This window comes from Aeromonas dhakensis (assembly GCF_000820305.1).
Classification (GTDB): Bacteria; Pseudomonadota; Gammaproteobacteria; order Enterobacterales; family Aeromonadaceae; genus Aeromonas; species Aeromonas dhakensis.
On the sequence record NZ_CDBH01000064.1, the window covers coordinates 57672 to 113170 of the forward strand.

The window sequence follows — 55499 nt, forward strand, 5'->3', positions numbered from 1 at the left end:
GGAGGTGAACTTCAGCGCCGTGCGCATTCCCGCCCGTTACCGGCTGGGGCAGGAGGGCGAGGGGTTCAAGTTCGCCATGCAGGCGCTCGATGGCGGGCGCATCAACATCGCCACCTGTTCGGTCGGTACCGCCCAGCAGGCCCTCGACGATGCCCTGGCCCATGTGCAGCAGCGCCAGCAATTTGGCCACCCGATCAGCGAATTCCAGAGCGTGCAGTTTCGCCTGGCCGACATGGCCACCGAACTGGCGGCCGCCCGGCTGCTGGTGCGTCAGGCGGCCGCGAGACTCGATGCCGGGGCGCCGGACAAGAGCGCCTGGTGCGCCATGGCCAAGCGCTTTGCCACCGATGTGGGCCACCGCATCTGCGACGACGCCCTGCAACTCTTTGGCGGCTATGGTTATATCCGCGAGTACCCGCTCGAGCGCTACCTGCGCGATACCCGGGTCCACCGCATTCTGGAAGGGACGAATGAAGTGATGCGGCTCATCATCGCCCGCCGTCTGCTGGCCGAGCCCGGTCTGGTGCTGGAGTAGCGAGGTGGGGCCGTCGTGCTCGGAGCCCGCCCTGACGACGCGGTTGGCGTGACTCGTCGTCAGGCTTTGTGAGCCAGCCGCAGGTCGGCTCCATTCAACCCTGTCATCATGAGGCAGGTTTTTTGACAAGGACAACGCAATGACAAGGATCAGGCTCGAATATCACGGTCACGTGGCTTATATCACCCTCGACCATCCTCCCGCCAACACCTGGACGCTCGCCAGCCTGCAGGCCTTCTTGCAGATGATGGTGGAGCTCGACGGCCGCCCCGACGTGGTGGCGCTGGTGATCCGCGGGGCCGGGGACAAGTTCTTCTGTGCCGGCGCCGATCTCAACATGTTTGCCGACGGCAACCTGGAACACGCCCGCGAAGTGGCCGAGGCCTTTGGCCGCGCCTTCGAGGCGCTGGCGCGCTTTCACGGGGTCAGCATCGCCGCCATCAACGGCTACGCCATGGGGGGGGGCCTCGAGGTAGCGCTGGCCTGCGACATCCGCATCGCCGAGCAGCAGGCCAAGCTGGGCCTGCCGGAGGCCTCGGTGGGCTTGCTGCCCTGCGCCGGCGGCACCCAGCGCCTCACCGAACTGGTGGGGCCGGGCTGGGCCAAGCGGATGATCCTCTGCGGCGAGAAGGTGAGCGCCACCCTGGCCTACGAGATGGGGCTGGTGGAGGAGGTGGTGAAGGAGGGCCACGCCTGGGAGGCGGCGCATCAGATGGCCCAGCTGGTGGAGCGCCAGAGCCCGAGCGCCCTGCGCGCCTGCAAGACCCTCATCAATCAGGGGCGCAGCGGCCATCGGGACGCGGCGCTGCCGCTCGAGCGCAGCCTGTTTCTCACCCTGTTCGACGATGCCAACCAGCGCGAAGGGGTGGCCGCCTTCCTCGAGAAGCGGGCCCCGAGCTGGCACTATGACCAATCCACGCCGTTGAAAAGGGAGTGAAGGATGAACGAGGTAATGATGGCGGTCCGCCGTGTCGCGGGGGCTGATACCCGGTTTGCGGAGGCCAGCCATGAGTGAGCCTGTGCGCATCGAGACCCACCCCACCGCGGATGGTCGCCACATCGGCGTGCTGACCCTGGACAGCCCCGCCTCCCTCAATGCCCTGAGCCTTGAGATGATCCGGTTGTTGCAGGGGGCGCTGACCCGCTGGGAGCAGGATCCGGCCATCGTCTGCGTGCTGCTGCAGGGGGCCGGTGAGAAGGCGTTTTGCGCCGGCGGCGACATCCGCTCTTTTTATTACCGCAAGCAGGAGGCGAGCGAGTCGGCACTGTTTGGCTATGCTCGCGACTTCTTTGAGCAGGAGTACCGGCTCGATCACCACATCCACTGCTACAGCAAGCCTCTCATCTGCGTGGCGGACGGCATCTGCATGGGGGGCGGCATCGGCCTCTTTGCCGGGGCCGGTTTTCGGGTGGTGACCGAGAAGAGCCTGTTTGCCATGCCGGAGGTGACCATAGGCCTCTATCCGGATGTGGGGGCCAGCTGGTTTTTGAGCCGCATGCCGGGCCGGCTCGGGCTCTGGCTCGGTCTCACCGGGGCCCGCTTCAACGGGGCGGATGCCATTGGCCTGGGTCTGGCGGATCACGCCATGGCGAGCCACGAGCGGATGGAGCTGCCGGCGCGCCTCGCGGCCCTCGACTGGTCTGACTCTGCCGATACTGGCGAGCAGATCGAGGGGGTGCTGGCCGGTTTGCAGCAATCTCTTGGCCAGACGCTGCCGGCCCCCGTGCTCTTGCCCCACCAGGCTCGCATCGATGCGCTGCTGGCCGGCCGCTCCCTGCAAGGGGTGTTGGCACGCCTCGAGGGGGCCGAGCTGGACGAATCGGCGCTGGCCCAGGCGCGGGCGACCTGCCAGAGCGGCAGCCCCATCAGCCGCGCTATTCTCTGGCGCCAGTTCTGGCAGGCACGGCGCCAGTCGCTGGCCGAGGTGTTTGCCGACGAGCTGACCCTCTCGGTCAACTGCGTGCTCAGAGGGGACTTCGTGGAAGGGGTGCGGGCCCTGCTCATCGACAAGGACAAATCCCCCCGCTGGCAGGCCCCGCAGACGGGCGAGGCCTGGCTGGATGCCTTCTATCGCTGGCCCGAGGGGGACAACCCCTTGCGCCCCCGCTGACGCGGGATCACACACAAGGAACAGACCATGACAAGGATTGGATTTATCGGGCTTGGCAACATGGGGGGCCCCATGGCCGCCAACCTGGCCAGGGCGGGGCACACAGTGCAGGTGTTTGATCTGGTGGCCGAGAGTCTGACCCGCGCCATCGAGGCTGGCTGCATCGCCGCCGGCGATGCCCGCGAGGCGGTGAGCGGCTGCGAGCTGGTGATCAGCATGCTGCCGGCGGGGGAGCATGTGCGCAGCCTCTGGCTTGGCGAGAGCGCCGGTGAGCGGGGCGGGCAGGATCTGCTGGCGGCCCTGCCGCACGGCGCCCTGGTCATCGACTGCTCCACCATAGACGTGGCCTCGGCCCGCCAGGTGGGGGCGGCGGCGCAGGCGCGCGGCATCCGTTTTCTCGATGCTCCGGTGTCGGGAGGGGTGGCCGGTGCGGCGGCGGGGACGCTGACCTTCATCGTCGGCGGCGAACAGGCGGATTTTGAGGCGGCCAAACCCGTGCTCGCCTGCATGGGGCAGAACCTGTTTCACGCCGGGGCGCTCGGCGCCGGCCAGATCGCCAAGATGTGCAACAACATGCTGCTTGCCATCCACATGGCGGGCACCGCCGAGGCGCTGGCGCTCGGGGTCAAGGAGGGGCTGGATCCGGGCGTGCTCTCCACCATCATGGGCAAGAGCTCGGGCAACAACTGGAGCCTGGAGCGCTACAACCCCTGGCCCGGGGTGATGGAGAACGTGCCGGCGTCGCGCAACTATCAGGGGGGCTTCATGACCCGGCTGATGGTCAAAGACCTGGGGCTCGCCATGGCCCTGGCCGAGCATGCCCACAGCGCCGTGCCCATGGGGGCGCTGGCGCGCAACCTGTTCAACCTGCACGCCACCAAGGGACAGGGGGCCCGGGATTTTTCCAGCATCGTCGAACTCTATCTGGACAAGACAGAGCCGGGTTAAGGGCCGCTATCTACCTTTTTACCCGATAGTCTTTGACTCGATAGTCACCGGCCATCTCACCAGGAGCATTTATGGATATCAAACAAAAAGTCATCGCCATCACGGGGGCGGGCAGGGGACTGGGCCGCGCCATCGCCCTGAGTCTGGCGGAGCAGGGCGCGCAGCTTGCGCTCATCGACGTCAACCGCACCGATCTGGAGGTGACCGAGGCGGAGGTGCGCAGCCGTGACGGCCGCTGCGCCCTGTTCGTCTGCAACGTGGCGAGCGAGCCGGAGGTCGAGGCGACCTTCGCCGCCATCAAGGAGCAGTTCGGTGTCCTGCACGGCCTCGTCAACTGCGCCGGCATTCTGCGCGACGGCATGCTGATCAAGGTGAAGGAGGGGTTGCTTGCGGAGAAGATGAGCCTGGCCCAGTGGCAGAGCGTCATCGACGTCAACCTCACCGGCACCTTCCTGTGCGGGCGTGAGGGGGCGGCGCTGATGGCCACCGGCGGGGAGGGGGGCGTCATCATCAACATCTCCTCCATCGCCCGTGCCGGCAACATGGGTCAGAGCAACTATGCCGCCAGCAAGGCGGGGGTGGCCTCGCTGGTGGTCACCTGGGGGAAGGAGCTGGCCCGCCACGGCATCCGGGTGATGGGCATCGCCCCCGGGGTGTTTGCCACCGACATGACGGCGGCGATGAAGCCCGAAGCCATGGCCCGCATGCAGCAGGCCATCCCGGTGGGTACCCTCGGGCAGGCGGCGCAGCTGGCTCAGACGGTGCATTTTATTCTCGCCAATGACTATCTGTCGGGGCGGATGATCGAGCTCGACGGCGGCTTGCGCCTCTAAATTCCAGCTCTCTTTTGCAGATGCCCCTGGCCCTCGGCGCAGGGGCATTTTTATTGAAACGTTTGTCAGCAGTCAGGTTTGCCGAGCTCGGCTGCAAGCTGCATTCTCATGCAGGTCTTATCCGCAAAAAGGGGGCTCAGGTCATGGAAAAATGTGAAATATCAACGTGTCTTTCTTAATTTGAACCAGCTCACAGGCCCCCGGGGTCAGTGCTGTAAAATTGCGCGCGGTCAAGGCGGTGCATGATTGACGGTACGAGGGATTGCGGTCGGAATAGTCATGCAATATAGTTGCCGCCTTTTTCACGGGGTACGGATTTCTAGCCCCTCCCATATTGCGCGCAGTATGAATACGGACGCTCTGCCGCCGCCTAATTAAACAGGATTGAGATGGACAAGAAACTGGGGCTTGGCGCCCTCATCTCGCTGGTGATCGGCTCCATGGTCGGTGCCGGGGTCTTCAGTCTGCCGCAAAACATCGCCGCTCATGCCAGTGCCGGGGCCGTCGCTTTGGGATGGGCCATCACAGGTATCGGCATGATCTGCCTCGCGCTGGTGTATCAGAATCTCTCCATGCGTCGCCCGGATCTTGATGGCGGCATCTTCAGCTATGCCAAGGCCGGTTTCGGCGATTTCATCGGCTTCAACGCCGCCTGGGGCTACTGGCTCTGCCAGCTGCTGGCCAACGTCTCCTACGCCATCGTGGTGTTCAGCGCACTGAGCTACTTCTTCGACACGCCGGACAACGTCATCTTCGGTGACGGCAACACCCCGGTGGCCATCACGCTCGCCTCCATCCTCATCTGGTCGGTACACGCTCTGGTGCTGCGCGGCATCCAGGTGGCGGCGCTGGTGAACATAGTCACCACCATCGCCAAGATGGTGCCACTCATCGTCTTCTGCGTGGCCATCCTGCTCGCTTTCAACATGGATACCTTCACCCTGGACATCTGGGGTCAGGGTACCCCTGAGCTGGGCTCGGTGATGGATCAGGTCAAGTCCACCATGAAGGTGACGCTCTGGGTCTTCATCGGCATCGAGGGGGCCGTGGTGGTCTCCGCCCGTGCCCGCCATCGCAAGGACGTAGGCCGTGCCACCGTGCTGGCACTGCTGGGGGCCCTGACGCTCTACGTCATGGTGACCCTGTTCTCGCTGGGGGTCATGAACCAGCCGCAACTGGCGGCCCTCAAGAACCCCTCCACCGCCATGATCCTGGAAGCCGTGGTCGGCCCCTGGGGCGCCTGGCTCATCAACATCGGCCTGGTCATCTCTGTGATGGGAGCCCTGCTGAGCTGGACCGTGCTGGCGGCGGAAGTACCCTACATCGCGGGCAAGACCGGCGTCTTCCCCGGCTGGTTCGCCAAGGAGAACAAGAACGGCTCGCCGCAGGTGTCGCTCTGGTGCTCCACCTGCCTGGTACAGACCTTCCTCATCATCATCTATTTCCAGAGCAGCACCTATCTGGCGCTGGTCAACATCGCCACCTCGGCAGCGCTGGTACCCTACGTCTTCTCCGGCGCCTACGGGCTGAAGCTGGCGCTGAAAGGGGAGACCTACGCAGGCCAGCCTCATCAGCGCAAGCGTGACCTCTTCCTGGCGCTGGTGGCGACCGTCTATGGCTGCTGGCTGGTCTATGCCGCCGGGGTCGAGTACCTGCTGCTGGTGGCGCTGCTCTACAGCCCCGGCATCTTCATCTACTGGAAGGCGCGCCAGCACCATGGGCTGCGCGGCCTCAACCGGCTGGAGCAGGGGATGACGGCGGCCCTGCTCGGTTGCGCCGTGCTGGCCTTCTACAAGGTGATGGACGGTACCATTCCCTTGAGTTAACCGGCACAATAAAGAGATGGCCCAAGGGCCATCTCTTTTTTTATGTGCTGCACACGACTCGGTGCGCGGCAGAGCCTCGGAAGGAATTTTTATGCTGTTTATGGGTTATCTGCTGCTGGGGGCATTCGCCGGCATGCTGGCGGGATTGTTCGGCATCGGCGGCGGTCTCATCATAGTGCCCGTGCTGGTACTGAGCTTTCACGCCCAGGGCGTCGCCCCCGACATCATTACCCATCTGGCACTCGGCACCTCGCTGCCCACCATGATCTTCACCGGCTTCAGCTCCCTGCGCGCCCACCAGGAGGCCGGGGCGGTGGACTGGGTAATGATCCGCCGGCTTGGCGCCGGCATGCTGGTCGGGGCCTGGCTCGGCGGCATGACCGCCAATCTGCTCAGCGCCAGTACCCTCAACATCATCATCGGCTGCTTCGCCTGGACCATGGCACTGCAGATGGGGCTCAACCTCAAGCCCAAGGCGGAGCGTCATCTGCCGGGGGCGCTCGGCACCGGCATCGCCGGCACCCTCATCGGCTGGATGTCGGCCTTGTTCGGCATCGGTGGTGGCTCGCTGACCGTGCCTTATCTGAGCTGGAACAGCGTGCCGATGCGCAACGCCGTGGCGGCCTCCGCCGCCTGCAGCATGCCCATCGCCCTGGCCGGCAGCCTCAGCTACCTCTACGCCGGCTGGGGCAACCCGGATCTGCCAGAGTGGAGCCTGGGGTTCATCTATCTGCCGGCGCTGCTCGGCATAGTGCTCACCAGTACCCAGTTTGCCCGGGTGGGGGCCAGGCTGGCGCACCGGCTCTCGCCCCAGCGGCTCAAGCAGGCGTTCGCCCTGCTGATGCTGCTGGTGGGGGCCAAATTCATGCTGTTTAGCTGAACCCTTGGCCAGATTGTTGAAAAATAAGGCGAACGGCACGGACGAGGGCAGAAAGCCGTTGCATTGAGGGGCCAGTTTGCCTATTCTCCTCGCCGGTGGTCCTATTGGTCCTCTCGCATTGATAACCCGTCGACCTGGTCAGGACCGGAAGGTAGCAGCCAAGGCGGGGGACTCGAGTGCCGGGATGTGGCTGGTAGGGCCACCACTTGTTTCTGCCATTCAATAAGTTACAGCTAATACCCCTCTGCAGAGCTCTTGGTCATCCACTTGATGTGGATGAGTCTGGCGTCTTCATCCCATATTTCCGGCTCTCTGCCGCAAGCTCTCAGGTGCGACCGCAAGGTGATCCTGGAACCCAACGCGAACGTCCCCCCCTTGATCTTCCACGCAGTTCCCTTGGGATCATGTTTCCCTCAGTCGCTTTCCGTGGCCTCTATTGCCTTTGCATTCTCTTTGTTCTCACCACGCTACAACCCCTTTTTGAAAGAGAAGGGCTTGCCGTACGCCTACGGCCAGGCGCTGGAGGCGCCAGACCGTCGGCAATCCCATGCACTTGCTGGCCTGACGGGCAACGGCCGGCGCAGTGACATCAGGCCAGCTGCGCTCGCTTCTCGATCAGGAAATCCATCAGCGCCCGGATCTTGGCCGGCATCTGGGCCCGCGACGGCACATAGAGATAAAACCCCGGGAAGGGGGGGCACCAGGGGGAGAGCACCCGCACCAGTGATCCGTCACTCAGGTGCTGGCGCACCCGCAGATCCAGGTGTTTGACCAGCCCCACCCCCTGCAGGGCCGCCTGCAGCATGCTGTCGTCGTCGTTGAACACGGCGTTGCCCTTGGGATCGACGATCTGGGTGTGCTGCTCCTCATCGGGGGAGGTGAACGACCAGCGGTCGATGGTGTTGCTGGAGGTGAAGCGGTAGGCCAGGCAGTTGTGCCGGGTGAGGTCGCCCGGGGTCTGCGGCGTGCCATGCTGCCTGAAATAGTCGGGTGAGCCGACAATGGCCATGGTCAAAGGCGGGGTGATGGGCACCGCCACCACGTGTTCATCCAGGCTCTCTCCCAGGCGAATACCGGCATCCATCCCGTCGGCGATGATGTTGGAAAACCCGTCCGCCATCACCAGCTCCAGCCGCAGCTTGGGATGGCGCGCCAGAAACTCCCCCATGTGCGGCTCGAGCAGCAGCCTGGCGGCGATGCGCGAACTGTTGATGCGAATAAGGCCCGAGGGCTCAAGGTGGGAGTCATTGAGCTCGCTCACCACCCGCTCGATGGCCGTGAGGGAGGGTTGCAGCACATCCAGCAGGCGTTGCCCCTCCTCGGTCAGCGACATGTCGCGGGTAGTGCGGTTGAGCAGCCGCACCTGCAGCTGCTGCTCCAGCCCCTTGAGGTGCTGGGAGAGGGCGGCGCGGGTCACCCCCATCTCGGTGGCGGCCTTGGTGAAGCTGCGATGACGGGCGATGTGGGCAAACCACGTCAGTGACGCGACGAGTGAAGGTTCTATGGGCATTTGTTTAGTCTGGCTAATCAGTCATGTCTTGATAGGTGCGTATATCTAGCTCAATAGACTTACTACTATTAGCTCGAACTCGCGTCAAGCATGACGACCCTGAACCTAACGGAGAGCCCGACCATGTTCCATGTCACCTTCCCCAATCGCAACGGCCAAGGCATCACCATGGCTGCCATCGTTCACTTCCCGCCGCACTTCGATGAGCGCAAGCAGTACCCGGCGGTCGTGGTCTCCCACCCCGGCGGCGGCGTGAAGGAGCAGACCGCGGGCCTGTACGCCAGCAAGCTGGCCGAGCAGGGCCTCATCGCCATCGCCTTTGACCGCTCCTATCAGGGCGAGAGCTCGGGCGAGCCGCGTCAGCTGGAGAACCCCCACGTCAGCACCGAGGATGTCAGCGCCGTGGTGGACTACCTGACCACGCTGCCCTATGTCGACGAGAACCGGATCGGGGCCATGGGTATCTGCGCCGGCGCCGGCTACAGCGCCAATGCCGCCATCCAGGATCGCCGCATCAAGGCGCTCGGCATGGTCAGCGCGGTCAACATCGGCCAGATGTTCCGCAATGGCTGGGACAACAGCGTCAAGGATGCCGATGCCACAGGCTATCTGGCGTTCGGCTCCCAGGCGCGCACCACGGATGCGACCGGCACCGCCTACGCCACCATCCCCTTGGCGCCCCTGCGTGAAGAGGATGCCCCCAACGAGGAGCTGCGCGAAGCCTGGGAGTACTACCACACCCCGCGCTGCGAGCACCCCAACGCGCCGGGCTTTGCCCTGACCCGCAACCTGAACCAGATCATCACCTACGACGCCTATCACAAGGCCGAGGCCTTCCTGACCCAGCCGATCCTGGCGGTGGCTGGCAGTGTGGCCGGCAGCAAGTGGATGAGCGATGACCTGTTGGCGCGCGCCGCGAGCACTGACAAGACCCTGCATGTGGTGGAGGGGGCCAACCACATGTCCCTCTACGACGTGCCCCGCCATGTCGACGAGGCCGTCGCCAAGCTGGCCCCCTTCTTCCTGCGGACCCTGAACTAATCGGCCCGCGAGAGGGGGAAGCCCCTCTCGCTTATCGAGGAGCATCATCATGAGCAATGTATTGAACCTGACCTATCAGAACCTGGGCTGGCAGACGGCGGCCGACCTCTACCTGCCGCCCGATTTCGACGAGCAAAAGCGCTACCCGGCCATCGTCAGCACCCACCCCATCGGCAGCTGCAAGGAGCAGACCGCCGGCAATGTCTACGCCAAGGGGCTGGCTGCGGCGGGGTTCGTGGTGCTGGTCCACGATGCCAGCTTCCAGGGCGCCAGCGGCGGTGAGCCGCGCTTTATCGAGGATCCGGCCATTCGGGTCTCCGACATCCGCTTCGCGGTGGACTACCTGCAATCTCTCTCTTACGTGGACAGCGATCGCATCGGTGCCATCGGCGTGTGCGGCGGCGGCGCCTACACCATCCATGCGGGCATCACGGATCACCGCCTCAAGGCGCTGGTCTCCATCACAGGGGTCAACTATGGCCGCCTGATCCGCGAAGGCTTCGCCCAGTTCAAGCCTCTTGAGCTGGCCCAGAGCATAGCTCGGATGCGCACGGCGCAGGCGCAAGGGAGCGCCACTGAACCCGCCGATCTGCTGCCGGCGTCAGTGGCGGCGGCCACCGCGGCAGGCATCACCGACATCGACGTGCTGGAGGCCACCGAGTACTACAAGACGGCGCGCGGCCAGCAGTCTCACGGTGCGACCCGCCAGCTGATGTCCTTCACCGGCGCCGCCATGGGGTGGGATGCCTTCCTCCATGCCGAGGTGCTGCTGACCCAGCCGCTGATGGTGGTCATCGGCGACAAGGCGGGGGGCTTTGGCGCCTATCGGGATGGCTGGGAGATCTACGGCCGCGCCGCCTCCACCGACAAGCACATCGTCGTGGCCGAAGGCTGGTCCCATTACGACCTCTACGACAAAGCCGAGCCGGTGGCCATCGCCATGGCAAGCGTGGTGCCCTTCTTCCAGCGCACCCTGTGATCCCGCGGTGGGGGCATCCCCACCCATTCAAGCGACAAACGAAAGGTCAACCGATATGCGAAACGTACTGATCCTCGGCGCCAGCGGCCAGATAGCCCGGTGGGTGGTCAAGGGGCTCGCCGGGCAGGGCGACATCCGCCAGACCCTGCTGCTGCGCGACCCCAAAAAGTTGAGCGGCCGTGAGCCGGCCAACGCCAGGGTGGTGATCGGCAGCGTGCTGGACAAGCCGCTGCTCAAGGAGGCGATGGCAGGACAAGAGATCGTCTACGCCAACCTCAGTGGCGACAACCTAGACAAACAGGCCCAGGCGGTCATCACCGCCATGCAGGCCGCTGGGGTGAAGCGCCTGGTCTTCGTGCTTTCCCTCGGGATCTACGACGAGGTGCCCGGCAAGTTCGGCGAGTGGAATCGCGGGATCATCGGCGAGGAGCTTAAACCCTACCGGCGCACGGCAGACGTCATCGAGGCATCGGGTCTGGACTACACCATCTTGCGCCCGGCCTGGCTGACCGATGAGGATGAAGTGGATTACGAGCTGACCGCCAAGGGCCAGCCCTTCCAGGGCACTGTGGTGTCGCGCAGGAGCGTGGGGGATCTCATCACCCGGATCCTGGTCTCGCCCAAGCTGCATCTGGGGGAGAACCTTGGCATCCACCAACCGGGCAGCGATGGCGACAAGCCGTACTTTATGTAAGGGGAGGCCAGGGCACTGGTCTGCGGCACCGGGACGGGGGCGCGGGCGTCATGTCGCTTGCAGCGACGCCATGCCGGCCCGATGGGCCTGCTCCAGCTCATCGAGGTCGAGCATATAGGCGCGGTTGTCCGCGAGGCTGGCTATCGCCAGATCGATGAAGTGGCGTACCCGGGCGGGCTGGGCGGCGCGACTGCCGTAGTAGAGAAACAGGCTGAGCCTCTGGGTCATGTGCTCGAGCAGCAAGGGCACCAGGCGGCCGGCGCGAATATGCGCCGCCGCCGTCGGCCCGGCCAGCTGGCCGATGACATCGCCAGCCAGCACGGCCCCCAGCTCCACCATCTCGTCGTTGGTGGAGAGTGCCGGGCGCACCGGATGCTCCTGCAGTTCGTCCCCTATCTTGACGTACCAGGGGATCAGGCGTCCGTTGCCGGCGTGGCGAAAGGCACTGCAGCGATGCAGGGCAAGATCGTGCAGGGTGAGGGGTACGCCATATTTGCGCAGATACGCGGGGGCGGCGCAGATGATGAGCTGCATGGGGAACAGGCGGCGCGCGATCAGCCCCTCCTGGGGCGAGATGCCGATGCGCAGCCCCACATCGACCCGCTCCTCCACCCAGTTGCCGACCCTGTCATCGAGCCGGATATCCGGCTGCACATCGGGATAGCGGCGGCAGTACTCCTCCAGCAGCGGCCCTATGACTGTCTGCACCACGGAGCGCGGGCCCACTATTCGCAGCGGGCCGGCGAACTCCTCACGGGTCTGGCGCGCCGCCGTCAGGGCCTGTTGCAGGCCGAGCAGGGCAGGCTGCGCCGCCTCCAGAAATCGTTGCCCCTCTTCGGTCAGCGACATGCTGCGGGTGGTGCGATGAAACAGGCGTACCCCCAGATAGCTTTCCAGCTGCCCGAGCGCCTTGCTGGCGGCCTGGGGAGAGATCTGCTGGGCCTCGGCCGCCTTGCTGAGGCTGCCCAGCTCGGCCGTGTGTACGAAGGTGGTGATGGAGCGCAATTCGTTGATCATGGTCTGGCTCATGGATTTACATCATTTGGTTGTAACTGATTCCGCCATTTACCGTCTAGTTCGATGTTTATCCCATCTCTATAGTGCGTCCATCGACCGCGCCAGCCTTAAGCGCTTGACTCCCCTTCGGGTTGGTTGAGACAAGGGGCTGTGCATCCATGGTTACCAGGGCAGTTCCGGCTGCATTGTGAGAAAAGGAGCAAGCATGCAAACACGTCAATTGGGTCACAGCGGGCTGACGGTATCCGCCATCGGTCTGGGCTGCATGGGCTTGAGCTTTGGCTATGGCCCCGCCACCGACAAGGCGGAGGCGATCGCCCTGATCCGGCGCGCCCATGAGCTCGGGGTCACCTTCTTCGATACCGCCGAAGCCTATGGCCCTGGCGACAACGAGTTGCTGCTGGGGGAGGCGCTGGCCCCGTTTCGCGACAAGGTGGTGATCGCCACCAAGTTCGGCTTCAAGCACGGCAAGGTACCCGATGGGCTGGACAGCCGGCCGGAGAATATCCGCGCCGTGGCCGAGGCCTCCCTGCGCCGGCTCAACACCGATGTCATCGATCTCTTCTATCAGCACCGCGTCGATCCCGAGGTGCCGATGGAAGAGGTGGCCGGCACCGTACAGGACCTGATCCGCGAGGGAAAAGTGCGCCACTTCGGTCTGTCCGAGGCCGGCGTCGATTCCATCCGCCGTGCCCACCAGGTGCAGCCGGTGGCGGCGCTGCAGAGCGAATATTCCCTCTGGTGGCGTGAGCCCGAGCAGACGATCCTGCCGCTGCTCGACGAGCTGGGGATAGGTTTCGTGCCGTTCAGCCCGCTCGGCAAGGGCTTTCTGACCGGGGCTATCAAGGCCGATACCCGCTTCGAGGCGAACGATTTTCGCAGCATAGTGCCGCGCTTTGCCGAGGAGGCCCGCGCCGCCAACCTGCGCCTGGTGGAGGTGCTGGGGGATCTGGCCGCCAGCAAGGGGGTGACGCCGGCCCAGATTGCGCTTGCCTGGCTGCTGGCCCAGCGGCCCTCGATCGTGCCCATTCCGGGCACCACCAAGCTGCACCGGCTGGAAGAGAACCTGGGGGCCGCCGCCATCAGGCTCGGCAGCCGCGAGCTGGCCGACATTGACGCCGCCGTGGCAGGCATCGAGCTGGAAGGGGGGCGCTACCCGGCGCACCTGGGAAAACTGGTGGGGCGCTGAGGCGCCCTGTTTGAAAGCGAGCCGTGCAAGGCACCCGGCCACTGCCGCGTGTCTTGGCAACGCTCGTGTCGCCCCGGTTCGCCGGGGCCCTTATGTTGTTATGACTCACAGGAGCCGCGATGGCCGGTATTATCTCGTCTGTATTGCAATCGGGTCTGCCCGAACACCAGGACTCAACCCAGTATCGGGCGGGCCGGTTTCACAATCTGGTGGCGCCTCCCGCGCGCAGTGTCTGGAAAGAGGTCGGGATCTGGCGTGACTTCCTGTTTGGCAAGCCCGCCGGCACCCTGCCGGATCGCGCCATCCCGGTGCAGGCCATGACCCTTGCGGATGTCATGGCGGCTCCGGATTTCAGCGTCTGGCGGCTGGGTCACTCCAGCCTGCTGCTCAAATTGCGCGGCCAGTTCTGGTTGACCGATCCCGTCTTCAGCGAGCGCGCCTCACCGCTCTCATGGCTCGGTCCCAAACGCTGGCACACCCCGCCCATGGCTCTTGAGGATCTGCCGCCCCTGGCCGGGGTGATCCTCTCCCACGATCACTATGACCACCTGGATCACGCCACCATAGTGGCGCTGCAGGGGCGGGTGGCGCACTTCATCACCCCGCTCGGGGTCGGGGCCAGGCTCCGCGCCTGGGGCGTGCCGGCGCACAAGATCAGGGAGCTGGACTGGTGGCAGCAGACCCGGGTCGATGGCATTGAGCTCATCGCCACGCCGGCCCAGCACTTCTCCGGCCGCGGCCTGAGCGATGGCAACCTGACTCTGTGGGCCTCCTGGGTCATCCGCAGCGATGATTTCAACCTGTTCTTCAGCGGCGACAGCGGCTATTTCGCCGGCTTCAAGGAGATAGGGGAGCTCCATGGCCCGTTTGACATGGCCTTTCTCGAGACGGGGGCCTACAACGAGCGCTGGGCCCATGTGCACATGTTTCCGGCCCAGACCGCGCAGGCGTTTCACGATCTGCGCGCAGCCTGGCTCTATCCCATCCACAACGGCACCTTCGATCTTGCCATGCACCCATGGGATGAGCCGCTGGAGCAGATCACCCGGCTGGCGGCCGAGCAGCAGATCCCGCTGACCACCCCCATGATGGGGGAACCGCTGACCTTGCAGGCCCCCCATGGTGGCAGCCCCTGGTGGCGGGAGTGAACCTGGGTCTGGCTCAAGCGTGAAAACGGGCGCCCATGGCGGGCGCCCGCATCGTCGAGCCAGCGCCTGCTACCTTCACGCCGCTGCGATCGGGCGCAGCGGCGCCGCTTCAAACCTGATTGCCCAGGGTCATGGTGCGCTTGCGCTGCTCGCGCACCAGGTGACGGTTGATCTCCCCCAGCAGCGTCTCCTTGCTGATGGGCTTGGTGATGTAGCCGTTCATGCCGTGGGACAGGTAGTACTGTTTCGATTCGGGCATGGCATCCGCGGTCAGGGCGATGATGGGAATGTCGGCCCAGCTCTGGCGCGAGGCGCGAATATGGGTGGTGGCCGCCAGCCCGTCCATCACCGGCATCTGCACATCCATCAGCACGATGTCGAAGGTCTCTTGCGCCAGTCTGGCCAGCGCCTCTTCCCCCTGCAGAGCCAGCGTCACCCGATGGCCGGCAGACGCGAGCATGGCACCGATGACCTTGCGATTGGTGGCGTTGTCGTCCACCAGCAAGATGCGATAGCTCTCCTGACTGATCGGCTTGCTGGGCAGGCTGGTCATCGACGGGGTGGTCGCCTGGGCAGGCCAGAGATAGGTAAAGGTGCTGCCGAACCCCTCGTGGCTCTCGACCGAGATGTCGCCCCCCATCAGGCGGGCGAGGTTGCGGGAGATCTCGAGGCCCAGCCCCGAGCCACCATATTGGCGGGTGATGGAGATGTCGGCCTGGGAGAAGCGCTGGAACAGGTTGCCCATCTGGTACTTGCTCATGCCGATGCCGGTGTCCTGAATCGCGATCCGAATCGAATGACGCTCCTTGTCCAGCGGCTGGCTGTCCACCCTGATGTTCACCTCGCCCTGATGGGTGAACTTGATGGCGTTGCTCAGCAGGTTGAACAGGATCTGGCGCACCCGCAGGGGGTCCATCATCAACCATTCCGGCGTGTTGGGGGCCAGGGTCAGGCTGAGCTTGATCCCCTTCGCATCGCAATTGCTCTGCATCAGGGCCCGGATGTCCTCCAGCAGCTTGGGCAGATGGTGGGGCACGAGCTGCAGCTCGATGCGCCCCTCTTCCAGTTTCGAGATATCCAGAATGTCGTTGAGCAGCCCCAGCAGGTGGTTGGCTGACTCCCGGGCCGTCTCCAGGTACTCCCGCTCTCTGGGGGCCATGGTACGATCCGCCAGCAGCGACAACATGCCGAGTATGCCGTTCATGGGGGTGCGGATCTCGTGGCTCATGTTGGCCAGAAAGCTGCTTTTCGCCCGCTGACCCGCTTCGGCCTCGCGGTTGGCCCGCACCAGCTTCTCGTTGAGCTGCTGCATCAGCTTGTGCTGCAGGAACGAGATATTCATCTGCCGCCAGATGAGCAGGGCCAGCACGAACAGCAGGGCAAACTGCAGGGCCGCGATCAGGCTGGTGGTGATGATCTGCTGGCGGACCCCCTCGCGGCGGGCGACGTCGAGCAGGGTCGCCTGCTCGTTGACCTCCAGGGTCAGCTGGTGGAGCTGGGGGAGCAGGGCGGCCAGTTGCTGATCAAGCTGCTGATGGGCCGCCTGATCCAGCGGCTTGTGCTGGACCGGCCCGAGCCAGAGATCGGCCAGGGCGATGAAGCGGCGCATCTCCTTGCTGGCCTGCTGATAAATCTGGGTATGTTGCAGCAGGTTGCGATCCTTGCTCTCCAACACCAGCTCAATCCGGCTGACCAGAATGTCGTATCTGAGCTGGAACTTGACCCGCGGCTCATTTTTCAGGGCATTTTGAAAGCGCAGCGCCTCGTTGTAGAGCTGGAAATAGTTCCACATGACGTTGTCTTCACCCTGACTGGTGCTGTGCTGCAGCTCCTCGAACTGCCGGTACTGGACGGTACCGATACCGGCAAACGCCAGCAACAGCACGCAGAGCACGACGAACAGGGAGCGCTGACTGGCTGCCATGGATTGCATGATGTGGTTCACTCCACCTTGATCTTGTTGATCTGCCAGATGGCACGGCCGTAATAGAGCTTGTTGCGAAGCTCGGGGTATTGATCAAACGGGTAGATCAGGAACAGGGGCCCCTTGTCGCGCACCGACAGCGGCTTGCCATCGATGCTGCGGGCCAGGATCACCTGATACTGGGCGGCATCGCTGGTGGGCACCTGGATCGAGTAGTCGTTGAGCGCCGTGATGGTCAGCTGCTTGCCGCTGGCGCCCACCTTGGCTAGCAGATCGCTCAGACGGGGGCCGCGAAAGGTCTTCTCTTCGTCATACCAGGGGGTGTGAGTCTTGATCTCGTACTCGGGCAGTTGATCCAGCATGGCGGTGTCCCACAGGGCGTCCTGCTGGTAATTGGGCTGGGTAATGGCGCCTTCCACCCTGAGCTGGGCGCTGTCGGGATCGGGAGTCGCCTGGGCGGTAGCGCAAAGAATGGCCAGCAGGGGAGCCATATAAAAATTGAGTCTCATAACCTTCCTCCATGGAACCGTGAGAAGCAGATGCCAGGGCAACGGCGGGCCTGGCATGAGAGGCAAGGCAATAAGCGTGCCTGATAGTGGAAAGTGGCAACGGGCGTGGCTTAGACGGGGGTGAAGAGGGGGTGAGAGTGCCTTTTCATCGCATTTTGCAATGAGAAGGATGAGCCATGTTGCAAATTGGCAAGGAATTCTCCCCTTGCCGTGGCCGATGTGCTTCTCTAGTTAAGGTGAAAAATAGGGTTTCTTTGGGTCTTTTTCTTGCCAGGCACGGCTCTTGCTTTACTGGGTATGGCATGGAACGAAACCGTCCTGGCATAGACAAGGAGCTTCAACATGGAAAGCATGACCTACACCCTTAACGACACTCAGGTTGTGGCATTGGAAAGCGAGTTTGATGCGATGGCCGTCAGTGAATTGCGCCCCTTATTTGAAAAGCTGTCGGAGTACACAGGTGATGTGCTGGCGGATCTGCGAGACGTGCACTTCATCGACTCCTCCGGGATCGGTGCCCTGGTGTTTCTCCACAAGCGGCTGGTGATGAACGGGCATCATCTGGAGATCATCTGTGGTCCGGGGCAACCCCGCGATCTGCTGGACATGCTGCACATCAACCGGGTTATTCCCTGTCATGAGAACGTGAAAGCCTACATGCAGTCATCCGGCATGGTGGTGGCATCATGAAGCACTGGCTTGTGCTCGGGATCTCGCTGCTGATGGCGGGTTGCGCGCAATGGCCATCCGAGGGCAAGGGGGGAATGGCAGAGCTGAGACCCACCTGGTTACCGTTAAATGAGGATGAACAACGCCTGCTGTCAGGTTATGATGAGCGTCAACAGAAGCTCGATCAGCAACTGGTCAGCCTGCAGCAGGCGGGTCTGCGTGACTGCATGCCGGCTGGACTAAAACAGCTACAATCTCAACGAGTTGATATAGTACGGGATGTACATGGCCGACTCTGGGCCGACGTATCCTGGCGTCAGGCCATGCTGGCCGAGTCGTTGAAGCAGGTGCGTTTGCAGCTGGAAAAGACCACCAGTGGGGGTTGTAGCCGGAGCTGGTCTGGACTTCCGTTGCGTCAGTGGAGGCAAACGTAACAATAAAAAGGATGTCTATGGATCGGGGCGCTATCAAGGGATTTATCGCGGTTGTTCTGTGGTTGTTTACCTGTCCGCTGCTGGCAAGCACCCTGCTGGCGCCGGGTGATCGGCTCTCAATCGTGCAGCCGGGGGAGGCCGCCTTCGACAAGCCCTTCCAGATCGACAAGCAGGGTGAAATCAAACTGCCCGAGGTGGGTACCGTGGTGGTGGGCGGCAAGACGCTCCCAGAGGCGGACGCCATCATTCGCACCGCCCTCAAGCCTGTCTACAACAACCTCTCCCAGCTGACCATCACCCTGTTGGAAAAGCGGCTGCTCATCAGCGTCATGGGCTATGTCAAAAAGCCCGGCAGCTATGATCTGGCCCCCGATGGCAACGTGCAGATGGCGCTGGATGCGGCCGGCGGCCTGGTACCTGGGGCCCAGCTCAACAACATGCAGGTGCGCCGCGGCGACACCGTCTCCAGTTTTGACTACAAGCGCTATCTCGATACCGGCGATGCCGGCCTCTTGCCCCCGCTGCAATCCCTCGACGTGGTCTTCGTGCCCGCATCCCCTCTCATCGGCAACGTCCAGATCGATTTTGATGCCGCCACCCTGGCCGCCGGCGGGGATGGCGACACCGGCAAGGCGATCAAGGTGTTTGGCGAGGTGAACAGCCCGGGCGCCTTCAGCTTCAAGAGTGGCAACTCCATCGTCGATCTGCTGATGCGGGCCGGCGGGGTGACCCGCTTTGCCGGGGTGGAGCGGATCCGGGTGATCAACGGGGATGCTCCCGAACTGTTCGATCTCAAGGCCTACCTCGATTCGGGCAACAACAAGCTGCTGCCGGCGCTGGCCCCCGGCGCCACCATCTTCGTGCCCAAGGACGAGGAGCAGATCAAGCGCGGGGCGCGCACCATCTACATCATGGGGGAGGTGTTCAAGCCTGGCGCCTACGAGGGGCGGGAGGGGGATACCTTCCTCGACATCCTGGCCAACGCCGGCGGGCCGACCCGCTATGCCGAGAGCCGCCAGATCCGCTTGCTGCGCACCAACGGCGCGGTCGAACCCATCGATCTGCAGGCCTATACCGAGGGCATGCAGAAAAACCTGCCGCAGATAAGGCCGGGCGACGCCATCTTCGTGCCGGAGAAGACCGACATCAACGAAAAATCCTGGCTCAAGGTGGCGCCGGGGCGGGCGGTGATGGTGATGGGGGCGGTGCGCATTCCCGGCCGCTATGAATGGTCTGACGAGATGTCGCTGCTCGATCTCATCGCTCATGCCGGTGGTCCCAACGAGCGGGCCGACATCGCCAAGGTGCAGATCCTGACCTCGGAGGGGGGCATGGCGACCCCGACCATCTTCGATCTCGACAAGTTTCTCCATCAGGGGGGGGCCCTTGGCAGCCTGCCCAGGATCCACGCCGGCTTCACCATCATGATCCCCGAGCTGCCCACCGATCCCAGCGACAACAAATCCCAGTGGGTGCGTCAGTCGCCGGACAGCTCCATCTACATCTTCGGTCAGGTCGGCGCCCCCGGTCGCTACGCCTTCAACGAGGAGATGGGCTTTATCGACATCCTCTCGGCGGCAGACGGCCCGACCCAGGCGGCGGACCTGCGCAATGTGCGCATCGCCCATCGCAACGGCAGCACGGCGCGGGTGAGCAAGCTGGATCTCTCCCTCTACTTCGAGACCGGCGACGAAACACTGTTGCCCAAGGTGCTGCCGGGGGACTCCATTTACCTGCCGGAGAAGAACCGCCCCTGGCTCGACGAGCCCAAGGAGAACACCATACGGGTGCTGGGGGCCATCGCCCGGCCGGGCCGCTATCGCTTCAACTCCTCCATGACGTTGCTGGATCTGCTGGCGGAAGCCGGCGGGCCCACCAGCTCGGCCTACATCAAGAAGATCGTGGTGATCAACATGGCCGTCAGCGGCCAGGGGGATCAGGCCCGTACCTTCGATCTGGACGGCTTTGCCAAGGAGCCCGATTTCAGCCAGCTGCCGGTGCTCAGGGCAGGGGACACCGTCTTCATCCCCGACAGCAAGAGCAGCAACTGGGCCATCTTCATGGACGGGATGCGTGACATTCTTACCACCATCTCGGTGGTCGCTCTGGTGGGAACCCTGTAACGTGAGCATCCCGATCCAGTACCTGGAACTGGAGTCGCTCTACGCCTCGACCCTGGCGCGGGGGATCCGCTCCCTGGCGGTCACCTCGGCCGAGGGGGGCGAGGGGGTCAGCACCATCTGCGAGGCGCTGGCCCGGCGCGCCGAGGCGGACGGCCTCAAGACCCTGCTGGTGGATCTCAACCTCTATCACCCAGGCCGGCCCGCCGGCCAGGCCTGGGGGCCCAACGACGTGCCCGAGCCCCAGCACCAGGGCCACGCCCTGGCGGTGCTGCCGGCGCCGGGCAAGGATCTGATGGCCTTTCGCAACAAGGAGACCCTGCGCGCCCTGCTGGTGCGCTGGCTCGAGCACTATGATGTTGTGCTGTTCGATACCTCCCCCCTCAATGCCCTCAACCGGGGCAATATCCCGGCGGATCAGGTGTGCGCCGCCTGTGAGGGGGCCCTGCTGGTGGTGCTGGCCGGCGTGACGCCGACCACCATGGTGCAGAGCGCCGTGGAGAAGCTGATCCGGGCCGAGGCCAATCTGCTGGGGGCCGTGTTCAACGACAGGGTCAATCCGGGGCTGGCCAGCGAGATCCTGCGCGAACTCAACCGGCTGCCGAGCAACCGGCTGACCGAGTGGCTCAAACGCTGGTGCCGACGCAGCATGCTGCTCAACTTCCGGATCTGAGGGAGACGATATGAAAGAGTGGTTGCGATCCGCCCCCGCCACCCTGCAGTCGGTACGCGAGCTGCGCGGCCGTCTGGCGCAAGGGTTGGCACTGTTTCAGGTTGCCCCCGAGGAGCAGGCCAACTGGCTGCTCTGTTTCAGCGAGCTCGCCACCAATATCGTGCGTCATGGCGAGCCGCCGGCGAGCCAGCTCTGGCTCAGCCTGCAGCAGGATGAGTCGGGCCTGAGTCTGCAACTGGATGACGACGGCGGGCCCCAGCCCGCGCTGGCGGCCAACCCCCTGCCGGCAGAGCCGCAGGAGGGGGGCTATGGTCTGGCGCTGGTGCACAGCCTGTTTGAGGAAGTGAGCTTCAGCCATCAGCAGGGGCGCAACCGGGTGACCCTGCGGGCCCGGCACGCTCCCCGGCGGATGCCCATGGTGGCGGTGATCGACGATGACAAGGTGATGCGCACCCTGCTCACCGGCTATCTGCACGACCACTATCAGGTCGACAGCTTTGCCGATCCCCTGGCGGCCCTGCAGGCGCTGGGACGCCAGCCGCCGGATCTGGTGCTCTCCGACATCGAGATGGAGGGGATCGACGGCTTCGCCCTGCGCCAGCAGCTGATGAAGGATCCCAAGATGCGCGGGGTCCCCTTCATCTTTCTGACCGGCCACCATGATCAATGGACCCAGAGCCGGGCTGGCGCCCTTGGCATCGATGATTTCCTGATCAAGCCCATCACCAAGCAGGCGCTGCAGCTGGCGGTCGCCCGGGTGCTCAAGCGGTCGGCCCAGCTCAAGGCCCAGTGGGGGGATCAGCTGGATCAGCGGATGACCTCGGCCCTGCGCCCCCTGCTGCCGGCCAATCAGCTGCACGGCTATCAGCTGGCGTTGCAAACCCGCGCCGCCGCCGTGGGGGGCGGGGATTTCCTGCTGGTGAAGGAGCGGGTGCTGTGGCTCGGGGACGTGATGGGGCACGATGCCGAGGCCAAGTTCTTCGCCCACGCCTACGCGGGCTATCTGCGCGGTCTGCTGACCGCCCAGAGCGAGCAGCGATCTCCTGCCAGCCTGCTGACTACCCTCTCCACCGCCGTGCACAGCGATCCCCTGCTGGGGGCGACCCTGCTCACCACCCTCTGCATCGAGCTGGGGGAGGCGGGCCGCGTTCGCTGGGCCAGCGCCGGGCACCCGGCCCCCTGGCTCATCGGGGCGGACGGAATGCACCCGCTCGGCGTCACCGGCCCCTTGCCTGGTCTGCGACCGGATCCCCACTTCAAGACCTGCGAGCATCAGTTGCAGCCGGGCGAGCGCCTGCTGTTCTGGACCGATGGCCTGCTGGAGAGCCGGGACCCCGCCGAGCGCCAGTTGTGGGAGGCGCAGCTGCAGCAGATCTGTCTCACCCCCGCACCCGGCCTGGAGCAGCTGGCCCTGGCCATCGCCACCTGGTTTGACGAGCGGGCCGACAAGGCCCCGGATGACATGACCCTGCTGCTGGTGGCATTTCCTGCCGACTGAGGCCCCCAAACTGCTGGCACACTCTATGCAAAACCCCCGCTGCAGGTGGCCCGACGCCACCAGAGGAGGTTGCCCATGTTGCCAACACATCAGGTCTGGCTCGCCATCGATGCCCGCCAGGTCGGCGGGATAGAGATCCACATCACCCACCTTGCCCGCGATCTGCTGGCGCGGGGTCTGAACACCACCATAGTGCTGGTGGCGGATCACGGTATGACCCCCTTTGTCACTCTGCTGAGGCAACAGGGGCTGCCATACCGGGTCTGTCGCAACAGCCGTGACTTCGTGCGGGTGCTGGCTGGCCAGCCCGGCTTCGTGCTGCTGCACACCCACGGCTACAAGGCCGGGATCCTGGGGCGCCTCACCGCCTGGTGCAGCGGCAAGCCTGTGGTCTCCACCTTTCACAGCGGGGATGACGGGGAGGGTTGGCTGAAACTCTACAGCTGGCTCGACCGGTTCACGGCCCGCTTTGCGAAGTGCATCGCAGTGAGCGATCCCATCGCCCGCAGATTGCCTGTGCCGAGCACCGTCATCAGCAATTTTGTCCCCATGCCTGCCGCCCCGGTGGCGGTGGCGGGCAATCGCATCGCCTTCGTCGGTCGCCTATCCGCCGAGAAGGGGCCCCAGGCGTTCTGCCAGCTGGCCGCCTTCTGCCCGGAGGGGAGTTTTCACCTCTACGGTGAGGGGCCGCTGATGGGGGATCTCAGCATGCAGTATGGAGATCGCGTCGAGTTTCACGGTTTTCGCCGGATGGCTGACGAGTGGCAGCATATCGATCTGCTCTGCATCACCTCCCGCTTCGAGGGGCTGCCGCTGGTGGCGCTGGAGGCCATGGCCCACGGCATCCCGGTCTGCGCCTTTGCGGTGGGGGGGCTGGTGTCGCTGATTGACCACAAGTCCAACGGCTGGCTGGTGGAGCCGGGCCAGGTGCAGGACATGGCGGCCATCGTCAACTACTGGCTGAGTCGCGACGAGCAGGCGCGGGGCGCCATGAGCCGGGCCGCCCGCCAGACCATCGCCCGGGGTTACAGCGTCAACCACAGGGTGAGCGATATCCTGGCGGTCTATGGCGGCTGATCCCGGGCCGCCGGCACACAGCCAGCAAGCGCAGCGAGTGGCCAGGCCACTCGCTTTTTTTATGGCTGTGCTCCACGCCTTCGGTTAACCCCCTCTCCCTGTCAGCCTCGTGCTGCTGCTCTGCCTATCGGGCGCAGGAGATGGTGCGGCTGGATGCCTCAGTCCGCGAGGCTCCTGACGAGGTGACACAGCACAGGCGGTGCCAAGCCGCTTGCCCACGAACACCTCGTAAAGAAGCAGGCCGCGACCTCTGGCTCCCCCTGGCAGGGAGCCACAGCAGGCGACGGGGAAAGGGGGCGGCGCCAACCGCCCCAGGGTGGGCATGGCTGTCGCTCTAGTGAGGGGATGTGAGTGAGGCAAGCCACGGGCTCGGCTCGCTGTCAGCAATGAGATGAAAAGGGGCTGCAGGCCCGACAGGCTGGCGTGGTTGAAGGTGAAAAGCATCGGGCCACTGCCAAGGCAGTGGCCCGAGAACCGGCAGCGGGGGAGGCTCAGCGCCCCTTCTTGCCCACCATGATGGCGACCGTCTTGCCGATGATCTGCATGTCCTGCAGCAGCCAGCGCCAGGGGTGGAGCAGGGTCACCGAGTAGGCGAGATCGAAGGCGAGCTTGCTGCGCACATCGTCAAGCGACTCGTCATAGCCCTGATTGACCTGGGCCAGCCCTGTGATGCCGGGGGCGATCTCATAGGTGCGCTCGATAAAGAAGGGCACCGCATCCTCCAGCCGGTTGGCGATGCCGGGGCGCTCCGGCCGCGGCCCGATGAGCGACATCTCCCCCTTGAGCACGTTGAGGAACTGGGGCAGCTCGTCGAGCCGGGTCTTGCGCAGGAAGTTGCCGCTGCGGGTGATCCGGCTGTCGGCCTTGCCGCACCAGACAGGCCCGGTGCCCGCCTCGGCATCGGCGCGCATGGTGCGAAACTTGATCATGAAGAAGAGCTCGGTGTGGCTGGCGTGGCTGCGGCCAATGCGCAGCTGGCGAAAGAACACCGGGCCCGGGCTGTCGAGCCGTATGGCCAGCATGATGAGTGGCCACAGGGGCAGGGTCAGCAGCAGGCCGAGGCTGGCACCGGCCAGATCCATGATGCGCTTGAGCACCTGGGTCGCTTTGGGGATGGGGTGTTTCATGCTGCTCTCTCCTGTGTGGTGGGGCGGGTCAGCATCCGCAGGCCGTAGCGCAGGGAGCCGATGCCGTTGTACCAGTGTCCGAGTACCAGATAGTGGATCTTGCGAAACAGACCGGGCCAGTTGTGCAGCGGGGTGAGCTGGATCAGCAGCACTAGGGCGTAGCCCAGCAGCTGGGCGGCCAGCAGCGCCGCGAACAAGGGCGAGTGGATGGCCAGCGGAATGGCGCAGAGCCACAGCAGGGTCAGGCAGAGGGGCATGAGCACCCGCAAGCCCTTGCCACTGGCGAAGTTGAACGCCACCCAGCCGAATCTGGGGTGCAGCAGCGGCAGCAGACGCAGCAACTGCTGGGTGTTGCCGGCACCGATGCGCTTGCGGCGCTTGGACTCCAGCTGGGCATCGGAGACCTCCAGCTCAAGGGCTGCGCAGCGATTGTCATAGACCGCCTTGTAGCCTCTGGCGATGGCCTGCATCGGCAGGATGAAGTCGTCGTTGATGGTATCGGGCGCCAGCGGCGCCAGGCAGTCACTGCGCATCACGTAGAAGGCGCCGTGGGCCCCCAGCATGCTGCCAAGGGCGGATTCGCACAGCTTGATCTGGCTCTGGTAGCGCCAGTAGCTGGCCTCACCCTGGGAGCCCGGCTGCCAGAAGCGATAGGCTTCGCCCACCACGCCGACGGCAGGATCCTGAAAGTGGGCGGCGGCCAGCAGCAGGCTGTCGATGGGCAGCAGGGCCGACACATCGCTGAAGGCGACCAGGGGGGTGTCAATCTGGGTCATCGCCTCGTTGAGCACGGCCACCTTGCCGCGATTGCGCGGGTGCTCGAACAGCCGGATCTGCAGCTGCAGCAGGGCGGGATCGCCGAGCTGGCAGAGGGCAATGGCATAGCTGTCGTCGGTGCAGCCATCAAAATGCAGGTGCACCGCCAGCTTGTCGGCCGGGTAGTCGAGGCTGGCCAGATTCTGCAGCTTGGCCGCCAGGGTGGTCGCCTCGTTGTAGATGGGCATCACCAGGGTGATGGCGGGGAGCTGCTCATCGCCGACCTCGGTCCGAAAACCCCGTTGGTGCGGGGTCGGTTGGTGCTGGCGCGAGCAGGCCCGTTTGCCAACCCATTTGAGCAGCAGTGGGTAACCCACATGGTGGTACACCACCAAGGCTGCACACAGCCAGAACACGATCATGATCCATTCCATGGGAGGCTCCTTTTGCTGTCTCTTCGCGTGTCGGTGGCATCGCCTCAGCGGGCGTACAGCGCCTGATAGGCTTGAGCCATCCGGCTCAGGCTGCCCTGTTCACAGACAAATTCACGGGTGACGGTGCGCAGGCCACGAGAGTTGAGCAACCCCTGTGCCAGAAGTTGCGCCAGCAGAGCCGGATCTCGCGTCTCCAGCAGCTGACCGCTGGCCGGGCAGACGATATCGGCGGCGGCCCCCACCGCGCTCATCACCACCGGCACGCCGCAGGCCTGGGCCTCCAGCACGCACAGGGGCATCCCCTCCGCTAGCGACGGCAGGCAGAAGAGATCCAGTCCCTGATAGAAGCGGGGCATCTGCTCCACCAGGCCGAGAAAGTGCACCCGATGGGCAATCCCCAGCAGTCGGCACTGCTGCTGCAACGCATTTTGCAAACTGCCCACCCCGGCCAGTGCAAGATGCACCTCGGGGGAGAGCCGCGCCACGGCCTCCAGCAGCAGGTGGTGACCCTTGACCGTCTCAAGGCGAGCGGCGCAGCCGATGAGCCTGACCCCGAGGGGCAAGCCCAGCGCCTGGCGCGCCAGCTCGACGGGGCCCGGGACGAAGCGCCCCTCGTCGATGCCGTTGGGGATCACCTGGGCCTGGATGGCGCCGAGCCTCGCCTGCAGCTGGTGCGCCACCGGGGTGGCGTCTGCCACCAGGGTGGGCCGCAAGGTGCGCAGCCCCAGCCCGGCCAGCTGGCGCTGGCGGGGATCGTCGAGATACCAGGCGTCATGCTCGGTGTGGATAAGACTCGCCACCCGGGCCAGCCTGGCGGCCAGCCCGCCATAGAGCAGCGGGCCCAGATGGTGGGTGTGCACCGCTGCCGGCCGCAGCTGGCGCAGCAGGCGGATGAGGCGATAGAGGGTGGCCAGCGACCAGCCGGCGGGCTTGTCAAGACAGTGGATCCGCGAGGCAAATGGCCCCAGGGCGGGCCAGGCGGCGAGCAGCGCCTCCTTGCTCCCCTCCAGCGAGACGATGTGCATGGGCTGGTGGCACTCGTTGGCCTGGCTGAGGTTGAGCACCATGGTCTCCAGCCCCCCTGGCTGCAGGTGCTGGACGATTTGCACGATGGCGGTGCTGGCTGACCGGGCGGTGATGGGCATGGCGCTCTCCTCACAGTTGTCGGCCCTTCCCGGGCCCCTTGGCGGGACTATGCGAATCCTGTACCACAACGTCTGCCATGTTGGCCCGCTTGCTGGCATTACCCTTGCATTTCCTCCTCCATTCGTGGAATGCCATACCTGCCTTGAGGGGAGTGACGCCATGCCGGTCCAGTTCTACTACAACCTCTACATCATCCTCTTCGCCGCCTGGCGGCGCCGTTATCTCATCCTGATGCCGGCCCTGGTCATGCCGCTGGTGGGGGTGGGGATTGGCTTGCTCAGCCCCAAGGTGTACGAGAGCCGCACCACCTTCATGGTGCCGCAGGATTCCAACCAGACGCCGACCCTCAAGGATCTGATCACCCAGGAGAGCCTCAAGGATCGTTTCGCGGTGCTGGAGGCCATGCTGCGCAGCCGCTACGTGATGGACGGGGTGGCGCGGGACCGCAAGCTGGTGGATGACAACACCCCGCCGGCCAAGCGCGACGCCATCATGGACTGGCTCTCGGCGTCCGTTTCCATCCGGCTCATCGGGGACGAGGTGATCGAGCTGAAGGTGAAAGCCGACTCGGCAGAGAGCAGCGCCGGCCTGCTGGAGGCCGTCTCGCGCCGCTTCTTCTTCAACCTCCTGAACAAGGGGCGCCAGTCGGCCGAGTCCTCCGAGCGCTTCCTGCAAAGCCAGCTCGACAGCCGGCGCAGCGAGCTGCAGGGGGCCGAACAGCTGCTGGCAGATTTCAAACGTGAACATGCCAGCGCCCTGCCGGATCAGCAAAATGCCAACGCCGCCCGGCTCTACGGCCTGAAAGATCGCCACGCCGAGAGCCTGCTTCAGTTGCAGCAGGCCAAGACCCGGGTCGAGCAGCTCTCCCACGGCCAGGAGGGGGCGATGGCCCGCAGCCTGGAGGAGAAGCTGCAGCAGATGCAAACCGAGCTGGCCCTGCTGCGGGTGCGTTACAGCGATCAGCACAGCGAGGTGCAGAGCCTGCGCTACCAGATTGAGCAGTTGCAACAGGAGCTGGAACAGCAGAAGAGCCAACCCGGCGTGGCGGTCGGTCCTGAGTGGGATCAGGCCAGGGCCCAGCTGGCCGAGGCCGAGCAGAATGCCGCCGCGCTGCAGGCCCAGCTCGACGATCTGAACAAGGTGGTGGCCTCCCAGGGCGAAACGGAGAGTCAGCTGGCGGAGCTGGAGCGCGATCTTGAGGTCAAGCGCTCCCTCTATCAGGATCTGCTGCTGCGCTACGAGAAGGCCAAGGTGACCGGGGCGCTCGGCAGCTTCGAGCCCGGCGAGCGGATCAAGGTGATCGACAGGCCCTTCGCCCCGAGCAAGCCCAGCAACTACCCGCTCTGGCTGTTTCTGATCGCCGGCATGGTGGGGGGCTTCGGGCTCGGCTGCGGTCTGGCGCTGCTGATTGAACTGGCGGATACCAGTCTGCGCCGCACCGATCAGCTGGCAGCGCTTATCAAGGCACCTGTGCTCAGTCGCATTCCCTATTGCGAACCCGTGCATACACACAGCGGCCAGGCGGCTCATGCCCAGCCACCGCTGGTGGAGGTGCCAGGTTGATATATGCCCGTGGCCATCAAGGCAGGTCACCACTATGAACCCGAATATTTCTGATAAGGCCTCGTAATGAGGCCTTTTTTTATGTCACTCAGATAGCGTCTGACCAACGGCTATGGTTTGCGACGAACTTGATGTGATTGCAACGATAAGGTCTGGTGGCAGTTTCTTATTTCGCTTATTGACTGTGGTTTTATACAGTGATACAAGTGGAGCTAGAATAGAATGTTGATAATTTACTCATAAAACAAAGGCTGGTTGCTAATGCACTGATTTTAAAAAAATTTGTTGGTTTTTGTGACGAGTGGTAGGGCATGGCTGGATGTTCTCAAAAAAACGGCTATCTGAGGTTTCTGAAATACTTGGTATACCGCCTACACTCGTTGAAATATAACAAATGACTTTAATCGTTTGCAGTGCTAACAGGGGCGGGCTGAAGCCAGCCTCTTAACAAAAAGTTAAATTTCTTGGTGTCTTGCTGTGTATCCCTCACAGTAAGTGCAGTGCTATTACAGGGAAATGAATGGAGATAACATATGTCTACTACTGGAGAGAAACCAGGAAAAGGTGCATATACATGCGATAACTGTGGTCAGGTGGTTGTATTGGATGACAACTCCGATACTTTACCACCTTGTCCAAAATGCCAAGAAACTGAATATACGCCATAGGAGAAAGCGTTATGGGGGGTAAATCTACGCATGTTGTTCCAAACCCTGATGGTGGTTGGGACATTAAGCAAAGCGGCGGTCAACGTTCATCTGGTCATTTTGACAGAAAACAGGATGCGGTAGATCGAGCAAGAGAGATTAGCCAAAATCAAAATACGGAGCTGGTTATTCATAACAAGGACGGCCAAATTGGTGGAAAGGATAGTCACGGTAATGACCCGTTTCCGCCTAAAGGGTAGTTAAACTTAACAATTCAATCAGCCGACTGCTATCGCGTCGGCTGATTGAGGTATTATGAGTAGATGGAGTTAGGGTAATAAATATGGATGAGCATTTTTATAAATATCATTGGTTCGATTAGCCGGTAGGCGTAATCAGATTCTCGTGGTGATACTCCCCACTAATGCGGCCAATACGTCCAGACCGGTGGTCTTTGGTTGCCTACTCGAGAGTGAGTTTTTTGGGGGGAAGTGACAAAATGTGAGGGGTTGGCGAGTTAAATAAACATATTACAGAAAGCTTGCTAACGTCCGATTACGATTTCACTAATCTAACCTGCGGCCTTGTGACAAAAAATTTTATTTTTTTTTGACAGTTTTTATGCATTAATATATTTAGGTTTGGCATTGTAATAACCGAAAGGAATTCTTGATATGAATTTTGAAGTAAGTTCAGTTTTGGGATGGCTTGGGATTATGTTGGCTATAGTTGAAGTATGGCGTCCGAAGTTATCGGTAATGTTAGAGAATTATATCGGTAAGCAAGTTTCAGAAGTTAACGACTTTCAGACTCTCTTCCTAAATGAGTATAGAGTTTTATCTAAGGTGGCTAATAGCTCTATTAAAGAGGCTCTTAAGGGGCCCCAATTAATGACCATGGAAGAGCTTAAAGGAAGTACCTATACATCTATTGCGAATATAAAGTCTTATTTGTGGTTTTATTTTGTCACATTAGTGAATGTCATGGTTTTGAAACCAATTAGGCTTTTATTAGTATTCCTAAACAGAATCGGTAGAGGTAGGGCCGTTGGTGGCTTAGGCATCATTATGGCTATATTGAGTACCATTTTATGAAATGGTGTCGATGATTCTGTTGGCAAAGCATTTCGGTGTTGACTACGGGCGGTATCCAAACCAGATGTTGTAGAACCCCTGCCGATAGCCATGATCACAGCAAAAAATCAGGGAGCATCAGCTCCCTAATCACGACACACAGGGTGACAAACTAGCCGACGGCTGGTATCGGTTGCCAGCCGGCGTTCTGCTGGTTGCAGTTCGAATTACGGCCTTGAGTCCGGCGTTGATAGCGCCAGGCCAGCAGCAAGGGCATGCCCAGCAGCAGCTGGGCCGCCAGCGGGATCTCCTCGATGGGGGCCGCCAGCGCACCCTCTGGAATGATCCCCCCCTCAATCTCGGCCGCGAGTTTCAGCTCGAGGGCGCTGCCAAAATCGGCGAAGGTGGTGGCGTTGATGACGAAGGCATCCTCGCCGCCGGCGATATTGTTCAGATACCAATCCTGCAGCACCCCATCGGGGTAGTCCTGGCCTATGGTGATGCCGTTGATGGTATCGATGCCGGAGGCGAGCAGCTGATCCCGTACCGTCGAGGTATCCAGCCCGGCATTCTGGATCCCGTCACCGGAGACATCCATCACCTGGCGCGTGGCGGTGAAGTCGTTGGTATCGAACTGCAGGGCGCCAAATTGCATGGCCGAGCCCGGCGCCGTCATCCCCGAGTAGGGGCGTGTCAGGGCGTCCAGGGTGGCGGCAAACTCGTTGATGGAGGTCATGTCATAGAGGTAGAACCAGTCGGTCATCACCGCCTGCTGGGTCGAGCCGCTCCACATCACCATCTGCACGGCGATGGTGCCCAGCTTGCCGTCGCTGGTATCCAGGATGGCGTCTTGCACCGCCTGGCTGTAAAACGCATCCACATACCCCTGCAACTGCAGGTTGAACTCCTGGGCCGTCACGCTGCCCGACACGTCCATCAGCAGTTGCAGCTCGGTATCCACTTCGGTCAAAGCGTAGGCGGGGGCGCTGATCAGCAGCATCCCCACCAGCCCTGCCAACGGTTTTAGTCTCATAACTCACTCCTTCTCCTTGAGGCCTGGCCCTGATCCTCAGTGCCGATGGGGAGGATGAATAAAGCGTGCCACTTTGCAGGTATCAGCAGCAGGCATGAAATTTGCGGTCTTCGCACAGGATGAAAACGAACAAGTGCGGGGTGAGGCGATGGAGATCCGTCCCTGGCAGTGGGCGCCCAACTGGTTGTTGTTGGGGTTGGTCAATCAGTGGGCCATGGTGTGGCTCAACACGGGCCATTTCAACTTGCTGGTGGTGTTGCTGATTGCCATCTGGTGGCAAATTGCATCGCGGGTTGCGCCAGCCTGGCAACCTGGCCGCGCTGCTCTGCTGCTCTTCTCGCTGCTGCTGTTGATCCCGAGCGCCAGTTGCAAGGCGCTGGCCTGCCTGCTGCTGGCCGCGAGCCTGTGGCGGCGGCAGCAGCCTTGGGATGAGCGCGCTGCGCTGCACATAGTGGTGGCCTTCACCCTGGCCGTGCTGTGGGGGCAGCAGCTCTTTGCCCTCTGCTCCGGCCCCGTGCTGGCGCTTGATGCCTGGGGCGTGGGCCAGTGGTTACAACTGCTGGGGTGGGAGGCGGTGCAAAGCGGCAATCGCATCGAGCGGGTGGGGGGCCATGCCCTGATCGTGCTCAAGGGGTGCTCCTCGTTCTCCCAGCTCTATCTGGTGGCGCTGGCCTGGCTGGTCTCCTCCTGCTGGCTCGCCCCGGGGCGGGCGCTGCACCGTCAGCTGCCCTTGCTGGGGCTGGTCTTGCTGCTCTATATCGGCAGCAACCAGCTGCGGCTGGTGCTGATGAGCCTGGATCTGCGCTGGTACGGCTGGCTGCATACCGGCACGCTCGCCCAGCTCTACCAGTGGCTGGTGCTGCTGTTGCTGATGACCATCCTGTTTAGCAGGGGGCGCCATGTCACCACCGATTAGGGGCTATCTCTGGCTGGTGCTGCTGGCACTGGCCTCCGCCGGCGCCATGGGGTGGCGCTATCAGCACCGCCAGCCGGTGGAGGGCGCGCGCCAGATGCTGCAGGAACTCCGCCAGCTCGGCTGGCAGCGGCAGGGGGCCAGCCCCTTGCTGGGGGGCACCTATGTCGGCTACCGGCTGCGCCACCCAAATTGTGACGGGGTCTTGCAGGCGATGGCGGTGGCCCCGGATCGGGAGGCCATGTCGGTAAGACTCGCAGGCAAAGGCCAACTGCAGGGGGTGATGTTTCAGGGGCAGTGGCACCCGGAGCCGCCACTGCTGGCCTATCGGCTCAATCAGGGCTGGCACAAGTTGTGGGGCGACGCGCCGGCCCCCCTCTATCGGGTGGCGCTGCCTGCGGCCTGTCTTGCCCTTATTGCGCCTGGCGAGCCTCGTTGAGGGGGCTCGCCGCGTCGGCCGGCAACACCCGGATCAGCAGGCTGTTCGGGGCCAGCATGGGGTCGTAGCGTGGTTCGAGCTCGATGGCGCGGGCACTGAGCAGGCTGGCCAGCTTGCCAAGGCGGCTGCTGGCAAGGCGCGCACTCTCCAGCATGTCGGTCTGCGGCCCGGGGCCGCTGATAAGGGCTATCTTCGCCGGATCCCGCTGGCCGAGAAACTGGTGCAACTGCTGCTCCTGATCCGCCGCCAACATCACCGCTTCCTCCTGATAAGTCAGCGACAGCTGGGCCTGCTCGGCCAACTGCTGTTGGCGCAGCTGCGCCAGCATGGGCAGAGGATCCTCGGTGGGCGTCTGGCGAGCACAGCCAGTGAGTAGCAAAGAGGGTAGCAAAGAGGGCAGCAAGGAGAGCAGCAAGCCTGCGGCAAGCTTGATGTGGCGGGGGCGACGCCCGGCACGCTGGCGCCCAAAAGCCTTTATGTTGGTGACGTTCTGATGCGGCATAAGCTGGCCAGTCAGGGGGATGAATTGGCTCCAGTTTGCAATGTTTTCAAGCGCTTGGCCAGTTGTTCAATCTCGCCGCGAAAGCTGGCCCAGCGGCTGGCGGGGAGCGCTTCGGCCTGCTGCCAGCGGGTGGGCACCGAATCGCGCAGCCGCTGCAGCAGCAGCGCCGCCTCCACCTGCTGGCGTGCCGCCTCCACCTGCTGGCGTGCCGCCTGCTCGAGCCAGGCGAGCCAGCGCAGATCCTCGATGCCCTGTTGCAGCAGCAATAGATCGTAGGAGAGGCGATGGGCCTCGCAGGCCTGCGGGCCCAGCAGCAGAAAGTCGCTCTCGCGCCCGTCGGTGGGGTCGTAGGGCAGGGCGGTGGGCATGCGTCCGTGCCACTGCAGATAGCCCTCTGCCCCGCTCTGCCAGAGGTAGAAGCCGGCGGCGCGCGGGGTGCCGAGGTTGTAAAACCAGGGGGTGGCCCCGGCGGCCCTGACTCGTTCCACATCGGCCTTGTCGGCGCCAAAGCCTGCGTTGACCAGGGCTATCTCCACCTCGCCAAGCAAGGGCGCCTGGGCGGGATGGTTGAAGTGACCGGCCCGCACCACGGCCGGAACCCGCCGCTTCATCTCGCGGGCCATGGCTTGAATGGCGGGCAGGGCGCCAAGATCGGGCTCGTCAAACAGGCTCCAGGCCAGGGGGGGCAGCCCCTGGGCGCGAAAGGCCGCCTGGCGCTGCTGCCAGGCATCGAGCCGGCTGTTGGCGTCGCTGCCCCAGCGCTTGAGGGAGGCGTAGGCCAGCAAGGGGGTATGAAAACCAAGGCCGATGGCCTCCTCCTGGGTGGTACGCATCCCGGCTTCATCCTGGGGCAGGGCGGGGGCCACGCCGCTTATCCCAAGCCCGGCGAGCCGCGCCAGATCGCAGCGACTGGCGGCCAGCTGGGCGTTGGCCAGCTCCGGGCCCTGGCCGAACCAGCCAAGGTAGGGGGGCGTGTCGAGGTAGATGCCGACCGGCTTGCTGGCGGCGGGCAGGATCAGGGGCAGCACCTCGACGTCCAATGGCAACTGCACCAGCTGCTGGTGGCTGAGCAGCTGGATGTTGCCCTGATAGCGCCCCGCCGGTGCATCCCGCGGAATGGGAAGATGCAGCACCAGGCGCCTTGGCACCCGGCGCTTGAGGGTGAGCCCAGCCACCCCCTCCACCAGCTCCTGATCCGAGGGGAGCAGCAGGGTGCCGCTCGCCTGGGGGCGCACCAGATGCCACTGGCCGTGGTAGGGGGTCAGCGGCAGGGTAACGCCATTGGCCGCAGGCGGCTGGATCACCAGCAGGGGGGCGGCGTCATCCTCGGGCGTCTCGATGACGAACTCCAGCAGCAGCTGGCTGCCTTGGGCGGCCAGTACGGGAGTCGCGGGGGGGGCCGGGCTGGCCCTGGCACTCAAGGTCGGTTGCCCCGGCGTGATGGGGGTCAGGGTGAGGCGAGCGGGGGATTCTGGCAGCGAATAGGGAGCCAGGGCCCACTTCTCCGTAAAGAGCTGGCGCTGCTTGGCCAGCACCCGCCGGGTGGCTTCGGCTAGGGGGTTAGCCTTGGCGTCAGCCTGCTTGTCCGCTGCAGGATAGAGGGCCAGCAGCAGGCCGGCGAGGAATTTCGCATCCGGCGAATTGCCCCCCAGGGTGAGGGTGAGCGGGCCGCCCGGGTGCTCGAGCACCAGGCTGACCGGCCCCCCCTGGCGGGCACCAAACAGCAGCCAGGGGTCTGGATTGGGCAGCGCCTCCTGCTGCTGGCCGGCGAGATAGCGCTGGACCAGCCACTCGCCCGGCTGCAACCGCTCGGCCCAGACCGGCTCACCATCGATCAGCACGCTGCGCTCGAGGGGGTGGGGCAGGTACTCCCACTCGCCCGGATCGTCGAGCCAGAGGGTGAGCTGGTAGCGCCCCTTGGGAACGTTCAGCCTGACACCGCCGAGGTTGCGCAGCCCGTCGCGGATCAGCGCATCGCCGGAGGGGCGCAGTATGGGGCTGGGGTGGCCCAGCAGACGCGGATCCCCCGGTGCCAGGGGCTCGAAACCGGTGAAGCGAGGCGCATCGCTCGCCCCCAGATCGAGGGCTATGGTGCCGGCGGGCAGGGTCAGCCCGGGGGACCAGTACCAGCGTGTCAGGGTGAGCGGCGCCGCCCCGTCAGCCATAAAGAGATAGAGCTTGGTGAGCTGGTCGAGGGCCAGGGCTCTGGGCTGGGCGGTGCGCCAGTCGCTTAACGAAAAACGCAGAGTAAAAGGGCCCGGGGGGATGATCCGCTCCAGATTGACCCGGCTGCGGTAGTTGACCGAGGCGGCGTCATCGACCCGCAGGATCAGGGTCTGGGGACTGGCCGCGGGATTGTGACCCTCGATCACCAGTTCATCATCCGCCCCGACGGGCCAGGGCAGGCGCTCGAAGGTGAGCCTCTGGGGCGTCTGCTCGCCGCTCAGTGGCAAGGGGGTGGGGCCATCAAGGCGGCTCGCCGCCAGCACAGAGCTTCCTGTTAGCAGGCTGAGGGTGAGCAGGCCGAGTACCTGTAGCCAGCATGTTCTGTGCAAGTGCGCCGCCAGCCAGATCATCAGAGTAGCCCCGCCAGCCAGTTTTTCAGCTCATCGGCCCTGTGATCCCAGCTCTGCTGCGCCACCGCCTGCTGGCGACTCTGGCGCCCTTCACTGCGAGTCAGTGCTTCCCACTCGTAGCGCTGGAACCAGTCCTGGGCGGGAGCGTCGAGGGCGGCACGCTGGATGGCCTGGGCCAGGCTGTCGCCCGGGCGGGGCAGATGGACCAGCGCCCGATAGCCGTCCAGTGCCGGAAAATCGGTGCTGACCACGGGCCGGCCGGTCGCCAGATACTCGCGCAGTTTAAGCGGGTTGCAGGCCCTGATCTGGGCATTGTCGACGAAGGGCAGCAGGCTCACCTGCCAGTGCTGGGCGTAGGCGGCCAGGGTGTGGTGTGGTCTGGGGCCGAGCAGGTGCACGTTCGGCAATCCGGCGAGCGGGCTCAGGTCAGTCTGCCTGGGCCCTATCAGCACCAGATCCCAGTGGGGCAGGGCGCGGGCGGTCTCCGCCAGCAGAGGGACGTCTATCCAGTCGCTCAGGCTGCCGTAAAACCCGGCGATGGGGCGCCCGCTCGGCAGGTCCGCCGGCCTGGGTTGGGGTGGCATAAAGAGTCCGAGATCCACCCCGTGGCTCAGCAGCCGGGTCTTGTGGGGGGGGAAGCGGCTGGCCAGCGCCGGACTGGCGGCCAGGATAAGGTCTGCTTTTTCTACCAGCCTGGCTTCGCAGCGGGCAATGGCGGCGTGATCCACCCCCGCCAGGGCCGAGAAGTCGTCGCCGCAGTAGTAGATCACCGCCCGCTCGCCGAGCTTGCCTACCAGATCCACCGCGCTTGGCAAGGAGATCCAGAGCAGCGGCTTGTCGAGCTCGGGCAGCTGGCGGCGGATCTGGGCCGCCAGCCAGTGGCCGTTGATCCGCCCCGCCAGCGGGCTGCCGGGCAGGGGCAGCGCCAGCGGCGGCATCACCAGGGGCGTTGGCCCGCTCTGGATGGCGGCTGCCTGCGCCTCGCCCTTGGCCGGGCGGCGCAGCACGGCCCCCAGCTTGCGGCCGAGCCGGCCTAGGTCGCGCACGTTGAGGCGGGGGCGGCGCAGGCCGATGGAGTTGACCCAGAGCACCCGATAGTCCGGCAGCAGGCGTTTGATGAGGTGCTGGGTGCTGGAGGGGTGCTGACCCCAGTCCTCCCCCAGTACCACCAGTTGGGGCTGTGCGCTCGACGGTTTCATGGCTGCTTCTCCTCACTCAGGCGGCAGGCGGCACTCTCTGCCAGCGCGTCGCGGCAATCTTGTGCATCGAGGGGGCGCAGCACCCGGGCCGGCACCCCGGCGGCCAGCACCCCGGCGGGCAGGCTATGGGTCACGATACTGCCAGCGGCGACCACGGTGCCCGCGCCTATGGTCACCCCTGCCATCACCATGGCGCCGGTGCCGAGCCAGACGTCGTGCTCGAGCACGATATCGCCGACCTGCTCGTCCCGATCCGGCAGTCCCCGGGCCCGCTCCTGGGCATCCAGCGGGTGGCCAGGGTAGCCCGCGAGAAAGGCGCGCCCGGCGATGCGCACGTTGTCCCCGATCACCACCTGGTTGCCCACTGCTATGGTGGTCTGCCAGCCGATGCCGACGTTGTTGCCAATCCTGAGAGCGGGCCCCTTGCTCGAGGGGCGCCCGCTGATGGTCATGGCGGCGCTGAGGCGACAATCCGCCCCCACTTCGATCGATACGGGGCCGCTGATAAAGGGGATGCCGCCATAGAGATAGAGGCGGGGGGCGGGGGCACGCAGGCGGGACTGGAACAGCGGCGTCCACCAGAGGGTGCGGGTCAGGTTGGCGAGTGTCTGGCTTGCCAGCCGATAGAGACGATAGAGCAGGCCGTGCAGGGGCGGGATGAGCGGAAAGCTCCAGCTGCGGGCCCCCTTGGCTAGGCGCCACAGCAGGCGGGCCAGCGGCGTCTCTCCCTGCTTGGCCCAGGTTTTCATCCGGTACAGGCTGATGCTGTTCATGGCGTCCTCTCCTCTGGCTCTGCGTCGTCACGATCGACCTGTCTGGGACTAGCAGGGATCGGGCCAACTGACGCTCAGCACGCTGCTGGCTCGCACCGGCCGCCTGCCAGGGGGTTGGATGGCAAGGCGCTGTGCAAATTGCGCCGGCCGGGCTGCAAAACGCAAAAATCAGATTCATTTTGGGCCTGATGTGCGTTGCTGTGAAGGTCGAGAGCGCGACATGCAGGGCTACGCGGGGAATTGCACCGGCTGGCGTGCCCCTTGCATTGGCTGACCACAGATGACCCAAGATCCGTTGCCTGGTGGCTGGGAGGCCCTATGAGACTCGGAGTAAACCAGATAGCCATGCTCTATTACGCCGCCGGCCTCTTGCTGATGAAGGGGATCTCCCTGCTGATGCTGCCGGTGCTGACCCACCTGCTGGCGCCCCGGGAGTATGGCCAGCTGGAAGTGCTCTTGACCATCATCAACCTGGGCTCCCTCATCCTGGGGTTCGGGCTGGTGGACGCCCTCTATCGCTTCGCCGGGATGGCAGCAGATGAGGGCGAGCGCAAGCAGGTGGTGGCGCGGGTGTTTGGCCTGGTCTGGATCATCGCCCTGGCCAGCCTGGTGCTGCTCTGGTGGCTGGCGCCCCTGGTGCAGCGGCTGCTGCCAACCGAAACCCGCCTTGCCGATGTGCGCTGGGTGCTCAGCGCTTTGCCGCTCGAGGGGGTGATCGGGGTGCCGCTGGCCTGGCTGCGGATGCGCAATCAGGCCCGTCTCTTCTTCGTGGCCACCGCCGGCAAGGCGGTGATCCAGTCCCTGCTGACCGCCTGGTGGCTCTGGCTTGGCTGGGGCGTGAGCGGAGTGCTTGCCTCCGGCACCCTCACCTGTGTCGCGCTGGCGCTGCTGCTGAGCCTCTGGCAGTGGCGCGATGGCGGCATCCGCTTTGACTGGCAACACTACCGCCCCCTGCTGCGCTACGGCCTGCCGCTGGTGGTGAGCGGGCTGGCGGGCTTTGCCCTGAGCGGGCTGGATCGCTGGCTGCTGGCCGAACACGTCGGCGAGGCGCTGCTGGCCTACTACGCGGTGGCGGGCAAGCTGGCGCTGGCGGTGGGGCTTCTGCTGCAGCCCTTCGCCCTCTGGTGGTATCCGCGCCGCTTCATGCTGCTCAAGGAGCCGGACGGCCTGCGCCTCAACGCCCACTACAGCGTGCTCGGCTCCGTGCTGGGGTTTGCCACCGCCGGGGTGGTGGGGCTCACCGCGCCTCTGCTTATTCGCTGGCTCACTCCGGAGAGTTACCACGGATCCATCGCCTATATCCCGCTGCTGGTGCTGGGGATGGCGGTGCGCAACGTCTCTGACCTGCTCAACGTCGGCTGCTTCAGCGGCGAGGAGAGCAAGGCCCAGATGGTTATCAATCTGGGATGCAGTTTGCTCGGCGTCCTTGGCTTTTTGCTCGCCATTCCGCACTTCGGGGTGGCCGGAGTGATCTGGACCCTGCTGCTGGTCTACCTGGTGCGCGCGCTCGCCTTCTATCTGGTGAGCCAGCGGTTGCTGCCGCTGCCATATCGCCTCTCGACGCTGTGGGCGAGCGGTGCCGGCTCCCTTGCCATGATGTGGCTCGGCCAGTGGTGGGCAGGGCAATGGGCCGCCTGAGCCACGCCCTCTGGGGGCTGGCCGCCACCCTGCTGGTGGCCGGGCTTTGGTGGCGGCTGCCGCACCCGCTGCTGCTGCCGGTGCTGGGGCTGGCCATTCCCGCCATCTGGTTTGCCCTGCGCTGGCCGTTTCTGATGGTGCTGGGGTTCGTTACCTTCTCGTTTTTCCGCCTGCACGAGGTGTTTCCCCAGCTCTATCCCCTCAAGATCCCGCTGCTCTTCTCGCTGGCGGCGATTGGTGCCCTGGTTTGGCACACCCTGCTCACCGGTCGCATCAGGCCCTACTGGAGCCAGCCCCTCAGCTGGTTGACCGCCTTTTTCATCGTCGTCTCCATCGGGGTGCTGTTTGCCAGCAACCGGGGGGAGGCGATCGCCACCTGGACCGGCAGCTACAGCAAGATCTACCTGATGACGCTGGCCACCGCCTGGCTGGTGCGCAGGCCGGAGGACTTCGCCCTGGCGGTGCGGGCCTTCGTGGTGGCCGGCTGCATGGTGGCCCTGGTGGCGCTCTACAACAAGAGCAGCGGCATCGGGCTGGTGGAGGGGACCCGGGTCACCATAGGGCGCGAGCTCGGCTCTGTGCTGGGGGATCCCAACGATCTGGCGCTGGTGCTGCTGTTTCCCGCCGGCTTCTCCTTGAGCCTGCTGCTCAACCAGAACGGCCTGGCCGGGCGCATCCTGGGGGCGGTGGGGTTCGTGCTGGTGGCTGCCGCCATCATCGCCACTCAGAGCCGCGGCGGCCTGCTCGGGATCTGCGCGGTGGGCGGCATCTTTGCCTGGCAGCGGGTGCAGTCGAAGACCGTGCTGATCCTGTGCGGCACCCTGGCGCTGCTGGTGCTGTTTGCCGCCGCCGGGATAAGCGACAGGGCCTCCGGCGGGGCGGCGGAGAGCGGGGTGGATGCCTCGGCCATGGGGCGCCTTTATGCCTGGCAGGCCGCCTGGGGCATGGCGCTGGCCCATCCGCTCATCGGGGTGGGGCTCTCCAACTTCTACTACAACTACTTCTTCTTCAGCCCCCACTGGGACGGCCTCAACCACGCGGTGCACTCCACCTGGTTCGGGGTGCTGGCGGAGACCGGCTTCGTGGGGCTGACCCTGTTTGTCGGCATGGTGGCGGTGACCCTTTACCGGGCCTGGCACTGCCGCCTGGATGGCATGCCTCCTGCAGTAGTCACAGCCATGCAGGGGGTGATGGCGAGCATGGTGGGGTTCGTCATCTCGGGATCCTTCCTGACCCAGGGCTTTACCTGGCCCATCTATCTGGAGCTGTCGCTGGCGGTGGCAGCCATCAAATATGTCCGGCAGGCCAGAGAAACGGAAATGGCCATGGCCGAGACGGAGCGGGATAAACCAAACAAGGGAGCTGAGTCATGAGCGCAACCCCCATTTTGCTGGTGCATTACGGCGAGAACTGGATCCGTGGCAGCGAGCGCTGCCTGCTGGATCTGCTGGCCCACCTGGATCGCAGTCGCTTTGCCCCCCTGCTCTGGTGCAACAGCCAGCAGCTGGCAGAGGAGGCCGCCCTGCTCGGGGTGAAGGCGGTGGTCGAGCCCTTTACCCTGCTGCTGGGCTGGCAGGCTCCCCGCTTCGATCTGGCCGCCCACCGGGCCCTGTGCCAGCGGGCGCAGGCGCTAATCGAGGAGCATGGCATCACTCTGGTGCACGCCAACAGCGCCGCCCCCTGTCAGTGGCTGGCCGGGGTGTGCCGCAAGATGAAGGTGCCGCTGGTGTGCCATCTGCACGCCCGTTATCAGCCCAGAGACAGGTTTACCCTCCGGGTGCATCAGGCCAACGTGCTGATCGGGGTGAGCCAGCCGGTGCTGGCACCCTGGCGGGAAGATGGCTGCGAGCACAGACGGCTGGTTCACATCGCCAACGGGGTGGATGGGGTGCGGCTCAATCGGGGTGAACCCTGGCCCGTCAGCAGCCTGCCCGGGCTGCCGGCGGGGGAGCTGATCCTGGCCACCATAGGGTCGCTGATCAAGCGCAAGGGGGTGGACTTGCTGATCCGCTCCCTGGCCGAGCTCTGCGCTCAGGGGGGCAAGGCGCAGCTGCTGGTGATTGGCAGCGGTCCCGAACTGGTCGCGCTCACGGCATTGGCCGCTGAACTGGGGGTGGCCGAGCGGGTGCACTTTCTCGGCGAGCGGCCTGACAGCGCCGCCATCCTGCGCGGCGGGGTGGATCTGCTGGTCTCCGGCGCCCGTGAGGAGGTGTTCGGCCTGACCCTGGCCGAGGCCGGCACCCTGGGGCTGCCGGTCAGTGCCTATCGGGTGGGGGGGATCCCTGAGGTGGTGGAACACACGGTGACGGGCCTTCTGGCCGATCCCGGCGACTGGCGCCAGATGGCTGCCCACTGGCAGCGGCTGGGCGATGCCGGATTGCGCTACCGGCTGGGGCGGGCGGGGCAATTGCGCGCCAGCCAGCTGTTCACGGTCAAACGCTATGTGGAGAAGGTGAGCGAGCTCTGGTCGGCGACCCTCTCGGGGCGCTGGGACAATCCCGAGCTCCCCCCCTATGGGCGCATGGTGCGCTGGCTCGGCCAGCGGCTGCTGGCCAGGGTGGGTCTGGCGGGGGAAGGGGGGCTGCTTGGCGGGCGCAGGGCGGCGATCGGGTCGGATGAAGGAGCACCATCATGAAGCCGCACCATGAGTCGACTGCTGGCAAGGCCGGGCAGGGGGAGACGCTGCTGGTGGTGGATCCCATCTCTTTTCGCGGCGGCTCCAAGGTGGCCACCGAGGTGATCCTGGCGGGGCTGGCCGACCGCCTGCCGGCCCTGGCGCTGCATGTCCTGACGCCGGACTTGGACTCCTGGCCCGGATGTCGTCACCATTCGCTCTGGGTGCCCGCCTTGCTGCGGGGGCGCGAGTCGGGCCTGGGGTATCTGCTCAAGCAGGGGTGGCAGAGCCTGATGATCCTCTGGCTGATATGGCGGCTGGGGGAGGTACGCGGCCTGCTGGCGGCCTCCGGCCCCGGGGTGGATCTCTGCTGCTACTGGGCGGCTCGGATCGCGGGGATCCCGGTGGTGCAGCTTATTCACGGCCCGGTGGGCTGCTCCGGCATGTCGGCAAGGGCCCTGTGGCGCGCCAGCCAGGTCTTCTATCTGGAGGCCGCCCGCCCTTCGCTCTCGGCCCTGATTGCCCGCCTTGGCGAGCGCGACTTTCCGCCCCGCTGGCAGCCCTTTATCAACGGGCTGTGCGAGGCGAGCTGGCCCACGGCCACGACCGGCGGCTCCGGCATCTTGTGGGCCGCCTCCTTGCTCAAGTGGAAAGGGCTGGAGACCATGCTGGCGGCGCATCAGCAGCTTGCCGAGCCCCGTGCACCGCTGACCGTCTGCTATCTGCAACCACGCAACATACTGCAGCCTTGCAGCGAACCCCGGCCAGAACTGCCCGATACCCGCTGGCATGAAAACCCCGGCAACCTTGACGAGATCAGGGCCGGCTGCAGCATCTTCGTCTCCACCAGCCATCAGGAGCCCTTCGGCCTCTCCATCCTGGAGGCCATGGCTGCCGGCCTGTGCGTGGTGATCCCGGCAGATGGGGCCTGGTGGGATCGCCACCTGACCGACGGGGTGAACTGCCGTAAATATCAGCCGGACAGCGCCGATGAACTGGCGCGCGTGCTGGCGGCGCTGCAGGAGGCCCCCGCTGTGGCCATGGCCATAGGGGACAATGCCAGGCTGCATGCGGCGGCACATTACAAGGCGAGCGAGACAGGCAGAGAGATGGTGGCGGGACTGGCACGACTGCTTGAGCTGGCCGAGCCTGAGTGCGCCGCAAAGCGCCCTGGCCCGGCGCTGTAGCGGCGCGTCACTCCCAGCATCGCGGCCTTGCCTTATGGCAGGGCCGGCTCGCTCATGCTGGCGACTGTCTGCCAGAAGGCCTCGATGAGAGGCCCCTTGCTGTGGGGTGGGCGAATAAGGCCTATGGTCCAGCAGGCTTCCCCCTCGGTCAGCGGCAGGGTCAGCACGTCCGGGTGCTCTATGGTGGTGGAGGAGGGCACCAGGGTCCAGGCGATGTCGGCGGCGGCGGTGGCGACCCCGGCGGCGAAGTCGTTGACGTACTGGATATCGCGAAAACGCAGCCCGCTCTGGGCCAGGTAGTGCATCAGGTGATCGTAAAACGAGGGGGCCTTGTCCCGGCGCAGGATCGCCAGCGGTTTGTCCACCAGATCAGCCAGCTTGCTCACGCCGGCGTAACTGGCGGGCAGCACGGCGACAAAATGGGCCCGCACCACCGGCAGACACGGCCACCCCTTGGGGGCGGGCAGGCGGCAGAAGCCGAGATCCAGCTTGCCTTCGCTCAGGGCCAGCAACTGATGGTGGGTGGAGAGATCGTTGAGCTCGATGGTCACCTGGGGGCGTTCGGCCCGAAATTGCGCGATGGCGGCGGGCACCAGCAGCTTGGTGGCGACCCCGAAGCCGATGCGCAGGGTGCCGCTGTTGCCGGCCAGCACGTCGCGGGCGCTGCGTGCTAGCTGCTCGCTGGCGGCCACCAGGGCGCGGGCATCCTCATAAAGGGCGCGCCCCAGCACGGTGAGACGGGTGCTGCTGGCATTGCGCTCGAACAGCTCGCCGCCCAGCTCCTCTTCCAGCCGCCGGATCTGCTTGCTCAGCGCCGACTGGGTGACGTGCTGGCGCACCGCCGCCTGACCGAAGTGCAGTACCTCCCCCAGGGTGACGAAGGCCTTCAGATCCCGCAGCTCCATGTCGGCTCCTGTGATTCCTGTTTGGAATGTTGAATGGTTAAATTTGTCATTGGACGGAATTTTAGAACTGTTCGATGCTAATGCCAATTCCATTGGGCACCGCCAGTCGGTGCGATCAAGGTGGCCAGCCCACCGCCGCAGAAGGAGCAACCCCAGATGCATCACCACAAGTTCAACGACTTCCCGAAAGATTTTCTGTGGGGCGCCGCCTCCGCCGCCTATCAGGTGGAAGGGGGCTGGGACGCCGATGGCAAGGGGCCCTCGGTGTGGGATCTGTTCACCACGCTGCCGGGCAAGACCTTTGAGGGGAGCAACGGCGACGTGGCTGTGGATCACTACCACCGTATGGAGGAGGATGTGGCGCTGATGGCCGAGATGGGGCTCAAGGCCTATCGCTTCTCGGTGAGCTGGCCGCGCATCTACCCGACCGGCCGCGGCGAGGTGAACGAGGCGGGGCTCGCCTTCTATGAAAAACTCATCGATACCCTGCTGGCCCACCAGATTGAGCCGGTGCTCACCCTCTATCACTGGGACCTGCCGCAGGCGCTGCAGGACGAATACGGTGGCTGGGAAGACAGACGCATCATCGCCGATTTCGAGCGCTACTGCGTGACCCTCTACCAGCGCTTTGCCGGCAAGGTGAAGTACTGGGTGTCGCTCAACGAGCAGAACTACAACCTGACCAACGCCTATCAGCTCGGCACCCATCCGCCTGCAGTGCAAGACCGCAAGCGCTTCTTTGCCGCCAACCACATCGCGTTTCTGGCCAACGCCCGGGTCATCAAGGCGTTTCGCCAGTACGTGCCGAACGGCCTCATCGGCCCAAGCTTTGCGTACTCCCCCGCCTATCCGGCCTCGTGCGATCCCAAAGACATGCTGGCTTACGAGAATGCCGAGGAGTTCACCAACCTCTGGTGGCTGGATGCCTACTGCTTCGGCCGCTACCCCCAGGCGGCGCTCGCCTACCTGCGGGAGACCGGCGAGGCGCCGGAGATCCTGCCGGGCGATCTCGAGCTGCTGCGGGAAGGAACCCCCGACTACATAGGCGTCAACTACTACTACACCCTGACCTATACCGACAACCCCCTCGGCGGCCAGACGATGCAGCGCATCAACACCACGGGCAAGAAGGGCACTACGCCGCCAAGCGGCATTCCCGGCCTCTACAAGACGGCCCCCAACCCGCACCTGGAGACCAGCAACTGGGACTGGGCCATCGACCCGACCGGGATGCGCATCGCCCTGCGCCGGCTATCTTCTCGCTACGGCCTGCCGCTGATGATCACCGAGAACGGCCTCGGCGAGTTCGACAAGCTGGTAGAGGGAGATCGGGTGCACGACGACTACCGCATCGACTATCTGCGCAGCCACGTCAAGGCGTGCCAGGAGGCGCTGCAGGACGGGGTGGAACTGCTGGGCTATTGTGCCTGGTCGTTCACCGACATCCTGAGCTGGCTCAACGGCTACCAGAAGCGCTACGGCTTCGTCTATGTTGAGCGGGACGAGCAGGGGGGCTCCCTGCGCCGGCTCAAGAAGGACAGCTTCTACTGGTACCAGACGGTGATAAGCTCGGGCGGCAAGACACTGTAACCCAATCCATCCCCTCGACGGGCCCCGCCAACTGGCGGGGCCCGTTTTTTTGTCCGTCTGCCGGGCCGACCCGCGCCGCATCCGGGCATGGCACTTGCCGGATTGATCCAACTCATCTTTTTGTCAATTAGCGTGTGCGGATGGCGGCTGCAAACCGGCGGGAGGGGCAATCTGGTTTAGATTCAATATGTTTACGCGGCCCCGAAGAGGGATCTATCACCTTGGCAGAGGTGGAAGCGCATCATGCACCACAACAGCTCTCATCCCCGCTGCGGCGGGCTGGTTGCCCAGCAGGTTGATCTGCGCCAGCTGGTATATGCCCTGTCGGCGTCGCTGGATCTGGTCGGCATCGGCGATGTGGCACACGGCAAGCGGGTCGGCATCATGGCCGCCGAGTGTGGCAAGGCTCTGGGGGCCGGTGAGAGCGAGCAGGCCTGCCTGTTCGAGCTGGGGGTGCTGCACGACATCGGCGTCTCCTCCACCTTTATCCACAGCCATCTGGTCAGCGAGTTCGACTGGGAGTCTTCCCAGCGTCATTGCGAGGTCGGTTACGATCTGCTCAAGGATTTCCCGCCGCTGGCCCCGCTGGCGGAGCCCATCCGCTATCACCACACCCACTGGCATCAACTTGTTCGGCAGCAGGGGGTGACAGCCACGGTGCGGCGCCAGGCCAACCTCATCTTTCTGGTGGACCGGGTCGATGCCCTGGCGGCCCCGCATTATGGGGACGGCTCCCTGCTGATGCACACCCAGGAGATCCGGCAGCGGATCGAGGCGTGCGCCGGCGAGTTCTTCGCCCCCGAGCTGGTGGCGGCCTTTTTGCGGGCCTCTCTGCCGGAGGCATTCTGGCTGCAGCTGGAGGGGCGCGCCATCACCGACTACATGCGCGGCATGCTGAGCGAGCGGGAGCCCTGCCTCACCAGCAACGGCGAGCTCAAACAGCTGGCGCGCATCTTTTCGGCCATCGTCGATGCCAAGAGCCCCTTCACCGTGGCCCACTCCCTCGGGGTGGCCAGGCTGGCCCGGCGGCTGGCTCAATGGATGGGAATTGAGGAGGGACGCTGCGAGCAGCTGGAGATCGCCGGGCTGCTGCACGATCTCGGCAAGCTGCGGGTACCCGACGAGATCCTCGACAAGGCGGGAAAACTCGATGAGCGGGAGCGGGCCATCATCAACACCCACAGCTTTGAAACCTATCAGATTTTGCGCCACATCGACGGTTTCGAGGAGATTGCTCTGTGGGCCTCCTATCATCACGAGGAGCCCAATGGCTGCGGCTACCCCTTCCACCTGACCGCCGAGGCGATGCCGCTGGAGGCGAGGATCCTGCGGGTGGCCGACATCTTCCAGGCCATGGTGCAGCACAGACCCTACCGGGCGGGGCTGAGCGCCGACGCGGCGCTCGGCTTCTTGCAACAGCTGGCGAGCCAGGGGCGGGTCGATGTCGACGCCGTGGCTACCCTGGCGGCGCACCTGCCCGAGGCTCACCAGGCCGCCAGCGGTCAGACCCAGGCGGCCTAGAGAGATCTCGGCGTCGGTGAGCGGACGCCTTAGAGGAACATGCCGCCGGAGGCCTCGATACGCTGGGCATTGATCCAGCGGCTGTCGGGGGAGAGCAGGGCGGCGATGACGCCGCCGATGTCCTCCGGCTGGCCCACCCGGCCCAGCGCCGTCTGGCTGGCGATGAAATCGTTGACCGCCTGATTGTCCCGCACCACACCCCCGCCAAAATCGGTCTCGATGGCCCCCGGCGCCACCACGTTGACGGCGATGCCACGCGGCCCCAGCTCCTTGGCCAGATAGCGGGTCAGCACCTCGACCCCTCCCTTCATGGCCGCATAGGCGGCATAACCGGGCAGCGCGAAGCGGGTCAGCCCGCTCGACAGGTTGAGGATGCGCCCGCCATCGCGCAGAAGCGGCAGCAACTGCTGGGTCAGAAAGAAGACCCCCTTGAGGTGAATGTTGAACAGGGTGTCGAACTGCTGCTCGCTGGTCTGCTCGATGCTGGCGTGAATGCCGATGCCGGCGTTGTTGACCAGAAAATCGAACCGATCCCGCTGCCACGCGCCCAGCTGCTCGCGCACCTGGCTGGCGAAGGCGGCAAAGCTGCTGCTGTCGGCCACATCGAGGGGCAGGGCATGGGCCCTGACGCCGAGGGCAGTCGCCTCGGCCACCACGGCCGCCGCCTCTTCGGCCTGACTGCGATAGGTGATGATGAGGTCGACGCCGCGGGCGGCGAGGGCCAACGCCGCCTGTTTGCCAAGGCCGCGGCTGGCGCCGGTGATGAGTGCGATGGGATGGGTCATGAGAGGACTCCTGTCTGTGGTCATGGGCTCGGGATGAGCCGGTGTGATCACTCTATTGCCCGTTGTTGATTGGATAAATAAGGCGATAATGAATGCACTGTTCCGATTAGCGAGACAATGGCGCCATGGATCAACTGGATGCGATGAGGATGTTTGTACGGGTGGCGGAGCTGGAGAGCTTTACCCGCAGTGCCGAACAGTTAGGAGTCCCCAAGGCGACGCTCTCGGCGGCCATCCGCCGGCTGGAGGAGCAGATGGGCACCCGCTTGCTGCAGCGCACCACCCGGCGGGTGCAGCTGACCACGGATGGCCGGCTCTGTTATGCCCGTTGTCAGGATCTGCTGGCGGACATGGAGGAGTTCAACGGGCTGTTTCGCCAGCAGGGGCAGCTGAGCGGTCAGCTACGGGTGGACATGCCGGGCCGGATGGCTCGCCATCTGGTGATGCCGGCGCTACCCGCCTTTCTGGCGGCGCATCCCGCCTTGCAGTTGATGCTGAGCAGCACGGACCGGCGGGTAGACCTGGTGCGGGAGGGGTTTGACTGCGTGATCCGGGTCGGGGCGCTCGAGCCCTCCAGTCTGGTGGCGCGCCCTCTCGGCCACTACCGCCAGATCAATTGCGCCAGCGCCGCCTACCTGGCCCGCTACGGAACGCCCCGCAGCCTGAGCGAGCTGAGCGGCCATCGGCTGGTGCACTACGGCAGCAGCAGCGGGCCAAGAGAGAGCGGTTTCGAGTATCTGCAGGCAGACGGCTCGCGCGCCGTGCTGGCGATGAGCGGGGCGCTCACGGTGAACGACAGCGAATCCTATCTGGCGGCGGCGCTGGCCGGGCTTGGCATCATCCAGCAGCCGCGAGTCGGGGTGGAGCCACTGCTGGCCAGCGGCGAGCTGGTGGCCATCCTGCCAAAGTGGCAGGCGCCCCCGCTGCCCATTCACGCCCTCTATGCCCATCGCCGTCAGCTGGCCCCTAGGGTGCAGGCCTTCATCCAGTGGCTGAGCGGCATCCTGGCGTCAGCGCTGGGCCCCGACGGCCCGCGCGACGGCCTGGCGACGCGGGCAGGGATGGACGCGACCGATTGATGGCTTGACGCTAATCCCCACCTGCGGCGGGTCTCTCTATGGCTGCCATCGACAATCCCGGTTTGGCGCCGGCCGGGTGGCTTGGCATAATGGCGCCCCACACGGGTTGGCCGCCCCTTTGCTGCGCGGCCAGACCCAGCAACAGTGCAGAGGAGATGTGATGAAATTTATCGGAGCCCACGTCAGTGCGGCCGGCGGGGTGGAGAACACCATCGCCCGCGCCCAGGCCATCGGGGCCAACGCCTTCGCCCTGTTTACCAAGAACCAGCGCCAGTGGCAGGCGGCGCCGCTCTCCGAGACCAGCATTCGCGCCTTCAAGCAGGCCTGCGAGAAGGGGGGCTTTCGCCCCGAGCAGATCCTGCCCCACGACAGCTACCTCATCAATCTGGGTCATCCCGACCCCGATGGCCTCGCCAAGTCCCGCGATGCCTTTCTGGACGAGATGAAGCGCTGCGAGCAGCTGGGGCTCTGCTACCTCAATTTTCATCCGGGCAGCCACCTGAAGCAGATCCCGGAGGCGGTCAGCCTCAAGCTGGTGAGCGAATCCATCAACTGGGCGCTGGAGCGCAGCGAAGGGGTGACGGCGGTGATCGAGAACACCGCCGGCCAGGGCACCAACCTCGGCTGGTCGTTCGAGCACCTGGCCACCATCATCGACGGGGTGGAAGACAAGAGTCGGGTCGGCATCTGCTTTGATACCTGCCACGCCTTTGCCGCCGGCTACGATCTGCGCACCGCGGAGAGTTGTGCTGCCGTCTTTGCCGAGTTCGACCAGACAGTGGGTTTCCAGTATCTGAAGGGGATGCATATCAACGGTGCCAAGTGCACCTTCGGCAGCCGGGTCGATCGCCACCACAGCCTGCGCGAGGGGAACCTGGGGGAGGCTGTGTTCCATCACATCATGAATGACCATCGCTTCGACGGCATTCCGTTGATCCTGGAGACCATTGACGAGTCCATCTGGGGTGACGAGATCCGCTGGTTGCGCAGCCTGGCGCAGGCATGATGATTGACCGGCAGAGCGCATAAGGAGACAGGGATGCAAGAGAGAACAAGCGAACAGCCGCTGCGCTGGGGCGTTGCCGGCGCGGGGGCCATCGCCCGCCGTTTTTGTCAGGATGTGAACGGACACGCCAGTGGCAGCCGGGTGGTGGCGATCGCCGCCCGTGATCAGGGGCGGGCGCAGGCCTTTGCCGACGAGCAGGGCTTGCCCCACGCCCATGGCAGCTATCAGGCGCTGGCGGCAGATCCCCTGGTGGAGGCGGTCTACGTGGCGGTGATCCACCCGGAGCACGCCGCCCTGATCGAACGCATGCTGCTGGCGGGCAAGCACGTGCTGGTGGAAAAGCCGGCGGTGACTCGCGTCGCAGATTGGGATCGGCTGGTGTGGCTCGCCGCCGAGCGGGGCCTGCTGCTGATGGAGGCGATGAAGGTGATGTGCTTCCCCGCCATGCGCGCATTGCTGGGGCGCCTGTCGGCCCTGCCAGCCCCCGACAGGCTAAAGGCTGCCTTCGGCTCGGTGCAGACGCGGGACGGCAAGCTGTTCGATCCGGCGCTGGATGGCGGCGCCGCCTGGGATGTGGGGGTCTACCCGCTCTGGCTCTATGCCGCCCTCTGTCACCAGTTGGGGTTGGCGGCGGGTGAGCCCGAGGTCACGCTGTCTCGCCGTGAGGGCGAGGTGGATGAAGCCGCCCGCTTTGATTTTGCCGGCCCGCTCAAGGCCGAGCTGGTGGCCTCCATCGTCGAGGAGCTCGACAAGTCGGCCTGGCTGTCCGGGCCCGGCTGGGCGCTGGAGCTGGTGGGCAAGTGGTGGAACCCCCAGCAGATCGTCTGGCTTGGTGGTGACCCTCTGCCGGCCTGGCCCCACGACATCGCGCTGCCGGTGGCGGGCGGTGGCATGCAGCACGAGGCGGATCACTTTGCCGCCTGCGTGAGGGCGGGCATGACCGACTCCCCCTGGGTGCCGCAGGCACTGACCAGACAGGTGCTGGGCTGGGTCGAGCGGGGATTACAGCCCGCGAAACGCTGAGTCACCAGGCAGAATGACAAAGAGGGAGAGCCTGGGCTCTCCCTCTTCCATTGCTGCCGATACCTGGCGGCAAGGGTAATGCCGGGAATAGGCTGCCCGATCATCCCATTGGCTCAGGTGCTGCTGATCTGGCTGGGCAACACATCCTCCTGGGCGCGGCAAAATTGCAGAAAGCGGCGCAGGGCGGCGGAGTGATACTTCTGCCGGTGCCAGATGAGGGAGAGCTGGCGGGGAAAGCGGCGGGCAAGGGGCAGGGCCACCAGACGGCCGGCCTGCAGCCGGTCTGACACCGCCAGGTGGGAGATGAAGGAGATGCCGAGCCCCTTCTCGACCGCCAGCATCACCGCCTCCAGGGTGTTGAGCTCGAGCCCCGCCTGCCAGCGGGGCAGTTCGGGCTGGATCTGCTGCTCGAACTGCTCGCGGCTGCCGGACTGGGGTTCGCGCAGCACCCAGGTCTCATCGCTCAGCTGGGTGAGGGAGAGGCGATGGCGGCCGGCGAGGGGGTGATCGGGCTGGGCCACGATCAGCATCTCGTCGTGGAGCCAGGGCTCGCTGACCAGGTCCGGATGGTGGTTCTCCCCCTCGATCAGCGCCAGATCCAGCTCGAAGTTGGCCAGCAGGTGGCAGAGCTGGTGGGTGTTGGTGATGGTGACGCGGGGTGGCTGCCCCAGCTCCTGCTTGCTGGTGGCGAGCAGGGCAGGCAGCAGGTAGTTGCCTATGGTCTGGCTGGCGCCCAGACGCAGCTGGCCGCTCGGTTCGGCATCCGGGCTGAACAGGGTTTCGATGTCCTGCATCCGGGTCAGCAGCTCCTCGGCCGCCGGTTGCAGCAGGCGTCCCTCGTTGTTGAGCTGCAGCCTGGGGTGAATGCGATCGAACAGCGGAGTGGCGAGCTGACGCTCCAGCTCCTGCAACGACTGGGAGACGGCGCCCTTGCTCAGGCACAGTTCATTGGCGGCCAGCCCCAGATTGCCGTAACGGGCGATGGTGGCAAAGACCTTGAGTTGTTGCAGGGTCAGCTTCATGTTTGGGAATCCTGAACGATTGATTTAATTCATTTAGATATCGTAAACGATGGCCGCTCATTATCCTATGCCCATCGTCTCTCACATGAGGTTTCAGACATGATCGCAAGAACCCGTCCATCCCTGGCCGCGGCTCCGACCCCCATGGCAGGACTGGCGCTCGGGATCGCCAGTCTCGGTTGGTGCTGGGAAAATGCCGGTCACTTCGATGGTCGCCTGCAGTTGCTGGGCGCCGCCGTTGCCGCCGTGCTGCTGGTGATCCTGACCTTCAAGTTTCTGCTGCACCCGCGCCTGCTGTGGCAGGATCTGGCTCACCCCGTGGTCGGTAGCGTGGTGCCCACCTATGCCATGGGCACCATGGTGGTCTCCAAGGCGGTCGGCATGCTCAACGCCGGTCTGGGGGAGGGGCTCTGGCTGTTTGCCGTGCTGCTGCACCTGGGGTTCCTGGCCACCTTCGTCTGGCATCGGGCCAAACAATTTGAGATCCACCACATGGTGCCGAGCTGGTTCGTGCCTCCGGTGGGGATCATAGTCGCTGACGTCGCTTTTCCGGGCGGCCAATACGCTGCGCTGGCCAACGGCCTGCTCTGGTTCGGCATGCTCTGCTACGGCCTGATGCTGCCGCTGATGCTCTATCGCCTCATCTTCAGCCATGAGGTACCGGATGCCGCCAAACCGACCATCGCCATCCTGGCGGCGCCCGCCAGCCTGTCACTGGCTGGCTACCTCACCGTGAGCGAAGATCCTTCTCTGCTGCTGGTGGCCGTGCTGCTGGGGATCGCCGTGCTGATGACCGGCATCATCTACCTGGCCTTCATCAAGCTGTTGCGTCTGCCGTTCTCGCCGGGCTATGCCGCCTTCACCTTCCCGCTGGTGATCGGTGCCACCGCCCTGTTCAAGGTGAGCCATCTGGTCGAACAGTGGCCCCAGGCGGCCGAGTACGTCGAGCAGATCCGGCTGCTGGCCCACTTCGAACTGGGCGCCGCCACCCTGATCGTCGGCTACGTGGCCCTGCGCTACCTGATGTTCTTCCTGCCGCTGGGCAATGGCGAGCTGGCATCCGGCATGGTTCGTCGCTAGGAAATGGCCGCAAGAGGGCCGGGATAAAGGGTCCGGTGAGCAGGTCCGCGCAAGACGGACGCCACCGAACAGATGACGACAAGGCGCTCCACCTCGGGTGGGGCGCTTTTTTTATGGTCTTGCCTGCGCAAACCCGCCCGCTTTGTTGGCCCCGGCCGGGGTGGCCCCTTCACCAAAGCCATGATGAATTTAACTGGTATTACCTGTCAGGATGAATACAATGCAGCTCCCTTTCCCATGCTTGACCCCATCCATGTCTTCCCATGATCCCGTGTTTGACCCTCGTTTCGAGACCCGATTCCTGCATCCGCGTTACTGGTTCAGCTGGCTGGCGCTTGGCGTCCTGATGCTGCTGGCCTTCGTGCCGGTGAGGCTGCGTGATCGGCTGGCCGCCGCTCTGGCGCCGCTGGTGTTTCGCATCTCGAAAAAGCAGGTCTACATCGCCAGAACCAACCTGGCCCTCTGTTTCCCGCAAAAGAGCGAGGCCGAGCGCGACGCCATCCTGATGACCTCTATCCGGGTCGGCCTCAAGAGCCTGCTCGGCTTTGGCGAGTTCTCGGTGCGCAGCCCCGCCTATCTGATGAAGCGGATGCGGGTCACTGGCTGGGAACATATCGAGGCGGAGCAGGCGGCCGGCAGGCCGGTGATCCTGGTAGTGCCCCACAGCTGGCCGGTGGATGCGGCCGGTTACTACTTCACCCGGCGCGGGGTGTCCATGTGCACCATGATGAAACGGGCGCGCAACCCGGTGTTCGACTGGCATCTGAACCGTGCCCGGGCCCGCAACGGCTGCCGCGTCTATGAGCGCAGCGCCGGCATCAAGGCGGTGATCCGCACTATCAAGGAGGGGAACAGCTTCTTCTACCTGCCGGATCAGGATCATGGCCGCGAGAAGAGCATCTTCGCCCCCTTCTTCGGTCAGCCCAAGGCAACCCTGCCGGCCCTGCCGCGACTGGTGCAGGTGAGCGGCGCCAAGGCGGTGCCGCTGCTGGCCTGCTATGACGAGGCGCATCACTGCTACCGGCTGGAGATAGACGCCCCCTTTGACAACTATCCCACCGACGATGTGATGGTCGACACCTGCCGGATGAACGACATGGTGCAGCAGCAGCTCAGCCGGGATCCGGGCCAGTACATGTGGTTTCTCAAGATCTTCGACACCCGCGAGGATCAGGTCGGGCTGGATGGCCGCTACGAGGCGGGGATCCAGCGGATCCGTCGCGGGTTGCAGCCGCTCTCCTGATGAGCAATTCCTTGTTGGTACTATGGCCCTGCGGGGCCATTTTTATTGCCCCTCTGCCGGCTGGCAAGGCGAGCAGTCGAGCCAGCGCCTGCCCCAACCGGGCCCGCGCCAGCCCAAAGTGGAAAATTTTGTCAGGATAATTAAAATAACCGTTTATTTTCTATGACTTGATGGCGGCCATGTCCTCACACGATCCGGTTTTCGACACCTCATTTCATCCCCGTCTGCTCCATCCGCGCTGGTGGGGCAGTTGGCTGGCGCTCGGCCTGCTCTGCCTGCTGGGGCTGCTGCCTCATGGTCTGCGTGACCGGTTGGCCGACCGGCTGGTTCCCCCCCTGCTGCGTCTATCCAGGAAGCAGGCCTATATCGCCGACACCAACCTCAAGATCTGCTTTCCCGAGCTTGACGAGGCGGGCCGTCAGGCCCTGTTGCTCAAATCGATCCGGGTGGGGCTCAAGACCTTCATGGGCTTTGCCGAGCTGACCCTGCGCAGCGCCGATCACCTGGCCGGCCGCATCAAGGTGCGCGGCTGGGAGCACATCGAGGCAGAGCAGGCCGCCGGCCGGCCGGTGATCCTGGTGGTGCCCCACACCTGGGCGGTGGACATGATAGGCCGCTACTTCGCCATCCGGGGCATGTCCATGTGCACCATGATGAAGAGCGCCAAGGATCAGGTCTTCGACTGGTACATCAACCGCGAGCGGGCCAAGGGGGGCAAGGTGTATGAGCGCAGTGCCGGCATCAAGCCGGCCATCAAGGCGATCCGCGGCGGCGCCAGCTTCTTCTACCTGCCGGATCAGGATCACGGCCGCGAGGCCAGCATCTTCGTGCCCTTCTTCGGCCATCCCAAGGCGACCCTGCCGGCCCTGCCCAAGCTGGTCAAGCTGACCGGCGCCAAGGCGGTGCCCATCCTCGCCTGCTATGACGAGGAGGAGGGGTGCTACCGGCTGGAGATCGAGGCCCCCTTCGATCCCTATCCCGGCACCGATCTGGAGGCCGATGTTCGCGCC

General features: G+C 64.5%; 51 protein-coding genes and 1 other RNA gene (2 of these 52 cut by a window edge). 37 read left to right on the forward strand and 15 right to left on the reverse strand.

All coding sequences use genetic code 11. The annotated features are described in order from the left end of the window. From BN1143_RS18505 to ffs, 8 genes are all read left to right on the forward strand, one after another. Positions 1–535, forward strand: the 3' portion of a protein-coding gene (locus BN1143_RS18505; protein ID WP_042051660.1) for an acyl-CoA dehydrogenase family protein. It extends 623 nt beyond the left edge of the window; 535 of the gene's 1158 nt are visible here — the last part of the coding sequence; its start codon lies beyond the left edge, outside the window; it ends in the stop codon at positions 533–535. A 139-nt stretch (positions 536–674) separates the two neighbouring features. Next, a complete protein-coding gene (locus BN1143_RS18510) occupies positions 675–1472 on the forward strand; it encodes an enoyl-CoA hydratase (protein WP_019840548.1) in 798 nt (265 codons plus the stop codon). A gap of 70 nt (positions 1473–1542) precedes the next feature. Next, positions 1543–2646, forward strand: coding sequence for an enoyl-CoA hydratase/isomerase family protein (locus BN1143_RS18515; protein WP_042051662.1), 1104 nt, complete (start codon positions 1543–1545; stop codon positions 2644–2646). A 27-nt stretch (positions 2647–2673) separates the two neighbouring features. Then, complete coding sequence (mmsB, locus tag BN1143_RS18520; protein ID WP_042051663.1) at positions 2674–3594, forward strand: 3-hydroxyisobutyrate dehydrogenase; 921 nt, start codon at positions 2674–2676, stop codon at positions 3592–3594. 71 nt (positions 3595–3665) lie between these two features. After that, the gene (locus BN1143_RS18525) at positions 3666–4427 is read left to right on the forward strand and encodes an SDR family oxidoreductase (protein WP_042051664.1); all 762 of its coding nucleotides are present in this window, start codon (positions 3666–3668) and stop codon (positions 4425–4427) included. A 389-nt stretch (positions 4428–4816) separates the two neighbouring features. Further along, positions 4817–6253, forward strand: a complete 1437-nt coding sequence (gene arcD / locus BN1143_RS18530; protein WP_010633821.1) for an arginine-ornithine antiporter — start codon at positions 4817–4819, stop codon at positions 6251–6253. 91 nt (positions 6254–6344) lie between these two features. After that, positions 6345–7133 carry a sulfite exporter TauE/SafE family protein gene (locus BN1143_RS18535; RefSeq protein ID WP_042051665.1) on the forward strand — a complete coding sequence of 263 codons (789 nt, stop codon included), beginning with the start codon at positions 6345–6347 and terminating at the stop codon, positions 7131–7133. A gap of 102 nt (positions 7134–7235) precedes the next feature. After that, positions 7236–7332: signal recognition particle sRNA small type (gene ffs / locus BN1143_RS22180), an RNA gene on the forward strand. Positions 7333–7722: 390 nt separating this feature from the next. On the opposite strand, the gene BN1143_RS18540 is transcribed toward ffs, so the two are convergent. Beyond that, positions 7723–8643: a LysR family transcriptional regulator gene (locus tag BN1143_RS18540; RefSeq protein WP_042051666.1), complete on the reverse strand. Its 921-nt coding sequence runs from the start codon at positions 8641–8643 to the stop codon at positions 7723–7725. Positions 8644–8766: 123 nt separating this feature from the next. Here BN1143_RS18540 and BN1143_RS18545 point away from each other — a divergent pair, with 123 nt between their 5' ends. From BN1143_RS18545 to BN1143_RS18555, 3 genes are read left to right on the forward strand one after another with little or no spacing between them, the layout of a single operon-like run. After that, a complete protein-coding gene (locus tag BN1143_RS18545) occupies positions 8767–9684 on the forward strand; it encodes an alpha/beta hydrolase (RefSeq protein ID WP_042051667.1) in 918 nt (305 codons plus the stop codon). Between the two features lie 49 nt (positions 9685–9733). Further along, positions 9734–10663, forward strand: coding sequence for an alpha/beta hydrolase (locus BN1143_RS18550; protein WP_042051668.1), 930 nt, complete (start codon positions 9734–9736; stop codon positions 10661–10663). Between the two features lie 55 nt (positions 10664–10718). Beyond that, positions 10719–11357, forward strand: coding sequence for an SDR family oxidoreductase (locus BN1143_RS18555; protein WP_042051669.1), 639 nt, complete (start codon positions 10719–10721; stop codon positions 11355–11357). 48 nt (positions 11358–11405) lie between these two features. Here the strand turns inward: BN1143_RS18555 and BN1143_RS18560 are convergent, their stop codons facing one another. Then, the gene (locus BN1143_RS18560; RefSeq protein ID WP_082038637.1) at positions 11406–12386 is read right to left on the reverse strand and encodes a LysR family transcriptional regulator; all 981 of its coding nucleotides are present in this window, start codon (positions 12384–12386) and stop codon (positions 11406–11408) included. 193 nt (positions 12387–12579) lie between these two features. On the opposite strand from BN1143_RS18560, the gene BN1143_RS18565 reads away from it, so the two are divergent. Together BN1143_RS18565 and BN1143_RS18570 are read left to right on the forward strand one after the other, a co-directional pair. Continuing rightward, complete coding sequence (locus BN1143_RS18565) at positions 12580–13563, forward strand: aldo/keto reductase (RefSeq protein ID WP_042051670.1); 984 nt, start codon at positions 12580–12582, stop codon at positions 13561–13563. A gap of 119 nt (positions 13564–13682) precedes the next feature. Further along, positions 13683–14711: an MBL fold metallo-hydrolase gene (locus tag BN1143_RS18570; protein WP_042051671.1), complete on the forward strand. Its 1029-nt coding sequence runs from the start codon at positions 13683–13685 to the stop codon at positions 14709–14711. Positions 14712–14820: 109 nt separating this feature from the next. Here BN1143_RS18570 and BN1143_RS18575 read toward each other — a convergent pair whose 3' ends face one another. Then, positions 14821–16644 carry an ATP-binding protein gene (locus BN1143_RS18575; protein ID WP_042051859.1) on the reverse strand — a complete coding sequence of 608 codons (1824 nt, stop codon included), beginning with the start codon at positions 16642–16644 and terminating at the stop codon, positions 14821–14823. Positions 16645–16652: 8 nt separating this feature from the next. Beyond that, entirely contained in the window at positions 16653–17144 is a 492-nt protein-coding gene (locus tag BN1143_RS18580) for a putative pterin-binding protein (protein WP_005301421.1), read from the reverse strand. Between the two features lie 342 nt (positions 17145–17486). Between BN1143_RS18580 and BN1143_RS18585 the strand changes: the two genes are divergently transcribed. The 6 genes from BN1143_RS18585 to BN1143_RS18610 all read left to right on the forward strand — a co-directional run bounded on the left by BN1143_RS18585 (position 17487) and on the right by BN1143_RS18610 (position 23615). Beyond that, positions 17487–17834 carry an STAS domain-containing protein gene (locus BN1143_RS18585; RefSeq protein ID WP_005301420.1) on the forward strand — a complete coding sequence of 116 codons (348 nt, stop codon included), beginning with the start codon at positions 17487–17489 and terminating at the stop codon, positions 17832–17834. Next, complete coding sequence (locus BN1143_RS18590) at positions 17831–18247, forward strand: hypothetical protein (protein WP_042006406.1); 417 nt, start codon at positions 17831–17833, stop codon at positions 18245–18247. The genes BN1143_RS18585 and BN1143_RS18590 overlap by 4 nt, the downstream gene beginning before the upstream one ends. 17 nt (positions 18248–18264) lie before the next feature. Continuing rightward, complete coding sequence (locus BN1143_RS18595) at positions 18265–20370, forward strand: SLBB domain-containing protein (protein WP_042006405.1); 2106 nt, start codon at positions 18265–18267, stop codon at positions 20368–20370. Between the two features lies 1 nt (position 20371). Continuing rightward, positions 20372–21040 (forward strand): P-loop NTPase family protein, encoded by a 669-nt coding sequence (locus BN1143_RS18600; protein ID WP_042051672.1) that lies wholly within the window; start codon positions 20372–20374, stop codon positions 21038–21040. 10 nt (positions 21041–21050) lie between these two features. Further along, positions 21051–22538 carry a SpoIIE family protein phosphatase gene (locus tag BN1143_RS18605; protein ID WP_042051673.1) on the forward strand — a complete coding sequence of 496 codons (1488 nt, stop codon included), beginning with the start codon at positions 21051–21053 and terminating at the stop codon, positions 22536–22538. 75 nt (positions 22539–22613) lie between these two features. Beyond that, positions 22614–23615 (forward strand): glycosyltransferase family 4 protein, encoded by a 1002-nt coding sequence (locus tag BN1143_RS18610; RefSeq protein ID WP_005301413.1) that lies wholly within the window; start codon positions 22614–22616, stop codon positions 23613–23615. Between the two features lie 491 nt (positions 23616–24106). Here the strand turns inward: BN1143_RS18610 and BN1143_RS18615 are convergent, their stop codons facing one another. From BN1143_RS18615 to BN1143_RS18625, 3 genes are read right to left on the reverse strand one after another with little or no spacing between them, the layout of a single operon-like run. Then, positions 24107–24742 carry a sugar transferase gene (locus BN1143_RS18615; RefSeq protein ID WP_010633836.1) on the reverse strand — a complete coding sequence of 212 codons (636 nt, stop codon included), beginning with the start codon at positions 24740–24742 and terminating at the stop codon, positions 24107–24109. Continuing rightward, positions 24739–25932, reverse strand: coding sequence for a glycosyltransferase family 2 protein (locus BN1143_RS18620; RefSeq protein ID WP_042051674.1), 1194 nt, complete (start codon positions 25930–25932; stop codon positions 24739–24741). Before BN1143_RS18620 ends, BN1143_RS18615 begins: the two co-directional genes overlap by 4 nt. A gap of 44 nt (positions 25933–25976) precedes the next feature. Beyond that, the gene (locus tag BN1143_RS18625) at positions 25977–27077 is read right to left on the reverse strand and encodes a glycosyltransferase (protein ID WP_042051675.1); all 1101 of its coding nucleotides are present in this window, start codon (positions 27075–27077) and stop codon (positions 25977–25979) included. Between the two features lie 160 nt (positions 27078–27237). Here BN1143_RS18625 and BN1143_RS18630 point away from each other — a divergent pair, with 160 nt between their 5' ends. From BN1143_RS18630 to BN1143_RS18635, 4 genes are all read left to right on the forward strand, one after another. Next, positions 27238–28641 carry a GumC family protein gene (locus BN1143_RS18630; RefSeq protein ID WP_042051676.1) on the forward strand — a complete coding sequence of 468 codons (1404 nt, stop codon included), beginning with the start codon at positions 27238–27240 and terminating at the stop codon, positions 28639–28641. 533 nt (positions 28642–29174) lie between these two features. After that, the gene (locus BN1143_RS22945; RefSeq protein WP_082038639.1) at positions 29175–29309 is read left to right on the forward strand and encodes a zinc ribbon-containing protein; all 135 of its coding nucleotides are present in this window, start codon (positions 29175–29177) and stop codon (positions 29307–29309) included. An 11-nt stretch (positions 29310–29320) separates the two neighbouring features. Beyond that, positions 29321–29548, forward strand: coding sequence for a DUF2188 domain-containing protein (locus BN1143_RS22190; protein WP_082038640.1), 228 nt, complete (start codon positions 29321–29323; stop codon positions 29546–29548). A gap of 414 nt (positions 29549–29962) precedes the next feature. Next, positions 29963–30382, forward strand: a complete 420-nt coding sequence (locus tag BN1143_RS18635) for a hypothetical protein (RefSeq protein WP_042051678.1) — start codon at positions 29963–29965, stop codon at positions 30380–30382. 151 nt (positions 30383–30533) lie between these two features. On the opposite strand, the gene BN1143_RS18640 is transcribed toward BN1143_RS18635, so the two are convergent. Further along, a complete protein-coding gene (locus BN1143_RS18640) occupies positions 30534–31394 on the reverse strand; it encodes a DUF1194 domain-containing protein (protein ID WP_042051679.1) in 861 nt (286 codons plus the stop codon). A gap of 94 nt (positions 31395–31488) precedes the next feature. Here BN1143_RS18640 and BN1143_RS18645 point away from each other — a divergent pair, with 94 nt between their 5' ends. Both BN1143_RS18645 and BN1143_RS18650 read left to right on the forward strand, forming a co-directional pair. Further along, positions 31489–32310 (forward strand): hypothetical protein, encoded by an 822-nt coding sequence (locus tag BN1143_RS18645; RefSeq protein ID WP_042051680.1) that lies wholly within the window; start codon positions 31489–31491, stop codon positions 32308–32310. Next, positions 32294–32746 (forward strand): hypothetical protein, encoded by a 453-nt coding sequence (locus tag BN1143_RS18650; protein WP_042051682.1) that lies wholly within the window; start codon positions 32294–32296, stop codon positions 32744–32746. Before BN1143_RS18645 ends, BN1143_RS18650 begins: the two co-directional genes overlap by 17 nt. Here BN1143_RS18650 and BN1143_RS18655 read toward each other — a convergent pair. Genes BN1143_RS18655 through BN1143_RS18670 form a run of 4 tightly spaced genes read right to left on the reverse strand, consistent with a single transcriptional unit; the run spans position 32721 to position 37796 of the window. After that, on the reverse strand, positions 32721–33248 hold the full coding sequence (locus BN1143_RS18655) for a hypothetical protein (RefSeq protein WP_231570693.1): 528 nt from the start codon (positions 33246–33248) through the stop codon (positions 32721–32723). The genes BN1143_RS18650 and BN1143_RS18655 overlap by 26 nt on opposite strands. Before the next feature lie 11 nt (positions 33249–33259). After that, positions 33260–35824, reverse strand: coding sequence for a hypothetical protein (locus tag BN1143_RS18660; RefSeq protein ID WP_042051683.1), 2565 nt, complete (start codon positions 35822–35824; stop codon positions 33260–33262). Beyond that, entirely contained in the window at positions 35824–37023 is a 1200-nt protein-coding gene (locus BN1143_RS18665; protein WP_042051684.1) for a glycosyltransferase, read from the reverse strand. Before BN1143_RS18665 ends, BN1143_RS18660 begins: the two co-directional genes overlap by 1 nt. After that, positions 37020–37796, reverse strand: a complete 777-nt coding sequence (locus BN1143_RS18670; RefSeq protein WP_042051686.1) for an acyltransferase — start codon at positions 37794–37796, stop codon at positions 37020–37022. The genes BN1143_RS18665 and BN1143_RS18670 overlap by 4 nt, the downstream gene beginning before the upstream one ends. A 318-nt stretch (positions 37797–38114) precedes the next feature. Here BN1143_RS18670 and BN1143_RS18675 point away from each other — a divergent pair, with 318 nt between their 5' ends. The 4 genes from BN1143_RS18675 to BN1143_RS18690 are packed head-to-tail and all read left to right on the forward strand — an operon-like array spanning position 38115 to position 43235. Then, positions 38115–39434 carry a lipopolysaccharide biosynthesis protein gene (locus tag BN1143_RS18675; RefSeq protein WP_042051688.1) on the forward strand — a complete coding sequence of 440 codons (1320 nt, stop codon included), beginning with the start codon at positions 38115–38117 and terminating at the stop codon, positions 39432–39434. After that, positions 39422–40807, forward strand: coding sequence for an O-antigen ligase family protein (locus tag BN1143_RS18680; RefSeq protein WP_042051689.1), 1386 nt, complete (start codon positions 39422–39424; stop codon positions 40805–40807). Before BN1143_RS18675 ends, BN1143_RS18680 begins: the two co-directional genes overlap by 13 nt. After that, positions 40804–42069, forward strand: a complete 1266-nt coding sequence (locus tag BN1143_RS18685) for a glycosyltransferase family 4 protein (protein ID WP_042051690.1) — start codon at positions 40804–40806, stop codon at positions 42067–42069. Before BN1143_RS18680 ends, BN1143_RS18685 begins: the two co-directional genes overlap by 4 nt. After that, the gene (locus BN1143_RS18690; protein ID WP_042051691.1) at positions 42066–43235 is read left to right on the forward strand and encodes a glycosyltransferase family 4 protein; all 1170 of its coding nucleotides are present in this window, start codon (positions 42066–42068) and stop codon (positions 43233–43235) included. The genes BN1143_RS18685 and BN1143_RS18690 overlap by 4 nt, the downstream gene beginning before the upstream one ends. Positions 43236–43267: 32 nt before the next feature. On the opposite strand, the gene BN1143_RS18695 is transcribed toward BN1143_RS18690, so the two are convergent. Next, positions 43268–44140 carry a LysR family transcriptional regulator gene (locus tag BN1143_RS18695; RefSeq protein WP_042051692.1) on the reverse strand — a complete coding sequence of 291 codons (873 nt, stop codon included), beginning with the start codon at positions 44138–44140 and terminating at the stop codon, positions 43268–43270. Positions 44141–44296: 156 nt separating this feature from the next. Here BN1143_RS18695 and BN1143_RS18700 point away from each other — a divergent pair, with 156 nt between their 5' ends. Further along, positions 44297–45730 (forward strand): glycoside hydrolase family 1 protein, encoded by a 1434-nt coding sequence (locus tag BN1143_RS18700; protein WP_042051693.1) that lies wholly within the window; start codon positions 44297–44299, stop codon positions 45728–45730. A gap of 243 nt (positions 45731–45973) precedes the next feature. Further along, complete coding sequence (locus BN1143_RS18705; RefSeq protein ID WP_042051694.1) at positions 45974–47251, forward strand: HD-GYP domain-containing protein; 1278 nt, start codon at positions 45974–45976, stop codon at positions 47249–47251. A 29-nt stretch (positions 47252–47280) separates the two neighbouring features. On the opposite strand, the gene BN1143_RS18710 is transcribed toward BN1143_RS18705, so the two are convergent. Continuing rightward, complete coding sequence (locus BN1143_RS18710; protein WP_010633855.1) at positions 47281–48036, reverse strand: SDR family NAD(P)-dependent oxidoreductase; 756 nt, start codon at positions 48034–48036, stop codon at positions 47281–47283. A 125-nt stretch (positions 48037–48161) separates the two neighbouring features. Here BN1143_RS18710 and BN1143_RS18715 point away from each other — a divergent pair, with 125 nt between their 5' ends. The 3 genes from BN1143_RS18715 (at position 48162) to BN1143_RS18725 (ending at position 51144) form a co-directional block, all read left to right on the forward strand. Then, the gene (locus tag BN1143_RS18715) at positions 48162–49115 is read left to right on the forward strand and encodes a LysR family transcriptional regulator (protein ID WP_042051695.1); all 954 of its coding nucleotides are present in this window, start codon (positions 48162–48164) and stop codon (positions 49113–49115) included. 160 nt (positions 49116–49275) lie between these two features. Further along, positions 49276–50121, forward strand: a complete 846-nt coding sequence (nfo, locus tag BN1143_RS18720) for a deoxyribonuclease IV (RefSeq protein WP_042051696.1) — start codon at positions 49276–49278, stop codon at positions 50119–50121. A 33-nt stretch (positions 50122–50154) separates the two neighbouring features. After that, the gene (locus BN1143_RS18725; protein WP_042051697.1) at positions 50155–51144 is read left to right on the forward strand and encodes a Gfo/Idh/MocA family protein; all 990 of its coding nucleotides are present in this window, start codon (positions 50155–50157) and stop codon (positions 51142–51144) included. Between the two features lie 113 nt (positions 51145–51257). Here the strand turns inward: BN1143_RS18725 and BN1143_RS18730 are convergent, their stop codons facing one another. Beyond that, positions 51258–52166 carry a LysR substrate-binding domain-containing protein gene (locus tag BN1143_RS18730; RefSeq protein ID WP_042051698.1) on the reverse strand — a complete coding sequence of 303 codons (909 nt, stop codon included), beginning with the start codon at positions 52164–52166 and terminating at the stop codon, positions 51258–51260. A gap of 99 nt (positions 52167–52265) precedes the next feature. On the opposite strand from BN1143_RS18730, the gene BN1143_RS18735 reads away from it, so the two are divergent. From BN1143_RS18735 to BN1143_RS18745, 3 genes are all read left to right on the forward strand, one after another. Beyond that, complete coding sequence (locus tag BN1143_RS18735) at positions 52266–53246, forward strand: TDT family transporter (protein ID WP_042051699.1); 981 nt, start codon at positions 52266–52268, stop codon at positions 53244–53246. A gap of 253 nt (positions 53247–53499) precedes the next feature. Beyond that, complete coding sequence (gene lpxM / locus BN1143_RS18740; protein WP_042051700.1) at positions 53500–54489, forward strand: lauroyl-Kdo(2)-lipid IV(A) myristoyltransferase; 990 nt, start codon at positions 53500–53502, stop codon at positions 54487–54489. Between the two features lie 170 nt (positions 54490–54659). Continuing rightward, positions 54660–55499, forward strand: partial view of an LpxL/LpxP family acyltransferase gene (locus BN1143_RS18745; protein ID WP_042051701.1) — the 5' portion only. 156 nt of this gene lie beyond the right edge of the window; only the first 840 of its 996 coding nucleotides appear in the window; its start codon is at positions 54660–54662; its stop codon lies off the right edge, out of view.

What these genes read in the sequence shown, in the direction of transcription:
- BN1143_RS18710 (WP_010633855.1), bottom strand. Translation starts at nt 48,036, where the DNA reads ATGACCCATCCCATCGCACTCATCACCGGCGCCAGCCGCGGCCTTGGC.
- BN1143_RS18730 (WP_042051698.1), bottom strand. Translation starts at nt 52,166, where the DNA reads ATGAAGCTGACCCTGCAACAACTCAAGGTCTTTGCCACCATCGCCCGT.
- BN1143_RS18695 (WP_042051692.1), bottom strand. Translation starts at nt 44,140, where the DNA reads ATGGAGCTGCGGGATCTGAAGGCCTTCGTCACCCTGGGGGAGGTACTG.
- BN1143_RS18700 (WP_042051693.1), top strand. Translation starts at nt 44,297, where the DNA reads ATGCATCACCACAAGTTCAACGACTTCCCGAAAGATTTTCTGTGGGGC.
- BN1143_RS18615 (WP_010633836.1), bottom strand. Translation starts at nt 24,742, where the DNA reads ATGAAACACCCCATCCCCAAAGCGACCCAGGTGCTCAAGCGCATCATG.
- BN1143_RS18510 (WP_019840548.1), top strand. Translation starts at nt 675, where the DNA reads ATGACAAGGATCAGGCTCGAATATCACGGTCACGTGGCTTATATCACC.
- BN1143_RS18585 (WP_005301420.1), top strand. Translation starts at nt 17,487, where the DNA reads ATGGAAAGCATGACCTACACCCTTAACGACACTCAGGTTGTGGCATTG.
- BN1143_RS18565 (WP_042051670.1), top strand. Translation starts at nt 12,580, where the DNA reads ATGCAAACACGTCAATTGGGTCACAGCGGGCTGACGGTATCCGCCATC.
- BN1143_RS18715 (WP_042051695.1), top strand. Translation starts at nt 48,162, where the DNA reads ATGGATCAACTGGATGCGATGAGGATGTTTGTACGGGTGGCGGAGCTG.
- BN1143_RS18690 (WP_042051691.1), top strand. Translation starts at nt 42,066, where the DNA reads ATGAAGCCGCACCATGAGTCGACTGCTGGCAAGGCCGGGCAGGGGGAG.
- BN1143_RS18545 (WP_042051667.1), top strand. Translation starts at nt 8,767, where the DNA reads ATGTTCCATGTCACCTTCCCCAATCGCAACGGCCAAGGCATCACCATG.
- BN1143_RS18555 (WP_042051669.1), top strand. Translation starts at nt 10,719, where the DNA reads ATGCGAAACGTACTGATCCTCGGCGCCAGCGGCCAGATAGCCCGGTGG.
- arcD (WP_010633821.1), top strand. Translation starts at nt 4,817, where the DNA reads ATGGACAAGAAACTGGGGCTTGGCGCCCTCATCTCGCTGGTGATCGGC.
- BN1143_RS18650 (WP_042051682.1), top strand. Translation starts at nt 32,294, where the DNA reads ATGTCACCACCGATTAGGGGCTATCTCTGGCTGGTGCTGCTGGCACTG.
- BN1143_RS18570 (WP_042051671.1), top strand. Translation starts at nt 13,683, where the DNA reads ATGGCCGGTATTATCTCGTCTGTATTGCAATCGGGTCTGCCCGAACAC.
- BN1143_RS18515 (WP_042051662.1), top strand. Translation starts at nt 1,543, where the DNA reads ATGAGTGAGCCTGTGCGCATCGAGACCCACCCCACCGCGGATGGTCGC.
- BN1143_RS18680 (WP_042051689.1), top strand. Translation starts at nt 39,422, where the DNA reads ATGGGCCGCCTGAGCCACGCCCTCTGGGGGCTGGCCGCCACCCTGCTG.
- BN1143_RS18605 (WP_042051673.1), top strand. Translation starts at nt 21,051, where the DNA reads ATGAAAGAGTGGTTGCGATCCGCCCCCGCCACCCTGCAGTCGGTACGC.
- BN1143_RS22945 (WP_082038639.1), top strand. Translation starts at nt 29,175, where the DNA reads ATGTCTACTACTGGAGAGAAACCAGGAAAAGGTGCATATACATGCGAT.
- nfo (WP_042051696.1), top strand. Translation starts at nt 49,276, where the DNA reads ATGAAATTTATCGGAGCCCACGTCAGTGCGGCCGGCGGGGTGGAGAAC.
- BN1143_RS18575 (WP_042051859.1), bottom strand. Translation starts at nt 16,644, where the DNA reads ATGCAATCCATGGCAGCCAGTCAGCGCTCCCTGTTCGTCGTGCTCTGC.
- BN1143_RS18675 (WP_042051688.1), top strand. Translation starts at nt 38,115, where the DNA reads ATGAGACTCGGAGTAAACCAGATAGCCATGCTCTATTACGCCGCCGGC.
- BN1143_RS18525 (WP_042051664.1), top strand. Translation starts at nt 3,666, where the DNA reads ATGGATATCAAACAAAAAGTCATCGCCATCACGGGGGCGGGCAGGGGA.
- BN1143_RS18735 (WP_042051699.1), top strand. Translation starts at nt 52,266, where the DNA reads ATGATCGCAAGAACCCGTCCATCCCTGGCCGCGGCTCCGACCCCCATG.
- BN1143_RS18725 (WP_042051697.1), top strand. Translation starts at nt 50,155, where the DNA reads ATGCAAGAGAGAACAAGCGAACAGCCGCTGCGCTGGGGCGTTGCCGGC.
- BN1143_RS18580 (WP_005301421.1), bottom strand. Translation starts at nt 17,144, where the DNA reads ATGAGACTCAATTTTTATATGGCTCCCCTGCTGGCCATTCTTTGCGCT.
- BN1143_RS18595 (WP_042006405.1), top strand. Translation starts at nt 18,265, where the DNA reads ATGGATCGGGGCGCTATCAAGGGATTTATCGCGGTTGTTCTGTGGTTG.
- BN1143_RS18610 (WP_005301413.1), top strand. Translation starts at nt 22,614, where the DNA reads ATGTTGCCAACACATCAGGTCTGGCTCGCCATCGATGCCCGCCAGGTC.
- BN1143_RS18665 (WP_042051684.1), bottom strand. Translation starts at nt 37,023, where the DNA reads ATGAAACCGTCGAGCGCACAGCCCCAACTGGTGGTACTGGGGGAGGAC.
- BN1143_RS18705 (WP_042051694.1), top strand. Translation starts at nt 45,974, where the DNA reads ATGCACCACAACAGCTCTCATCCCCGCTGCGGCGGGCTGGTTGCCCAG.
- BN1143_RS18670 (WP_042051686.1), bottom strand. Translation starts at nt 37,796, where the DNA reads ATGAACAGCATCAGCCTGTACCGGATGAAAACCTGGGCCAAGCAGGGA.
- BN1143_RS18535 (WP_042051665.1), top strand. Translation starts at nt 6,345, where the DNA reads ATGCTGTTTATGGGTTATCTGCTGCTGGGGGCATTCGCCGGCATGCTG.
- BN1143_RS18645 (WP_042051680.1), top strand. Translation starts at nt 31,489, where the DNA reads ATGAAATTTGCGGTCTTCGCACAGGATGAAAACGAACAAGTGCGGGGT.
- BN1143_RS18630 (WP_042051676.1), top strand. Translation starts at nt 27,238, where the DNA reads ATGCCGGTCCAGTTCTACTACAACCTCTACATCATCCTCTTCGCCGCC.
- BN1143_RS18590 (WP_042006406.1), top strand. Translation starts at nt 17,831, where the DNA reads ATGAAGCACTGGCTTGTGCTCGGGATCTCGCTGCTGATGGCGGGTTGC.
- lpxM (WP_042051700.1), top strand. Translation starts at nt 53,500, where the DNA reads ATGTCTTCCCATGATCCCGTGTTTGACCCTCGTTTCGAGACCCGATTC.
- BN1143_RS18685 (WP_042051690.1), top strand. Translation starts at nt 40,804, where the DNA reads ATGAGCGCAACCCCCATTTTGCTGGTGCATTACGGCGAGAACTGGATC.
- BN1143_RS18540 (WP_042051666.1), bottom strand. Translation starts at nt 8,643, where the DNA reads ATGCCCATAGAACCTTCACTCGTCGCGTCACTGACGTGGTTTGCCCAC.
- BN1143_RS18620 (WP_042051674.1), bottom strand. Translation starts at nt 25,932, where the DNA reads ATGGAATGGATCATGATCGTGTTCTGGCTGTGTGCAGCCTTGGTGGTG.
- BN1143_RS18560 (WP_082038637.1), bottom strand. Translation starts at nt 12,386, where the DNA reads ATGAGCCAGACCATGATCAACGAATTGCGCTCCATCACCACCTTCGTA.
- mmsB (WP_042051663.1), top strand. Translation starts at nt 2,674, where the DNA reads ATGACAAGGATTGGATTTATCGGGCTTGGCAACATGGGGGGCCCCATG.
- BN1143_RS18640 (WP_042051679.1), bottom strand. Translation starts at nt 31,394, where the DNA reads ATGAGACTAAAACCGTTGGCAGGGCTGGTGGGGATGCTGCTGATCAGC.
- BN1143_RS18635 (WP_042051678.1), top strand. Translation starts at nt 29,963, where the DNA reads ATGAATTTTGAAGTAAGTTCAGTTTTGGGATGGCTTGGGATTATGTTG.
- BN1143_RS18655 (WP_231570693.1), bottom strand. Translation starts at nt 33,248, where the DNA reads ATGCCGCATCAGAACGTCACCAACATAAAGGCTTTTGGGCGCCAGCGT.
- BN1143_RS22190 (WP_082038640.1), top strand. Translation starts at nt 29,321, where the DNA reads ATGGGGGGTAAATCTACGCATGTTGTTCCAAACCCTGATGGTGGTTGG.
- BN1143_RS18625 (WP_042051675.1), bottom strand. Translation starts at nt 27,077, where the DNA reads ATGCCCATCACCGCCCGGTCAGCCAGCACCGCCATCGTGCAAATCGTC.
- BN1143_RS18550 (WP_042051668.1), top strand. Translation starts at nt 9,734, where the DNA reads ATGAGCAATGTATTGAACCTGACCTATCAGAACCTGGGCTGGCAGACG.
- BN1143_RS18660 (WP_042051683.1), bottom strand. Translation starts at nt 35,824, where the DNA reads ATGATCTGGCTGGCGGCGCACTTGCACAGAACATGCTGGCTACAGGTA.